We start from the raw sequence: 57,193 nt of genomic DNA on the forward strand, positions 1-57,193 counted from the left end.
AGCTTGCATAGCGCGTTGGATTAGAACAAAATGAGAACAAAGACTCCAGGCATTAAGATGTCTAACCAACGCATTCGCGACCCATTGCATGACTTGATCGAATTTTCGACCTCGGAGCTAGAACGCACCCTGTGGAAGGTTGTGCAGACTCGCCCTTTCCAGCGACTGCGCCGGGTGAAACAACTCGGCTTTTCTGATCTGATCTACCCAGGGGCTAGCCATTCGCGCTTCGCCCACAGCGTTGGCGTCTTCCACACCGCCCGCCAGCTGATGGCGGTGGTTCAACGCCACGTAGTAGACCAGGACAGCAAGGAAAGGCGAGCTCTTGCGGCCGCGCTCGTTCATGACCTCGGACATGGCCCATTCAGTCACGCATTCGAGAAAGTCGGAAGCCGGCTCGGTCTGAAACTCGCAGACCATGAGAACATGAGCGATGCCCTCATCAGGCAGAGCGAGGTTTCGGAGGTTCTCAACGAGTTGGGGAGCGGCTTCGCCAACGACGTTGCCGACATCATACAAAAGGACGGAATTAGGACTGTACAGCACGCTGTTGTGTCGAGCCAATTCGATGCCGACCGCCTCGACTACATGCGCCGCGACCGCATGATGACAGGCACCCAACATGCGGCAATCGACTTCCGATGGTTGATCGCGAATCTTGAAATCGGATCTGTACCTGTGGGTGTAGACGATATGCCGATCGGTAAGGTCGAGACCTTCGTTCTAGGACCCAAGGCGATCTATGCGGCGGAAGCCTTTGTCCTTGGTCTCTTCCAACTCTATCCAACCGTCTATTTCCATAAGGCTACTCGCGGAGCAGAGAAGATATTCACAGAGCTTCTGGTTCGGGTGGTGACACTCGTCCTCGACGGTATGGTGACCACAACGGGACTGCCAGCAAACCACCCAATTGTGCGCTTCGCACAGCGCCCCGACGATATCGATGTCGCGCTGATGCTGGACGACGCCGTGATCTGGGGGGCGCTCACTCAGATGGCCGAAGCGACCGATCCCCTCGTTGCGGGATTCGCAGCCCGGCTCCGAGACCGCAAGCTATACAAATGCCACGATATCCGTACGCAAGTGGCACATGTACTGGATCCAAAGAGCATCAATGATGACAATGTTATCGAGAAGATCGACAAGTGCTGTGCGGGAATTAGTTCAAAATTAACCGAATGGGTCACCAGTAACGGGGAGGGGCGTCCCCGCATATTGATCGACCACGACGAGCGCTCGCCGTATAAGCCCGTTGGCCAGTCCAAGGGGCCCCTCGATCGCATTAACATTCGCACGGACGGCGGGACGCTGGTCGATCTGAAGGAGCGCTCAAGCGTCGTGGCCGCCTTGAAGACATACAAGCTGTTCCGCGCCTATGCGGACGAGACTGATACGACGGCGCGGGATACCGTGAGGCGCATCGTGGAAGGGGAGATCGCAACATGTCGTACGTAAACGCCGCAAAGGCAGCTGGCATAGTCCGTGATGCGGGCGGTCGCATTGTCGGTCGCACTCGCCTCCAAAAGGTCGCCTACCTACTGAGTGTCACCGGTCTCGAAGACGGCTTGCCCTTTGCCTACAAGCATTATGGCCCGTACAGCGAGGATCTGGCCACGGCCGCCCGCGACGCCGGCCTACTTGGCTTGTTGAGTGAAACCGAGCAGCAGGCATCTTGGGGCGGCACGTACTCGACTTACGTTGTCGGTGAACACCCTAGCTCGTCTGTTCCCCTTGCTCGTCGCCGTCTGGCAGCGGAGGCGGCGGCGGCAGATGCGATCGAGTTGGAGCTGGTGGCCACCGTCGTGTTTCTTGCCAAGGAGGGGCACAGCGATCCGTGGATGGAAACGGCGCGCCGTAAGCCGGAAAAGACTGAGAACGGCAGGATTGAAAAAGCCCGGGACCTTTACCGAAGGCTATCCGCAATCGAGACGCCCGTCCCTTGGCCCGCCATCTTGTGACAATGCGTATGAGTCAGAGCGTGGGGACATCATACGGCACGCCGGGCCAGCCGTTTTAACACCAAATGTCTACTCCTGGCGCACATACTGAATTTCAACCAACCAACCGGCGTCCTGGCAATCGCCCATTGCCCGTTGCCCCCGCCGACTACTTATCAACCCCCGATGCGTCGTGGTCGGCGGCCTCGCGAGAGGCCCGCTCAATTTTCTTCATTTGCCAATTCATGAACAGGCGCCCGAAAACAATCATCGCGCCGACGATGAAGAAGGCGCCGAGCCAGCCACTTCCGGTGAAGTGCATGCTTTGAAAGGCTGAATCGTCGATATTGCCGAAAAAATTGCCCATAGCGCTCTCCGGAGGCACGGCCCCTGAAAAGCTAAGCTTTCCAGGCTCATGCGGTTTAGGCCCGAGCGTTCCGATTTGAAACGCTGGCGGTCCATGGTCCCCTCTCGATATCTAATCGCCTGCCTTCCGAACGCAAGGCGAGCCGGTCAAAGCGCCAAGGCCCCGCCGGGAGCGAGCACCGCGATCTTGGTTTTGTGGCCCTGCATGGCCGCGACGAATTCGTTCGCGTCCTGGTCGATCATATCGAAGGTTCCGTAGTGGCACGGCACCACCGTGTCGAAGTCGAAAAACCGTTTGACCGCGAGCGCCGCGGTTGTCCCGCTCATGGTGAAACGGTCGCCGACCGGCACGATCCCGATTTTTGGCGCGTGGACTTCGGCGATCAACGCCATGTCGGAAAATATTTCGGTGTCGCCCATGTGATAAATGCTCGGGCCTTGCTTTGGCTTGAGGACGATGCCCATGGGATTGCCGAGATAGACGGATTGCCCGTTCAGCACGGTTCCCGACGAATGCAAGGCCTGGGTGAAGCTCACGCTGAAGGCGCCGCAATCGATTGTCCCGCCCAAATTGCCGGGGTTGATGTTCGCCGCGCCTTGGGAATTCAGATACATACAGACCTCGAAGTTCGAGACGATCTGCGCGCCTGTCGCCTTGGCTATATCTAGAGTATCGCCGATATGATCGTCATGGCCATGCGTGAGCAGGATGTGGGTTACGCCTTCGCTCGCCGCCGCCACCGTGCCGGGGAATTTTCGATTTCCGGTCAGAAACGGGTCAATCAAAATGGTGGCCGGACCGAGTTCGATGCGGAAAGCGGAATGGCCGAGCCAAATCAAGTTCATGGTAACCTCCACGAAAGCGGGCAAAGGAACTGGGACGAAAGGGGTGCCGGTGAGCGGGCCGGCCCTCTTAACATATAAACGAGAGCGGGATGGCGGCGGAAGTTTTGGACCTCGACGATTTAGCGCTTCGTATCGGGCCGCGCGAGCGGCTCATCGGGGTCGACCTCGGCACCAAGACCATTGGCCTTGCGCTATCCGACGTCGAGCGGCGGATCGCCACGCCACTGGAGACGATCAAGCGTACCCAATTCACCAAGGACTCGGCCCGCCTCATCGCGCTTGCGGAGAAATTCGAGGTGGCGGCGCTTGTCATCGGCCTGCCGCTCAATATGGACGGGAGCGAGGGCCCCCGCGCGCAGGCGACCCGCGCCTTTGTCCGCAATTTCGGCGCGCTCTCGACCCGGCCTTGCATTTTCTGGGACGAACGTCTTTCGACCATGGCGGTCACGCGGACACTGATCGAGCAGGATGCATCCCGCGCCAAGCGCGCCGAAGTCGTCGACAAAATGGCGGCTGCCTTTATCCTGCAAGGCGCGCTCGACCGTTTGCGCTGGCTGGGGAACGTCCAAAATTGACGGAGTCAGGGTTCACCGAGCGCCGCGGGACATCAGCAAGAGAATGATCGTCGTCACCGGCAAAATAATGTCGAGGTAAAAGACCGCTCCGGCATTGCCGGGCGCGAAATTTCCCGCAGCCATCATCTGGTGCACATGCCCGATCGCATCGCCCAGCAAAAAGATCGCATTCACCAGGACGGTCGCGGCCTTGAATCCATAGCTCGCGCGAAAGGCGACACAGCCGGCAACGCCGAAGGCCAAATCCGCCATGCCGACCTCGAATTGAAAGGGGCTGTCCTTCCAGCCGATGAATTTGGCCGCGACATCTGGATAGGCAATGTGAAAGAAACCAGCCCACAAACCGCCGAGGCCGATGGGCAGAAGCAACAGCCACGACAGAATTCGGGCGGCTGCGGGGCGCCGACGGTCGATGGCGGCGCAGATCAGCGCCAGCGCAAAAAGAATCGCCGAGAAATTTTCGAAAACAAAAGCAATGATACTGCCGACGATGGAATCCTGCATGTTCGTCCTTCAACCACGCCCGCCCGGTTGCATCATTTTTCAATCCGCGGTTTGGCTCGAAGCGCGGCTCTCCAACAGGGCATTGCGGATTTTCCGCAGTTCCTTGCGCACCCCCTTCAGATCGTCCGCCGGACGTCCCATCGCCCGCGCGATCTGGGCTGGCACGGCCTGCGCGTCGCGCCGAAGCGTCTTGCCTTTTTCAGTGAGCTTCAGGCGCACCTGACGTTCGTCCTTGGGATCCCGTGCGCGATTGACAAGACCCATGGTTTCGAGCCGCTTCAACAGCGGCGTCAATGTCCCGGAGTCGAGGAAGAGCCGTTCGCCCAACTGCTTGACGGTCAAATCATCGGCTTCCCAGAGCACCATCATTGCAAGATATTGCGGATAGGTCAGCGCGAGTTTTTCAAGCAGCGGAACATAGGCTTTGTTGATGGCGTGCATGGTCGAATAGACCGCAAAGCACAGCTGCTGGTCGAGCTTCGGCATCGCGTCCGTTTCAGACATTAGGCGATCCTTGTGATGATCTGTCGCTGCGCAACAGAGGCTGCCGCAGTGTCAGCGCTGTCCTGCGCGAAGGTTTTTAAGCCGATAAAGCGCCTCCATTGCGGCGCGCGGGGAAAGTTCGTCCGGATCGATCGCGTCAATGGCCTGGCCAAGTGCATCGCTTTGGGCTGGCGCGCCCGGCCCCGCGCTAGGCGCAAACAAAGGCAGATCGGCCACTGACCTCTCCGCCTGATTGAGCCGTTCGGCCGCCTCGAATTCCGCCAACAGCGCCCGCGCGCGGGAGACGACCGGTGCCGGAAGCCCGGCAAGTTTGGCGACCTGAATTCCATAGGAACGGTCGGCGGCTCCGGCAACGATCTCATGCAAAAAGACAATATCGCCATGCCAATCGGTTACCCGCACCGTCAAATTGTCGAGCCGGTCAAGATTTTCGACAAGCCGCGTCAATTCATGAAAATGCGTCGCGAACAGCGCCCTCGCCCGGTTCTTTTCGTGCAGATGCTCCACCACAGCCCAGGCGATGGAAAGACCGTCGAATGTGGCAGTACCACGTCCTATCTCATCGAGAATGACAAGCGAACGTTCGCTGGCCTGGTTAAGGATCGCAGCCGTCTCGATCATTTCGACCATGAAGGTCGATCGGCCGCGCGCGAGATCATCCGCGGCGCCGACCCGCGAAAACAGCTTGTCGACTACTCCGATATGCGCGCTCCTTGCCGGCACATAGGAACCGATTTGAGCCAGCACCGCAATCAGTGCATTTTGCCGCAGGTATGTGGATTTGCCAGCCATGTTGGGGCCGGTCACGACCGCGATCCGTCCGCCTTTGCCGGGGATGCCGGAAAGCCTGCAATCATTTGCCGCAAAGGCATGGCCGCTCAACCGTAGCGAGGCTTCAACGACGGGATGTCGCCCGGCCTCGATCTCGAAGCAAAGCGAGCCATCGACCTCCGGCCGCGTCCAATTCAGAGTTTCGGCCAATTCGGCCAGCGCCGCCGCGATGTCGATTTCGGCGAGCGCGTGAGCCAGACGTTTGAGCGAATCCTGGCGGCTGATCAATAGTTCGCGGAGGGCCTCGAAGATGGCCTGCTCTCGAACGAGCGCCTGATCGGCCGCGGATGAAATCTTCGCTTCGAGTTCGGCCAGCTCTTTCGTTGAAAAACGCATCGCATCGGCCATGGTCTGACGATGCATGAAGGTGGCGTCGTGCGGCGGCTTCAACAGAAGCTCGCCCTGCGCCTGCGGAACCTCGATGAAATAGCCGAGAAAATGATTATGTTTGAGCTTGAGCTGCTTGATCCCGACGAGGTTGCAATAGTGAAGTTGCAGCGCTGCGATCACGCGCCTGCTTTCATCGCGAAGCGCCCGCAGTTCATCAAGGTCCGGGTCATGGCCGATCCGAACAAAGCCGCCGTCGCGCCGATTGAGCGGCAAGCTTTCGGCAAGCGTCTGCTCAAGGCGCGTGAAAAGGTGCGGATCGATCCCCGCAATGGCTTCGCCCGCTTCGGCCAATTCTCGCGGAAGCCCGCCTGTTTCGGAAAGCATACTGGCGAGCGACTCGGCGGCGGCAAGCCCATCGCGGAGTGCTGCGAGATCGCGCGGTCCTCCCCGATTGACCGCGATGCGCGACAAGGCGCGGTTGATGTCGGGCGCGGCCCTCAGGCAGGCCCGCAGGGCCTTTCGCACGCGCGCTTCATTTACAAAAAATGACACCGCGTCCAGGCGGCGCGCAATCTTTTTGGGCTCAGTCAGCGGAGCGCCCAAACGTTCGGCGAGAAGCCGGCCGCCGGCCGGAGTCACCGTCACATCGATCGCCGCGAGAAGCGATCCTTCCCGGCCCCCCGATGAGGTTCGCGTGAGCTCCAGATTGGCTCTTGTCGGAGCATCGATGTCCATCCGGGTCGCACGCGTGAGCCGGGCGGGTAGGCTCAAGGGTGGCCTGGCACCGAACTGGGTGCGCTCGATATAAAAGATCGCAACGGCGGCGGCGGCGATTTCCGCGTTTGACAAGGCGCCCAATCCATCCAAGGTCGCGAGGCCGAAATAATCCCTGAGGCGACGCTCTGCGTTTGGCCCCTCCCCGGTTTCTCGGCCGAGCGGGGTCAGCGGCAGCTTTGTTTCGCGCCCGAGCCTGACAAGGAAAGGAAGCGTGAACAAGCCTTCAGGGGCGACGATTTCCGCCGGATCGATCCGCGAAATTTCGGCTTCCAGACTGGCTTCGGACGCCTCGAGGACGCTGAAGGCTCCGGTCGAGATTTCGACGACCGCCAAGCCGAAGGCCCCCTCGCCGCCGCCGGCCCGTGCAATCGCCAAAAAATTGTTGGCGCGGGCGGGATCGAGGAGAAGTTCTTCGGTGATCGTACCAGGGGTCACGAGGCGCACGACCTCGCGCCGGACCACGGATTTGCCGCCGCGTTTCCTGGCCTCCGCCGGATCCTCGATCTGTTCGCAGACCGCCACCCGATGGCCCAAGCCGATCAGCCGGTTGAGGTAATCTTCGGCGCGATCGACCGGAACGCCGCACATGGGGATATCTTTGCCCTCGTGCTTGCCGCGGCGTGTCAAAACGATGCCGAGCGCCCGCGCGGCAATTTCGGCGTCCTCGAAAAACAGCTCGTAGAAATCCCCCATTCGGTAAAATAGGAGGGAGCCGGGATTTTGCGTTTTGATGGCGTGATATTGCGCCATCATCGGCGAAATCTTGGAAGCGCTTTCCTCAACAGGAAGGCTTGGCCGGATGGGATCGGCAGCCGGTTTCGGAGAGACCGGCGATACGGGAGGAGGGACCGCGCTTTTTGGCATGGGCGCAGCCTAGCAAAAGCGGCGGCCCGATGCACCGGGCGGGCCGGGTCCATTCGCAGCTTTCGGCGAAAAGCAACGCGCCGCCAGCCATTTTTGGACGGGCGGCGAAACCAGAAACGCGCTTACACCGTGACCTGCGCACCGAGCTCGACCACCCGATCGGATGGGATGGAGAAGAAGTCGGTCGCGTTCGCGGCTTGCCGCGCCAAAGCGATGAACAGCTTGTCCTGCCAAACGGGCATGCCGGAATTCGGCGCCGGTTTAATGGTCCAGCGGCCGAGGAAGAACGAAGTTGTCATAATATCGAACTTCAAGCCGCTTTTGCGGAGCGCGGCGAGCGCCGCGGGAACGCGCGGACTTTCCATATAGCCGTAGCGCAAGGTGACGCGGGTGAAATCATCGGAAAGCTTTTCGATTTCATGCCGCTTGCTCACGGGAACGCGAGGGGTGTCGCCGGTGACCACAGAGAGGATCACCACACGTTCATGCAGCACCTTGTTGTGCTTCAAATTATGCATCAAGGCGGAGGGTGCGATCTCCGGCGTGGCGGTGAGGAAAATCGCGGTGCCGGCAACACGCATCGGTTTTGATTTTTCCAGCATCCGAATGAGATCGGTGGTGGGAATCGAGTCGCGGCGGAACTTGGCGGTGAGAAGCTTGGTCCCGCGAACCCAAGTCCACATCACGATCATCGAGCAGCCGGCAAGCAGCAGCGGAACCCAGCCGCCGTCGACGATCTTCATCAGATTGGCGGCAAGAAATGCGATATCGATGGCAAGGAATCCGGAGACAAACAGCGCCGCGAGCCACGCCGGCCAATGCCAGCATTTCCACACCACGACAAAGGCCAACGCCGTGGTCACCACCATCGTGCCGGTAACAGCGATCCCATAGGCGGAAGCGAGCGAGCTCGAACTCTTGAACAAGATGACAAGGAGGAGAACCCCGAACAAAAGCAGCCGATTGATTCGGGGAATGAAGATCTGGCCTTCCTGGGTCTCGGATGTGTGCAAAATGAGCATGCGGGGCAGCAGCCCGAGCTGAATGGCCTGGCGGGCCAGCGAGAACGCGCCGGTGATGACGGCTTGACTGGCGATGACGGTCGCGACCGTCGAAAGAATAACCAGCGGCAAAAGCGCCCAATTCGGAGCGAGCAGAAAGAATGGATTCTCCCCGGCGGCGGGATCCGAGAGAACGAGCGCGCCTTGACCGAGATAGTTCAGGGTCAAGGCTGGAAGCACGAAAACGAGCCAGGCTGTCTGAATGGGCAGACGTCCGAAATGGCCCATGTCCGCATAGAGCGCTTCCGCTCCCGTGACCGCCAAGAACACCGAGCCGAGCACGACGAAGCCGAGCATGCCGTGATCGAACAGAAAGCGCAGACCATAAAGCGGGTTGAAGGCCCGCAGAACCTCGGGCGCATCGCCAATATGGCTGGCTCCCAACAGGCCGATAACCAGAAAAAACACGGCCATGATCGGGCCGAAAAAGGCGGCAACACGCGCGGTGCCGTGAAACTGCGCCCAGAAGATCGAGATCAGGGTGAAAATCGTAATAGGTAGAATATAGGGGGAGAAGATGGGGGTCACGAGTTCGAGCCCTTCAAGGGCCGAGAGAACCGAGATCGCCGGGGTGATCATGGCATCGCCCGAAAACAAACTCGCTCCGGCGACACCCAGAAAGAACACCGGCACCACGCGACGGCCGAGCGCCGATTGGGCCAGCGCCATCAAGGACAGCGTGCCGCCTTCGCCCTTGTTGTCGGCGCGCATGAGAAACAAGACATATTTGGCGGTGACCGTAAAAAACAGCGCCCAAAGCAGCAAGGAAACCGTGCCGATGACCCCCGACTCGGGCACACCCGCAGCTTTAACGTGATGCAGCGATTCGCGCAGCGCATAGAGCGGGCTCGTGCCGATGTCGCCGTAGACAACCCCAAGCGAACCAAGCGCCATGGCCGCAAAGGCGGATTTTGGTGGGACAGCGGGGTCGCCTTCCCCCGGCCGCGCGGTGCCATGAGGACTTTGCCCCTGCACGATCTCATGCCCCATTAAATGTCCCTCGAGGCCGCTCGATGCTCCGGCACTCCAGCAAAGGCGGCTTTTTGCGACGCAATATAGCCATTCATCCTGGCCGAGAGAAGGGGGCTCGGTGCGAATGGTTCAAGTCCCATATCGCCACACATATGTCTACGCCCCGTTTTTTTGCTGCTCCGCGCGGTGTGGAACCGCACCCCGCACTTGTCTTGGCAAATCAGCCGCTCGAGCCATTCACCGGCGCTCGTCCCTGACCTACACCTTAACAACCATCTGGCCGCTTTCGACCGATTTTGGGCACCAGACTTTGGGTGCCGCTTGGCGTGCGGTCACAAATATGGCGGCGGCCTCAATCCGCCGCAAAATTTACCTAAAATTGTCAAATAGTTAGTACGAAATCAAAACTGGTTACGAAAAATGGCTGACGAATGCAATTTACGCGTGTATGATAGTTAAATTACAATTATCGTTTCAATTCAGTATTCGCACAGCCTAGAGAGGTAACACGGAGGGGCCCTCAGCTTAAGCAGGGTCGTTGCGGTATCAAAGGGCCAAGAAATCCGCCACATGCTCGAAGGAATGGGGCAACCCGGCGCCTGTTCCGTGTATAGATGAGATTAATGTTCACCTATTCGGGTCATTGACAATCGAAGCGCTGATGGAAAACATCAATGTGTGTTTTCATCCTTGTCCGAGAACCGCGCGTTACCTATTTCAACTTGAAGTGGGATGCAATATATCTGTGTTAACTCTGAAGGAACCCGGCGATAATTGAGGCAGCACCCGTTCTTCTCAATCAAGCCAAGAAAGATCAGGGAGAAGGTTTAGCCATGAAAAGAATAGCATTCGTCGCCGCTGCTATGGCGATGTCTTTTTCAGCGTCGGCGGAAGCCCCACCGAGAGACTTGCCGGACTTTTCCGTCGAGAAGTCTTGCGCGATGTTCTTGGCGCATCCCCGGCCCCTGGCGCACTGCCAGGATCAAGAAGTTCGTTATCGGTCGGAAGTCACAGGTATCTGGGCAACCGCGCCGGCGGATGGGCGCGAAAAATGCACCGGTCTTGCGGCGCAATCGGAGCGCGGCAAATATGAAGTGCTGGCTCGCTGTCTGCGCACATCCATCTCGGAAGCAGCGTGGAAGGAAGCCGTCGGCACCATCAGCCAACGGTAGAAATATCCCTCGCCTTCAACAATCGCACGCGATGGCGGAAGGCCGCCATCTTCTTTGTGCTGCGCGATCCTCCCCCGATTAGATCGAATAGTCCTCGTCGAAGGATCGAGGGTTGTGCAGTCTTATGAACACCTTGTCTTCCGGCTTCAGGCCCAAATCCTTGTAGGCATGCGCGGGAAGCGCCGCATCGACCACCGCTTGGTTGTCGATGCGGGCGAGTTCGACATTGACCAACGAGCCCGCGAAGCCGATGTGATTGATCCGCGCTTCAATGCCGGAGCCATCCAAATTTTCCCGCCTGATTTCAATGTCGTGGGGACGCACGAAGGTCGCGCCGCCTTCCTCCACCAAATCCGCCGCCGCGACCTGGTCAGTATTGGCCTTGCGGCCATGAAACAGATTGTAATTGCCTAAAAACTTGAACACGAACGGATTGGCCGGGTTGTTATAGATTTCTTCCGGCGAGGCGAATTGCTCAATCCTCCCCTCGTTCATCACGGCCACCCTGTCCGAGACCTCCAACGCTTCCTCCTGGTCGTGCGTGACCAGGAGGGTCGTCACATGAATCCGATTGTGTAATTTGCGAAGCCACCGGCGCAATTCACGCCGAACCGTGGCGTCAAGGGCGCCGAACGGCTCGTCGAGCAATAAAACGCGCGGCTCGACGGCGAGCGCCCTGGCCAGAGCAATACGCTGCCGCTGCCCCCCCGAAAGCTGCGAAGGGTAGCGCGATGCGAAATTCTGCAACTGCACGAGGTGCAGCAATTCGTCGACCTTGGCGCGAATTTCCGCCTCCTTGGGCCGGGCCCGCCACGGCTTTGCGCGCAGCCCGAAGGCGACATTTTCGAACACGCTCATATGCTTGAAAAGGGCGTAATGCTGGAAGACGAAGCCTATGCGGCGTTTGCCCACATCTTCATCGGAGACGTCGCGGCCGTCGAAAAGGACCGCTCCGCTGCCCGGATCGGCGTTTTCCATGCCAGCGATCACACGCAACAACGTTGTCTTACCGGAGCCGCTCGGCCCCAGCAGCGCGACCAATTCCCCGGTCTCCACTTTCAGGCTGACGTCGCGGAGCACCTTGGACTGATTGAACGATTTGTTGACCTGACGAACTTCGATACTCATAGCGGCCCTTCTCCCTCGGATGGGCGAATTTCCCTCTTGCCGCCTTGATGCTCGACAATCGTTTGGACAATCAAGGTGACGACCGCCAGAAGCGCCAGCAACGAGGCAACGCTAAAGGCTGCCTGATTGTTGTATTCGTTCCAGAGTTTTTCGATGCGCAGCGGCATCGTGTCGTTGGAGTCGATGTGGCCAGAAACCACCGAAACCGCGCCAAATTCCCCGAAGACGCGCGCCGTGCAGAGCACGATCCCGTAAAATAACGCCCATTTTACATTAGGCAAGGTGACCTTGAAAAAGGTCCGCCAGCCCGACGCGCCAAGCGAAAGGGCTGCCACTTCTTCGTCGGACCCCTGGGTTTCCATGAGAGGGATCAGAGAGCGGGCGACAAAGGGAAAAGTTACGAAGATCGACGCCAAGGCAATCGCGAAGGGCGTGAAGATAATACCGGTGAAGCTGCGGTTGAATTCGAGCGGCCACCAATCTTGCGCAAATCCCCGCCAGTGGAGCGAGAAGGGATCTGGCCAAGTCAAATCGGGGGCCCAGCTCCCGAACACTCCATTTCGGCCGAGCAGCAAAACGAAAATGAGACCCGCAATGACTGGCGATACGGAGAACGGCAGGTCGATCAACGCGATCAAAAGGGTACGGCCCCTGAACCGAAATTTCGTGACCGACCAAGCGGCAGCGAGCCCGAAAACAATGTTGAGCGGAACGACGATCGCGCCAATGCCGATGGTCAGTCTGATTGAACTCCAGGTCTTGTCGGCCTGACCGCGGTCCGAGGCGAGCTTTCGGCGCTCGGGGAGACTTAACGGAGCGCCTTCGGGCGGGCTTTCCACACGAAATACACTTACGTACGCGCCGATCCCCTTGGAAAAAGCCTGCGCGAAAACATTCACCACGGGGAGAATGATGAAGAGGGTAAGAAAGCCCACGGTCGTCGCAATGAGAATCCGGCGGATCAGCGGCTGGGTCGGCGGGGCCAGCTTTCCGGACGCCGCGACGACCTGACTTCTTGGCGGTGCACCTGCCATAACCAGTCCTTAATTCGAAAATGCGCCAAGAAGGGCAGCCGTGTGGTTATCCTGAGAGACTGGTTTCGTGACGTCGCATCCACCATTCGAGGCCGTTGATCGCGAACAATGTGACAAGCGAGAAGAAAAGCAACACCGCGCCGATCGCGGTGGCTTGCGAATAGCGAAAGTCATCAAGCTTGGTGACGATTTGCAAGGGTGCGATCTGCGATTTGCCGGGAATATTCCCGGCGATGAAGATGACCGAACCATATTCGCCGAGCGCGCGCGCAAAGGCCAAAGCCAACCCGCTGAGCCAAGCCGGAAAGATTTCAGGGAAGACAACACGCCACAAAATCGTCCATCGATTGGCGCCAAGGCTCAAAGCTGCATATTCATATTCCGTATCCCAGTCGCGGAGCACCGGCTGTACCGTGCGCACGACAAACGGTAGCCCGACAAATATCAGAACAATGACGATCCCGGTATTCGTGGTGGAATAAGGAAAATTCAGCCACGACAGCGCGTCTGGGGCCAAAACCGCACCCGATCCCGCAAGATCTGCGACCCAGTTGATCGCGCCCGCGACGTGGCGGCCGAATCCGCCAATCCAGCCATCCACCAAATAAAGCTGACTGAACGTCAAACCGGCGACCGCGGTCGGGAGGGCAAACGGAAAGTCGATCAGCGCGTCGAAGAGTCGCCGGCCTGGGAAGGGCTCGCGCACGAGGACCCAGGCAACGATCAATCCGAAGATGCCGTTGATGCCCGCGGCAATCGCCGATGCCGTGAAGGTCAGTTGAAAGGACGCGACGACAATCGGATCGGTGATGGTTTGCCAGAATTCGGCCCAGGTCAGCTCGGCGGTCTTGAAAATCAGGCCGGCGAGGGGAATGAGGACCATCAGCGAAAGATAAAACAGCGTGTACCCGAGGGTAAGCTGCAGTCCCGGAATGAGCCGCACTCGACGCCGCGACGGGCGAAACAATTGGCCCGTCGGTGATCCTTGAGGAAAGCGTTCCGGCGTCGCGTGCTCGCTCATTTGGTATTGGGTCTGTAAATCTGGTCGAACAGCGCGCCGTCGGCGAAGAAGGCTTCATGCGCCTTCACCCATCCCCCAAAGCTCTGGTCGATGGTGAACAGCGGAATCGGCGGCAATTCCTCGCTATGCTTTTTCAACGCTTCAATGTCGCGTGGCCGGTAATGGTGCTGCGCCACTGTTTCCTGTGCCTCGGACGTATAAAGAAACTTCACATAAGCTTCGGCAACGTCCCGCGTGCCTTTCTTGTCGACGACTTCGTCGACGACAGCCACCGGGGGTTCCCCAAGAACGCTGCTCGAAGGATAGACAATTTCGAACTTGTCCTTGCCGAATTCGTCGAGCGCAAGCCAGAGCTCATTTTCCCAGTTCAAAAGGACGTCGCCAAGCTGTTTCTGGGCAAAAGTCACAGTCGATCCGCGCGCGCCAGTGTCCAGGACCGGCACGTGATTATTGTAGAAGTTTTCAATCGCCGCGCGCGATTTGGCATTCTTGTAGATGGGAAACTCCGCCGCGCTTCGCGCCGCCGCCAGGGAGTCCTTCAGCCCTGCGGGCGTGGAGAAATCATAGGTCTTCGCTTGGGCCGTCGCGCCCCATAGCGCAAGGAAGGCCCAGCGTCCCGCGCCACTGGTCTTGGGGTTCGGCACGATCACTTGCACGCCGGCTCGGGTTAAATCCTTCCAATCCTTGATGTTTTTTGGATTTCCCTTGCGGACGAGAAATCCGACCGTCGAGGTATAGGGGGAGGAATTGTAAGGCAATTTTTCCTGCCAGCCCGGCTTGATCAGCCCAGCACGTTCGATTGCGATAATGTCCCAAGCGAGCGCGAGTGTGACAACGTCGGCCTTGAGCCCATCGATGACCGACCGCGCCTGTTTGCTTGACCCGCCATGGGATTGTTCGATCACGACCGCCGCGCCCGTGCGGGACTTGTAGCCGTCGGCGAACAAAATGTTGATGTCTGAATAGAGCTCGCGGGTCGGATCATAGGAAACATTGAGAAGCGCTTTTTCCTCACAGATCGCCGGAGCGGACGCGGCGGCAACTGAGAGGCCGACGCAGCCCAGGAGCACGGCGTGAAGCCATCGGATTCGAACCCGTGGGGCGGCAACGAAATCATGGTTTCGGTGTCCGCGCGCGTGAGCCATCTTCAATATGAACTTAGGGAGCATGGGTGCGCAGGTCCTTGTAAGAATTGACAACGAGACCAGGCACCGACCAGAACTCACCGCATCGGAAACTTGACCACGTATTATTCACTAAATCTATAGAAAATAACTTGTCAATAGCCCGGGCGCCATAAGGGCATGTTTGCCTTTCTTTCGAGTACCCCCTTGAGCCCGTTGTTCGCCCGCTATACCGATGGCGAACGTCTGGTTGGGAGCCTGCCCTCATGAGCGATCGCCCGCCGCTGCCGCCTTTCACCCTCGAAACGGCGACGAAGAAAGTGCGTCTTGCCGAAGACGCCTGGAACAGCCGCGATCCCACCCGGGTGGCGCTTGCCTATACAGAAGACAGTCGATGGCGAAACCGTTCCGAGTTTCTGTTCGGACGCACCGAAATCATCGATTTCCTGGTTCGGAAATGGGCTCGCGAACTCGACTACCGATTGATCAAGGAACTCTGGGCATTTCATGAAAACCGGATCGCCGTCCGCTTCCAATATGAGTGGCACGACGAGTCGGGGCACTGGTTCCGTTCATACGGCAACGAGCAATGGGAATTCGATGGCGCCGGACTGATGCGCCGCCGGGAGGCAAGCATCAATGATGTGCCGATCGCATTCGAAGACCGCAGATTTCTGTGGTCTCTCGGACAGCGTCCCACCGATCATCCGGGCCTGAACGAATTGGGCCTATGAAGCCGGGCCTTTGCCTTTGAGATCGACGGTGCCTCGACCCACGCCGGAATAAACGAAGCCACGCTTGGCCATATCCGCCGGGTCGTAAATATTGCGGAGATCGACCATGACAGGCGCGGCCAGCAGCGTTTTGATGCGGTCGAGGTCAAGCGCCCGAAAGGCATCCCATTCGGTCACGATAACCAGTGCCTCGGCCTTGTCGCAACAGGAATAGGGATCATAAAAGAAAGTCAGATCCTCAAGGACCATGCGAGCCTGATCCATGCCTTCGGGATCGAAGGCATGGATACGCGCACCCCCGTCCTGCAGCGCGGTGATGATGGAAATTGCCGGAGAATCGCGCATGTCGTCGGTGTTGGGTTTGAAAGTCAGGCCCAAAACCGCGATCGTCTTCCCGCGAACGGAGCCGCCGCAAGCCGCTAAGACCTTGCGCGCCATGGCGCGTTTGCGCTGATCATTGACCGCGGCCACCTCCTCGACGATTCGGATCGGCGCACCATGATCCTGGGCGGTCTTGATCAGAGCCTGGGTATCCTTTGGAAAGCAGGAACCGCCGTACCCCGGTCCTGCATGCAGAAATTTGGAGCCGATCCGTTTGTCGAGGCCGATTCCGCGCGCTACGTCCTGGACATTGGCGCCAACCTGTTCGCAAAGGTCGGCAATCTCGTTGATAAAGGTGATTTTAGTGGCCAGAAAAGCGTTGGCCGCGTATTTGGTCAGTTCCGAAGTCCTGCGGCTGGTGAAAAGGAACGGCGCCTGATTGAGATAGAGGGGACGATAGATTTCAGTCATGACGGCTTCGGCGCGTGGGTCCTCTACTCCGATGACGATGCGGTCCGGCCGCTTGAAATCGTCGATCGCTGCCCCTTCGCGGAGGAACTCCGGATTGGATACAACGGCGAAATCAGCGTCCGGACGGGTTTCGCGAATGATTCGCTCGACTTCATCGCCGGTGCCGACAGGAACCGTGGATTTCGTGACCACCACCGTGAACCCATCGAGGCCGCCGGCGATCGTTCGCGCCGCGTGATAGACAAAAGAAAGATCGGCATGGCCGTCGCCGCGGCGAGAGGGGGTTCCAACCGCTATGAAAACAGCTTGGGAACTTGCGACCGCGGATTCAAGCTCAGTCGAGAAGGACAGGCGGTGATGGCGAACGTTGTTGGCGACGAGATCCTGCAGCCCAGGCTCGAAAATTGGCATTTTGCCGGCCTTGAGGGCCTCGATTTTCTTCGCGTCGGTATCAATACAGACGACCGTATGCCCGAAATCCGCAAGACACGCTCCCGAAACAAGTCCTACGTAGCCGGACCCGATCATTGCAATATGCATCTTTTACCCCCAAAAACCGCCGCTCATACTGTTGCGCGCAGCCATAACACGATTGCGACAAAACTGGCCACCCATGCCGCAAATGGTCGCATCCAGGGCGATCCTTCAACAGTCTTTTGCCGGTCGCACCACGATTTGGCGGGGCGAGGGCCGATAAACGCGCTTCGAAGGCAACCACATCGACTTCCCATTTAAAAAGGGAATTATATACGAAACTAGACGAATCGCTTGCACCCCACTCCGATTTTTGATACATAATTAGACAGGCGGGGGACGATTCCTATGGCCAAGAAAGCACCTGGCAGGAACGACCGTCATGGCATTTCCGTGATGGAACTGTTCCAGATGTTCCCCGATGAGGCGGCGGCCCGTAAATGGCTGGAGGATATCCGTTGGCCGAAAGGCAAGCGCCACTGCCCCCACTGCGGCTCGCTGAAGACTTCTGCCGTGAAGAACGAAAATCCGATGCCGTATCACTGCGGCGATTGCCGGGAGTATTTCAGCGTCAAGACCGGCACCGTTATGCAGTCGAGCAAGGTGCCGCTGCAAAAGTGGGTCGTCGCCATGTACCTGCTTTCAACCAGCCTCAAGGGCGTCTCCAGCATGAAGCTGCACCGCGATCTGGGAATGACCCAGAAAACGGCATGGCTTCTGGCCCAGAAAATCCGTCAGGGTTGGATTGATGGCGACGGTAAACTTTCCGGCGAAGTCAAGATCGATGAAACCTTCATGGGCGGCAAGGAGCGCAATAAGCACAAGAGCAAGCGGTTGAAAGCTGGGCGCGGTTCGGTGGGCAAGGCTGTTGTCATAGGGGCAAAGACCCGAGATGGAAAGATCAAGGTAGAGGTCATTGAGAAAACCGACACGCCCACGCTGGAAGGATTCGTAGCGTCGAATGTCGAAGGTGGGTCTACAGTCTTTACCGACGAACACAGTGGCTACGCACACCTTTCCGAGGCATACGATCACCAGACGGTAAGGCACAGCGTTGGCGAATACGTCAACGGGCAGGTACACACGAACGGGATTGAGAGTTTTTGGGCGATGCTGAAACGGGGCTACAAAGGCACCTACCACAAGATGAGCACCAAGCATCTTGCCCGATACGTCACCGAGTTTGCAGGCCGCCACAACGTGCGCGACCTCGACACCCTTGCGCAGATGGTATCGTTGGCGCGCGGTCTAGAGGGTCGCAGGCTGCGGTACGACGATCTGGTCGCCAACAATGGCTAACGAGCGCATCACCGAAGACTACGTGCGCCACCACTTCAAGAATGATCCGCTGTTCAGCGCGATCAAACTTGACGAACAAAAGGCTTCAGTTGCAAAGGCAAAGGCCTGTCTCGTAAACGCTTCCAAGGCCTTGACGGGGAAAATCGGTTCTCCGGAGTTCATCATCAGCATTCCCGCATTTCCGGACGACATCATCGTTGTGGAGTGCAAAGCGGACTCGAAGTTTCACGAGAGTACTGACGGCGATAATCCAGCCACCTACGCTGTTGATGGAGTGCTGCACTATTCTGCGTTCCTGTCCAAACAGTACAACGTGATTGCTATTGCAGTCAGTGGTAGCAATCTCGCCAAGCTGAAGATTTCTTCGTTCTACCAAAAGATGGGTCAGGCGGATGTCTCGAACGAAACACCCGAACTCCTCGACATATTTTCTTACATTGCGCGGTTCCAAGGCGAAGCGCAGGCCAAGAGCGTTGAGTCCGGTGAAATTACAAAAACTGCGATCGATTTAAATTTTGAATTGAACGACTACTCTATTGTTGAATATGAACGATGCACATTAGTCAGCGCCGTCTTGCTGGCGTTGCAAGACCCGGCCTTCAAGGCTTCGTATAAAGAAAAGGCTAGGTCGAAGAAGCTACAGCCGATGCCGACGCGCTTGGCGCAGTTCATCGTGTCGAGCATCACCAGCGTGTTGCGGGACAACGACATAGATGACGAACGTGTCGCTTCAATGATTGGCGAATACGAGAAGATCAAGAGCCATGCAATCGCCAAATCACCCCAGATCAAAAAGAAGAAAGCGTCGGAGCAGCAGGACAACTATGTGCTGCGCGACATAACGGAAAAGCTGGAAAAATCAGTCCTTCCTCTCATCACAATGGGCGACAAGGGATATGACGTGCTTGGTCGTTTCTATCGTGAATTTATCCGCTATGCCGGAACGGACAAGAAGACCGGGCTAGTTCTGACACCTCAGCACATTACGGAATTTTTCTGCGATGTAGTTAGCCTCAATGTAAACGATGTGGTCGTCGATACGTGCTGCGGCAGCGGCGGCTTCTTGATCTCGGCCATGAAACACATGCTGGAGCTTGCGGGGGCGAACCAGAAAAAGCGTCGGGCGATCAGGGAAAACCAACTCATTGGAATTGAACGCCGCACGGACATGTTTACCTTCGCCTGCTCCAACATGATGATGAGTGGCGACGGCAAATCGCATATCTACCAAGGCGACTCTTTCGCGAACGATGAGAAGGCTAGGATACGCTCACTTAAGCCCACGGTAGGATTCCTCAATCCACCCTACGATGTAGGAGAAGACGGACAACTGGAGTTCATTGAAAACGCACTCAGCACTCTCCAGCAGGGAGGTAGGTGCTGTGCCGTGGTACAGATGAGCTGCGTTACGTCGGCAAACGCGAGAACCATTGCCGTTCGCGAAAGATTGCTAAAGCAACACACGTTGCTCGGCGTCTTCACAATGCCTGATGATCTCTTCCATCCGGTAGGAGTTATTACGTGCGTTGTGGTATTTGAAGCTAAGAAACCTCATCCAAAGGGATTCAAATCGTTTTTCGGCTACTTCAAAAATGATGGTTTTCAGAAAACAAAACACATGGGGCGCGTGAACAAGGGGCAATGGGAAGCGATCAAAGCGCATTGGATCAGCCTGTACCTGAATCGAGAGAAAGAGGTTGGGCTGAGCGTTCTGCAGGCTGTTACGGCGCAGGACGAATGGTGTGCAGAAGCGTATATGGAGACGGACTATTCAAAGCTGACGATTGAAGATTTTGCGAAGACCGTGAGGGATTACGCTATTCACAAACTAACCTTGGCGAACGTGTGATGCCGTGTCCGTTATCCGACATCTTTGACATGCGATATGGGCACTCGCTCGAACTGAACGCCCTGGAGATTTCAAATTCGAAAGACGGCGTGGCATTTGTTGGCCGCCAAACGGGCGGTAATGGCATTTCGGCTTATGTGTCACCCATTCCTGACCTTGATCCATCTCCTGCCGGCGACATTTCGTGCGCACTCGGAGGCAACGGAGTGTTGACGACGTTTGTCCAAGAGGCGCCATTCTATTGTGGTAGAGATGTCGCGATCTTGCGGCCAAAGGCGAAGCTAACCAAGCAACAAACGCTCTTTTACTGTTTGTGCATCAAAAGCAACCGCTTCCGTTTCAACTATGGGCGGCAAGCGAACAAGACACTTAACCATCTTCTCATTCCCACGCTCAATGAAATCCCAGCGTGGGTAAGTTCCTTTGATCTGGATCAGGCAAAAGGTACGGAAGCCCCGTTGAGCGAGGCTCCACTGCCGCCTCTCGCGCCTGCGAAATGGAAAGAATTTCGATACGACGAAATCTTTGACATCCGGAAGGGCTACTACAACAAGAAATTGCCCGAATGTGTGCCAAGTCCTGAAGCTATACCGTTCATCGGCGCATCTGAGAGCAACAACGGCGTCACATCTTATCACCGTATAGAGGACATCGCCGCATATGCTCGAAACGGCGAGCTAGAGCCCGCGCCAACCACGGAGAAAAAGCTTTTCCCGGCGAACGGAATCACTGTTGCAAATAACGGTGCCTCAGTCGGCTATGCGTTCTTTCAACCTCGACCCTTCACAGGTTCACACGACGTCAACCCGCTCTATCTCTTGATCAGGGAGATGACACCAGAAATCGGAATGTTCTTGTGCTCAGTCATCGCAATGGATCGTTATCGCTGGAGCTATGGCCGGAAGTGGCGGCCTAGCCGAATGCCCCAGTCCATCATCAGGTTGCCAGCGCACCCGGATGGCGAACCGGATTGGGAGTTCATGGAAACTTACGTTAGGTCTCTCCCCTTCAGCAAAACCATATTGGCACAGCAATGAACGAGAAACCCACTCCGAGGGGCCGCCCCATCAAGAACAAAGTGGATCAGATTCCTGCGTCCGCCGAGCAGATCGCCCGAGCGATATTCCGGGCTGCGGAGAAGAAGAAGGCAAAACCGGCTAAACCCAAGAGAAAGAAGCCGAATTAAGCGGCCTGTCTAGTTTCGTATATAATTCCCTTTAAAAAGGGCGTATTCGCATGAGCGCTGCAGGACAGCCGGACCTATGTGTTGTCGGGGGAAATGCGGGCGGTCTTTTGCTCGCGTTCCAGGTCGCGGCGCGCGGACTCTCCGTCGTGCTTGTCGAAAGCGGCGCGATCGGCGGCGACCGGCTGACGGAGGTTGTTCCGAGCAATGCCTTGCTGGCGGCCTGCCGGGTCGCCGCCTCCGTGCAAGGCGCCGGCCGGTTCGGCATCGAGACGCAAAACCCGCACGTCAATTTTGCGAAAGTCCGCGAGCATATCGCTGCGGTCCATGCCGCTGTCGCGCCGAATTATACGCAAGCGCGTCTTGAAGCGATGAATGTAAGGGTTATTCGCGTGCCCGGACGTTTTACGCGTCCCGATACGTTCGAAGTCGGCGGCGAAACGATCAAGGCGCGACACTTCGTCGTCGCGACGGGAACCTTCGCCAAGAGCTTTCCGATCCGCGGCCTGGACGTCGTGCGGCCGCTCACGCTTCGCTCCCTCTGCATGTTGGACAAGCTGCCTCAGCGTCTTATTATCGTCGGCGAAGATCAAGATGGGCTCGCCCTCGGACAAGGGATGCGGCGGCTGGGCTGCGAAGTGGTCGTTCTGGCCGCCAACAAGATCCTTGCGGCGGAGGACGAAGAATTCGCCGCGCCAGTGCGTGACAGCTTCGCCCGAGACGGTGTGGTTGTTCATGAAGGCGTGCGGATCTCCAGGGTCGAACCGCATGGCAACGGCGTCCGCGTCTTTGCCGTTGCAGCCGGACATGAAAGGCCGATCGTCGGCTCTCATATCCTGACCGCCTTTGCCCGCGCACCGCTCGTGGAGGGCTTCGGGCTTGCCGAAGCGCAGGTGCGCTACGACGAAAACGGCATTCAAACCGGGGCCAATCTTCGGACCAGCAACCGGCGCATTTATGCGATCGGCGATGTGCGGCAAGGCACGGCATCGACGGGAGGCTATGAATATTGTGCCAACCTTATCCTGCGCAGCATTCTCGGGTTGCCGGGCGGGGAAATACGGAGACATGCGACGGCCCGCGTCACTTTGACCGCCCCCCCTATCGCCGTCGCCGGCCTTTCCGAAGCCCAAGCGCGAGCAATCTATCGCCATATTCGGGTGTTGCGTTGGCCGTTTGCCGAGACGGATCGGGCTCGGATCGAACATGAACACGCCGGTCATGTTAAGCTTGTCACCGATGCGCGGGGCACTCTTCTCGGCGCCGGAATCGTCGGCACTGGAGCGGAGGAGTTGATCAACCTTTGCACGCTCGCCATATCGAAGGGCATGACCGTACGCGACATCGCCGCTTCGATGGTTGTTTATCCGGCCCTAACTGATGCCTTGCGAAACGCTAGCATGACGTTTGAGGCGAGTGGTTTCGACCGTCCACAAAGCTTTCTGCTTCGTTTGTTACGTTGGTTCCAATAGGGGTTGCTATGAGCGATCTCGTCATGCCGCCGGGTGGGGGCATCGCATCGCCGCATGCAAGCATTGCGCAAAGAAATCGCCGCCCTGTCCGTTTCGGCTTGGCGACCCGGGTGCTCATCCTGGTCAGTGCTTTTGTCATCACGGCGGCGGCCATGATCTATATACCGGCCATTGCCACTTATCGTGACAATTGGCTGCGGAATCGCCTGAGTGCGGCATACACCGCAGCGCTTGTGCTCGACGCGGCCCCGCAAGGCGCCCTGCCCCCGGCCCTGTCGCAACAATTGCTGAATAGTGTAGGCGCTCGAATTATCGTTCTCAGCAAACATCGCACGAAACGCATTCTCGCCGCGTCCCAGCTGCCGCATGCCGTGGACGAGGTCTATGATCTCCGCGAGCCATCGATCCTGTCGGTCCCGGACGCGGTGGCGACCCTGACCGCACCGGCCGGACGCGTCATCACCGTTATCGGCGATGCGCCGCAGGGCGGCGAGGCGATCGCAATCACCATGGACGAGGCAGCGCTGACAAAGGCCATGCGCGCCTATTCGCTGCGCCTTCTTGTGATTGCTCTCATCATGTCGGCGATCGTTGCAAATCTCGCCACGGTCGCGATCCATTTCATGGTGCTTCGCCCGGTCCGGCGGCTCACCACCAACATCATCAATTTCGGCGCCGATCCCCAAAATCCCGAGCGCATCATCGTGCCATCCGGCTGCAATCACGAAATCGCCCGCGCCGAGGAAGAACTTGCCATCATGCAAGAAGCGCTGGGCCGTGAACTGAACCAGAAAAAGCATTTGGCCGCTCTCGGCCTCGCCGTGGCCAAGATCAATCACGACATGCGCAACATGCTTTCGTCGGCTCAGCTTCTATCCGACCGTCTGGCGAACGTCACCGATCCGCTGGCCCAACGGATTGCCCCGAAGCTCGTGGGGACGCTCGACCGAGCCATCCGTTTTTGTCAGGCAACCCTGACCTATGGCCGTGCGGTGGATGACCCGCCCGAGCGCAGCCGTTTTCCGCTGCGCTCGCTGGTGACCGAAGTCGTCGAGACGGTCGTGCTCGAAGCACACGCGGAAATCGAGATCGTCAACGGGGTCGCCGAGGATTTCGAACTCCATGCGGATCGCGAGCAAATGTTTCGCGTCCTCATGAATCTCATCCGCAACGGTGTCGAGGCGCTCGAAAATGCGCGGCTCGAAAAGGGACGACGGCTTGCACGGATCGGCATTGAAGCCTGGCACGACGGAAATAGCGCCGTCATCTCCGTGACCGACACGGGCCCAGGCGTGCCCGCGAGCGCGCAGGCGCAGCTTTTCACCGCATTTTTCACCTCCAATCGAGCCGGAGGCTCCGGCCTCGGCCTCGTGATCGCCGCCGACCTCGTGGGTGGCCACGGTGGCAATATCATGCTGGTTCCTGGGGCCAGCGACGATGGCGCCAAGTTCCACATCACCTTGCCGCAGAATGGCGCGGGCAAGGAAGACTGAGGGGACGGCCACAAATTCGGTCATGGCGGCGGCCCCCTATTGCCATGAGCAGAGCGAGCGGCTAAGTCTCCTGCGACTTGCTGGATGATCTCCTACGCCGTCCGTTGGACGCACTGGGATTCCGCAAAGCCGTCAAGGCAGGCGCCCGTAGCTCAGCTGGATAGAGCACTAGACTACGAATCTAGGGGTCAGGAGTTCGAATCTCTTCGGGCGCGCCATTTCGGTATAAAACTGCGAACGCCAACAGCCGCCGATTCTACGCTTGCAGCGGCGGCAAGTGTCCGTAGCAGTTCAGTTTTCAAGCCCATGATGCGAATCTCGCTCGGGTCGACGACCTCGACGCGTTGCGCGAGCGCACGCAAATGGTCACGCCGATAGGTTCCATCTTCGTTCCGCAGCTTGCGTCGCGCGGCGAGCGCGAACCGCCGCAAGCTGTCCGACGTGATCGCGGGGCCGAGTCGCTCCACCGCAGAAGTTGCGCGCTCCGCGTCGGCCTGCGCCTGGTCGCGCACCGCGGTGAGCGAACGATGTCGACATTGATTGCGTTCATCGCCGAGATGCCGGCCGCTGCCGGTAGTGATCCGGCAGCAGATCAATTAAGCACGCAATGCCTCGACATGGCGCGCGAGCTTTTCGAGCGTCTGGTAACCATACTCGACTGCACCGAAGCCGATGCCCGCGTCGCGCTTTGCTTTGGTTGGATGCAACTGACGCAATGTAATCACGGTCTTGCTATCGTCCTGTTCGTCGAACGTGATGGTTGTCCGGAACTGCCCCGGATCGTCATCGCTATCCGCGCCGTGATCGAACTCAATCAGAGTCGGTCGTTCGATACGACGGAATATCATCCGGTTGGTGTAGCGATGGCCATCGGGTGCGATCATGTCGAAGCGCCACAGACCGCCGACGCATATGTCGATCTGCTTGGTCTCGATTTTAAAACCGGCTGGCCCGAACCAGCTCGGCAGATGTTTCGGGTCGGTCCAGGCGGAAAACACGATGTCGCGCCGCGCATCGATGACCCGCGAGAGAACGATTTCGCGATCGAGCGCCCATTGCGAAAGCGCGGCGTTGGGGGACGAGGTCATGATCAGATCCTTTGATGGGGATGGGCATGTGACAGTGGCGTCAATAACGCGCGCGAACTCCCGGAGATCGTAGCGGCGGCAAGGAGCGTCCGCCGTTTGCGGAACTCAATCATTTCAACCTTCTTTTCCGGGACTTCTTCTCGATTGTCTTCACATAGGCCTCGAGCCGATCCAGGCGCGCCTCCCAAACCGCACGCTGCTCGGCCAGCCAACGTTCAGCATCGGTCATGGCGGCCGGCTTCAACCGGCAGGTGCGAACGCGGCCACTCTTCTGAGATTCAACGAGGCCGACGGCCTCCAGCACCCGGACGTGCTTCATCAGACTAGGCAGCGCCATGTCGAATGGTTGGGCGAGTTCCCCGATCGAGGCTTCGCCCTCGCCCAGACGCTCAAGGACCGCTCTCCTGGTTGGGTCCGCAAGAGCGCCGAACACAAGGTCGAGACTCGATGATAAGTTATCCATACGGCTAACTATATATGCGCGCCGAGGGGCTGTCAATAATAGTTATCCGTCTGGCTTACTAATCGTGCGGAGGGAGGTGCCGCCTATGACGGCGTAAGCTAGCGAATTGCCGAACGCTCGGTTTTTTGGAAGCCTCAGCCCAATCATATGCTCGAATGACGGTAGCATCGCTGCTACACGGGACCGTTGGACGACGAGCATTCGCCGGTCACGGACCGAACGAACTGGGGCCGCCGATCCCACGCGCGCAACGGCGGACTCCCTCCGAGAATGATTGCATCGGATCGCATCAGGCGTAGCTCACCCAGCCGCGGAATGTGAAGCCAGCGTAGAATAGGCTGACATTCGAAAAGCCGGCTTCACGCAGGATCGCTTCGTCCTGCTCTGGCGAGAGGATGGTTAGGCGCGAATCGATCGCGGCCGCCTGGCCTGGATCGATGCCAGCGTATGTTGCGTATCGCGACAGCCAAACTGCGCGCTCGTCGCTCTGCGGAATGCAGAAGTGCGCGACTACGAAGGGCGCGCCAGGCTTGAGGCGGCGGTGAACCTGGGCTGTCGTGCGTTGCCGCTCCTCGAGAGACAAGAAGTGCAACGTCATGAGACAGGTCGCCCCATCGAATGGGCCAATCGGCGCGCCCTCCGTATAGCCCTGATGTAAAGTTGCTCGCGCGGCGAGCGATCCTAGGGTTCGTTTGGCTAGTTTTAGCATCTCGGCACTCGGATCGATGCCGTCGAAGGTCCAACCTGGATGGGCCTCCGCAAATGTCTTCAATTCCAGCCCGCCACCGGCTCCGATAACCAACACTCGGCCATCGTCCGGAACACGTTCGGCAAGCAGAAACGTCGTCATGCGCTGCATGGCGTCGAAGCTGGGCACGATTCGTGGCGGGCCTTCGGCGTACCGAGCCACGAGCTGAGGATCGGAAAATGGGTTCGGCCGATTGCTCATCATGCCACCCTCCCGGATTCCAGATCGAACAGGTGATGCTCGACAGGGCGTTCTTTAATACCGCGCGGCTCGGACCGGGCGACTTGGATGGCGGCGGAGACACCACCCGCCACCCAGCCAACACAGTGCTTGGCAAATTCTGCTTCAAGAGGCATGGCAGATCTCCAAACGATCAGATCCGGCGCGAGCAATGAAACGCTCATGAACATCGGCGCTCAGCATTGCGAGGGTCACTTCGCCGAAGCGCGCAAGCAGTAGGGCTTCTGCATCGTGCAATGCTGGGCCCAGGGCGGCATTTACCGCCTGTTCGATGAGGCAGCCGGCCGTCTCGGTCCTGTTGCCTATAGCGAGGACCGAAGGGCTCCCGAGCGCTGTATAAATGTCGCGCAACGTTACTTTCGATAGGTCGCACGCCAGCGTCCACCCACCGCCATGGCCCTTTTCTGACTGGACGTATCCTTGGTCCCTCAGGCCAGCCATGATCCGCCGGATCACCACGGGATTGGTGCCCAGTGGCTTTGCCAGCATCTCGGAAGTCAGCGGGCCCTCGTGCTCTGCCATGTGCAGAAGGACGTGGAGCACCCCCGATAATCTGCTATTTCGTCTCACGCAACATCATATGTTGCATGATGGCGCGAAAGTCAAGATTCTAGAGATCGTCAGGGAATGCCTGGGGGTAGCGGCGCCGACGCGGACACTGTCTTTCTCCGCACAGCCGAGGAGTGCGCGCACTATGCTGTATGATCAATCGCAGTGGCCACGACAAGCTGCGGATACTTTCGGCGGTTCTCTCGGGCGGCAGGCCGGAATATCAGAGGGTGACAGCGGAAACGTAGTTATCAGTTTCATCAACGCTGGGGCGCCAAACTCCGCCGAATCTACGATTTCCTCCAATCCGCCGCGCCAGTTTGCGCCAAGAGAAATGCGTTGTCCCGGGCCGAAGCTAAAATGAAACCCCGCGTGCAGCATGGCTGCAAAGCCACTTCCTGAACCGACCGAGGCCTCCATGCATCCCGAGACCGCACACGCCGCCGTGCAGATGCTGCTCCTACCCGCCTTCGTGATAATGGGGCTGTCGCATATCATCCGTCCGACGATGTGGGTGAAATTCTTCGGCGATCTGCATGGTCAAGGCACCAGCGGTGTGGTGCTGCGGACCTTCGCCCTCGAACTTTGGCCGGCATTGGTCATCGTTGCCTTGCATCCGGTATGGAGCGGGCCGGGACTGGTGCTGACCCTCTACGGTTGGGCTCTGGCGCTCAAATGCACTGTTTCCTTGCTGGCCCCGGAGATCGGGCTGCGCTCGCTGGCCATGGCGGCGCGCGGGCCACGCGCCTTCGTGATCGGCGGCGGCATGTTGCTGGCGATGGGCGGAATTTGCTTCTGGCGCTGATCGCTGGTTCATGAGCCCTCTGAGCCAGGCTGCACTTAGCGTGCTGGTGCTGGATATCGGGGATGTCGGCTTCGGGTCTTGATTGTGTAGAACGCGTTGGCGGAAGGCCAACTGGCCGGTACATTGTAGGTGGCATATCGTAGTGGTTTCGGCGACCCTCGACCGGTGGCGGTGACATCCAGCGGCGAACGGCTGAGATATCATAGCGCTCCAGCGGAAACGTAGTTATCAGTTTCATCAACGCTGGCGCGCCAAATTTCCATCATATTGATTTCTCTGCAATAATTTTCCTGGCACCGGGACAAAACTGAGAACCGGGGTTCAGGCGCCGATGACATTGCGGCCGCAAGCACCCACCTGGCACAGCGGAGGCAACGGTGAAGGGCGAAAAGCCGGCGTGCGACGATAGCAGCGGCTGTCCGACAAGCACGCTTTCTCTCGTCGATGAGCGGTGGCCGGCGTGAGGCTGTCCCGATCACGCGGTGTCAGGATCGATACCCTTCTTCGGCAAGCACCTGGCGCACGACAGGCCGCGCACGCACGCGCTGGTAATGCGCAGTGACACGAGGCGGCAACGAGATGCCAATCTTGTCGGCCCAGAATTCGTTGTAGAACAGGGCCGCGTCGGCAATCGAGAACTGCGGTCCCACAGCGTAGCCTTCGGCCGGCATCCGCTTCTCGAGAATTCCGAAAGCCTGCCTGACGATCTCCCGGCCGTGCGAGCCCACGTCATCCTTCAGGTGCTGTCCTTGCTCCGCCTCGCTCGACGAGATGTAGCGTTCGGAGGTGAAGATTCGCGTGTAGCCTTCACCGTGCAGTTGGATCAATGCAAAGTCGAGCAGCTCGATGGCGCGCGCAGCCTGGGCGGGGTCATCCGGCAGCAGCTTGCCGCGCGGGTAGGTTTCTGCGAGCCACAGTGCGATCGATTTGAAGTCGGTCAGGGCGCGGCCGTCGTTAAGCACGAGTGTGGGGATCGTGCCCCTGGGATTGATCTCGAGGTACTCAGGCCGAAGATGCTCGCCGGCTGGGATGTTGATGATCCAGGCCTCAAACGGCAGTTCCAGTGTTTCGAGTAGGATGTGGATGCCGGTCGAACAAGAGCCCGGCGTCATGTAGAATTTCAGTGCCATGCGGCGCGTCAAGCAAGAATCATGACAGCGTACTGAATCACGCTGGCTCCTGGTTACGCCTCGGGACGGGCCAATGCCGCGCCTTCCAGCGTGGGCCGTCAGGCAAAATTACAAAGCAGAAACTATGATATAGAAGTTCCCAGTTTCATCCTCTAGGGGGCGCCGCTTCGGTATAAAATCATAGGGGATGGCTCTCCACTTTTGCCGGGCAAGTTCTGCCTCGAGGCTGGGTGAGCCGCCGGAACGGAAGCCCGGCGGCTCGCCGGTCAAGCGCCGGCAGAACTCCATAAATCACGAGAAGAAAACCAAGCGCCAAAACCGCGGGAATCCATTTGATGCCAACCGCGACAGGGGTGCGGCGAAGCTTGGCTGCCCCTTCGAGCGACGACATGAGATTCTGAAAGGTCTCGAAATGGACATAGCCGAGCCCCGTTTCATTTGCGAGTTCCTTCAAATGCCCTTCGTTGACCGCAGAAAGATATTCATGGCCTTCGACGGACTTCCCTCCGAAAGGCGCATTGCGAGGGTTGAACCCTTCCCTCTCCTCGGCGCCGAGAGGCGGCGGCGCGACAGTATTCTCATTGGGGACCTCGCTCGGCCGCCAGAAGCCTGCCTGGCGCCCAAAATCATCGAATTTTGGAATGGGTGACGGCTCATATCCGCCGACCCCGACAATCAATCCTTTGACGAGGCTTGGTTTGCCTTCGAACCGCGGGCGGCCGATCCAGGGCAGCGGCGGAGCCTCCTGACCATCGGTCATAAAAATCAAATCCGAGCCGAGTTCATCGGCTAGGGCCACCGACCGGTAAAGCCCGCTCGCTATGTAACTATCGCCTTCCCAGGCCATGCGCCAATCGAGGGCGGAAATTTCGCGATCCAGCGTTTCGAAATTGTCGCAAACCTCCACCGGATCGAACAGGAGAAAGGGACGGCGCTCGGTAAAGATGGCGACCCCCAAGCGCGACTGGCAAGGCAGCGCCGTCAACATCTGCCGCAAGGCCTCCTTCATCATGTCGAGGCGGCTGACCGCATTTCCTGCAATAGTATAGTCCCGCGTGTTCATGCTGCCGGTGATATCGACGACGGCAAGCAGATGGAAAGTCGGCCGCTCGAGTTGGAGCGGCGGAAGCAGGGCCGCCAGGGCCGCCCCAAGGGTAGCACCCAACGTCAGCCAGAAACGGAGCTCGCGAAATAACGGGGCGGCGAGGACCGGCAGTCTCATGGCAGGCCCTCCGGGATACCTGGCATGTCCGGCCATAGTTTTTTGGATGCCGGTAGCGTATCGCCCTCGTCTTTTTGGCCCAGTGGATAGTCGCGCACGAGCCGCATCGCCACGTCCAGATTATATTTTGTGTTCCAATTTCCAGGATCCAATTCGAGAACGTGTCGATAATTTCTTTTTGCGAGATTTACGAACGGCGGGGCGCGGTCGAGATCGCCATTCGCGATCAACTCCAAAGCTTGGCGCAAACGCGCATTGCCCAAATTGAACAAAAGACTAATGTGCGCTGCCTCATCGCCTCGCCGCGCAAGGCTCTCCGCAAGGCCCTCGGCTTCGTCGATACGCTGATGAAACAAAAGGAAGGCCGCGCGTGCAAACAAGACTCCAGCTGACGCGCTTTCACTCACAATAACATCGTGATCGGCGCGCAATGCGGCGATGGTCCGGTTGCCAGAATAGCCGGCCACCAAGGCGAATGTTGCGCCCATCAGCGCAACGAGCGAGATGACGAGTGCCAACCCCGCCCCCAGATAAAGAGCGCGGCGATCATTTTTGAAGCGCACCGCAAAAGGACGACTGCCTATACTCAACTTTTCCTGCGGGGAGGCCACCCAGTTTATCATCGATGCGTCACCCGCTTTGACACTGGCCTCGGACCGGGGGTGGACCCTTTCAAGGGGCGCTCGGCGAAGCGCGCCGCGAGAAGAAGGAGGAGCGCAACTGAGGCCACTGCATAGGCGTAATTCGAATAATCCCGTCGCGGGATTTGTTCCCAATATTGAACAGGGTTCGTCTCAAGCTTATTGATCGTATCGACCGCCGTCTTGATCGCATCGGGATTTTCCGCTTCGAACGCGCGATACGGTACGCCGAGTCCCTCGAAGAACCGATTGAGTGCGGCGGGTGCGTCCCGGTCAGGCTGCATTCCCGCTTCGAAAAGCCCGGGGTCTCCCTGCGAGCGCAGGTAGAGATAGTAGAGATGCACATTGAATTTCAGGACGTCGGCGCGGATTTTGTCCTGAACAAGCCGGTCGACCACACCTGCGCCATCCGACACGAACAGGATGACGCGCGTCGCGATCGAAGGGCTGTTTTCGAATTGTGCCAGGGCCAAGCCGAGCCCGCGTCCAATATCGGTATGGGCAAGAGCGGGACGGTTCATGGCATCGAGCGCCGCCATCACCGGCGCACGCTTCTGGGTCATGGGCATCGCCAAGATGGGCGAGGTCGAAAACGCGACGACCCCGAATCGATCATGCGGCCGTTCTGAAAACAACGCCTTGACCAGCCTCACCGCCGCGGTTGTCTTTGATTCCTCATGCCCGACGGGAACACGATTGTCAAAGCTTTGATCCATACTGATGCTGCGATCGAGCAGCAGCACGATTTGCGCGCCTTGGCCAATGCGCTCGACCTCCAAGCGCTTCCGATTCAGGCCGGCAATGCCAAGGATCAAAGCCGCCATGCCGACGGTTGCGAGACAGCGCAGCAAGAGATCGACCGCGATCGAGAGGCGATCCTTCGGTATGATTGCCAGCCGAGGATAAGCGATCGGCCGCTGGCCATGCGTAAGCAGCGGGAGACTCGCAAGGACGAGAAGCAGAAGAAGGATCGGACGATCGACATAGAGATTCATCGAAGACCGCGCTCCGCCGCGCTTAATCTCCGAGCGAGACTGACTACCGCGTTCATCGAAAAATCCCGCATGGCGCCGATGCAGTCGTGCCCGAAAAATGTCTGCCGCGATGCCGCGAGAAATTTTGAGATCTCCGCCTCGGCCACGCGAAAGCGCGGATGGAGGGAAAGAAAAGCCGGGAGATCGTCGGCAAGAACTGCGCGATGATCAGTCTTGTTGAAAGCAAGGTGCAGCAGCATCAAGGCCTGGCGATAGGCATCCTCGCCCGTGTTCCTCTGCGTCAAGCGCTTAAGAAGCCGCGCGGTCTTGGTGAAGGGGCGTTCCGGCCGCCAGCGGAACGGCACCCAGGCAAGGCCATAGGCAAGCAGGAGATAAGAAATCAAGGCGGCCCCGCCCGCTCCCCGGAACCAGCGCCATCTGGGTCCGAGATCGTCTTGACCAGGGATCACGTCGGGCTGAATAAAAGTGTTGTTCTTGCTTTCCTTCGGCGACACTTCTCGAATAGGCGAGGAAAGAAAGGACCACTCCGGCACGTCCACCGTGATGGAGGTTTCCGCATGATCGAAGATCAGCCGAAAGGCCGGAATTTTCAGCCAGTGGGGCTCCAGCGGATCATAGAAGCTTTGGTAGGTCAGCTTGAGCCGATAGCGTCTTTTGCCGCTTTGTGCGACCTCTTCATGAGTGGTCAGTGACTTCAGATTGAGCCAGTAATCGAGAGGACCGGGCACCGGCACGGACGCGGCTTTCAAGGCAAATCCAGGCTCAACCGTTACGATGACCTCGTCCGAGATGACGTCGCCAATAAAATAGCCAAATAATCTTGGCTTTTGAATTTCGACGGAGGCGACCTCGCCCATCGCCGGGGACGCAATCAGCGCAAAACAAAATCCGGCATGAAAAATTCTCATCCGGAACCCCTCACCCAAGCAGAAGATGTTCACTCAAACGATCTGCATCGAGCCGATCGGTTATCCAGAACGGCTTTCTCCCATATCGTTGGCACAATTGCTCAAGCCTCTGCTCTCGCTCTCGCGCCCTCCTCAGCAAGGCCTCACGGAGGCGCGGGCGCATGAGCGTAAGTCTCATATGCCCGCTTTCGAGATCACGCAGTTCGACCAGCCCCCAAGCGGGGAGATCCAGAGTTTCGTTCGAACAACGCAGGATGATGGGAACTATATCGTGACTGCCAAGTTCGGCGAGCCGCGCTTCGATTTCATGCATCGGCAGATGGAAGTCGGAGACCAGAAAGATAAGCTTCCGATTGGCGCCCAGGCGCTCGGCGACTTTGCCAAGTCCCTGCGCATTCAATCCCTGCGGAACGAAATGGCGAAGACGATCGACAATCGAAGCCTCGCTCCCCCACTTGAGGCTTGCCGGCAAGAAAAACTCTTCCCTGATGTCATCATCGCAGCCGATGAAGCCAAAGGAGTCCCCACTCCGATGGGCGGCGCCCGCGAGCGCTCGGGTGAGGTTCTGCAAAATTCGCATTTTCGGCAAGCCATCGCCGAACCGCATGGAGGCGGATAAATCGGCAACAAGGTAGAGAGCGATACGGCTGCGTTGTTTGGATTGCCGTACATAAATTTCGCCAAACGGATTGCGGAGAGAATGCCGAAGGTCGATCCGGCGCGCATCGGGATGGCGCCAAAAGGGAACAAAGTCGTGAAAGTCTCCGTTCGCGCCGAATCGCCGGGCGCGATGGGCGCCAGGAGCATATTGGCTTGGACTCCAGCGGATCCGGTAGGAGATCTCAGGGACGAATTCCGCACCGACCCCCGGCTGGCGAGCGACGACGCTCATGGCGCGGCGACCTTGTCGAAAGCTGCCTTACAAAGATCAAGCACGATTTGGTCGCGACGCAATTCGTAAATCGCGGTGAAGAAGATGCGATGCGCGATGGTTTCCACAAACACGTCACGCAAATCTTCCGGAACCACCATGTTGCGGTCCTCGAGCCAGGCCCGCACCCTGGCGGCCCGCACCAGATAGCTCATGCCGCGCGGGCTGGCGCCGCCCTGCACCAGGCGCTCCATATCGATTCCATCGAGTTCGATTCCAGAAACTTCCGGATAGCGGACCGCTTGCCACAGCGACAGCACATAATCCTGCAAAGTGGGGCTGCTATGCACCTTGGTCTGAATCGCCTCCCCCACGGTTCCAATCGCGCGGTAGTCGAGGAGATCGGTAGGCACGCTTGCGACCAAGGCATCGACATCGTGGAATCTTTGATTGAAGACAAGCTCCCGCCGGACTTCGCGATCCTGCGGGGCTTCAACCATGATTTCCATGAAAAACCGATCCCGCGCGGCGGCCGGTAATTCGAACGTTTCCTCCCGCTCTATGCGGTTGCGATCGGCGAACAGCTGCAGATAGGGGAACGCGTATTCCTTATTGAAAGCGGTCACGCCGCGCTCCGCCATCAGCCGGAGCAACAAGGAATGGACCTGCGGTCGGGCGCGATTGATCTCGTTGAAAAAGAAGATTGCGAGCTCAGGCCCTTGTTGGAGAATCGGTCCTGGGTCAATGCGTGGACGGCCATCTTCCCCAATAGACGCATGATAAAGGAGATCGCTCGGCATCAGATCGATCGTGCCTTCGACGCGCTGGTAAGGCCCACCGAGTGCGCGGGCGACCGCACGTAGAAGCGTAGTCTTGCCAACGCCAACGTCGCCTTCCAGGAGAACATGTCCCCGCGCGAAGATGGCAATGGTCAAAAGCCTAATGACACGTGGCTGTCCAATGATGACCCGAGAAATCTCTTTTTCGAAAGCGAGCGCGCGTTGCCGCCATTCTTCCAAGGACGTGCCGTCACGAAGTCGGGTCATAGGATCCCGGATTTTTTCGTTCAATCGTCTGCCACGATAAGTTCCCGCACACCCGACACGGATCCTGCTTCTTTCCGTGCCGGGTGACACCGCGTCGGGTAAGCTCCGCCTGACAGGAGCACGCGATGTTCGCGGAACCAAAAGCCAATCGACCCAAGAGAAGCCGCACTTGGGCCCTTAATTTGGCTCGGCCGGAATCTTGTTCACATCGTAGATGAACTTTCCCCACGCCTTGAAATAGCGAACGCGCTTCTCATTGCGGGCGTCCATTTGATCCTCGGCCTCCTGTTGCTTGGCGAGCTCTTTGGGGTCGTGATGCGGATCGTATTTTGAGCCGATGCCTTGTTCTGGATAACCGGGCTGCGGTTCCCAGCAGTTCCCTGCCGCCTTGCAATGGGTCCCATCATAGGCGGCATAGAGGCTTGGACCACCGAAGATCGACAATGCTGCGCCGAGGCAAAGGCTTGCGGCGCAACGACTGAGCGACATCCATTTCATTTATTGTTCCTCCTCAGATTGATCTGGCTCGATGTTAGTTGACGGGCCTATTTTGAGGCGCACCGGACTCCTGCTTGGCGGCGCCGATCGGCACGGCGCAAAGCCCATCGGCCTTTGCGACAACCGAGTCCTTATCGAGTTGATAAGGGACATAGGCCTTCTTCTGTTCGTCCGTGAACCAGGGCGCGTTGGCGACCGGGCCGCTATAGAGATGACGTACCCAGGCCATCACCTGGAGTATCTGATCGAGGGTGAGGTCGCCGTTATGAGGACCCATCATGCCGTTTGCCCCCCCGAATATTGTGGCGAACAAGCCGATATCGGAGGTGTTCACCGGATAGGTCCAGTAATTGTCGGCGAGATTGGGCCCTATCTTGCCTTCCGCATATTCGCCATGGCAGCCGGAGCAAGCCGTCAAATAAAAGTCCTTGGCCGAGGGAAAACAGGTTTTCACCTCATTGTAGGGATTTTGGCCGGTCGCCAGAAATTGCTTCACCCCTTCCGTGTCACGCCCTTCCGGCAATGCTTCATCGAGGTTGAGCGGATCTCCGGTAATCGTATTGCGGAGATCTAGAGATGTTGTCGTTTGCCCGGCTTGGCCATCGAAGGCCACCAAGGGCGCGATGATCACTGCAACTGCGGTTGCTCTTGCGAGCTTGCCAATTCTAGTTTTTCTCATCTTGAACATGACTCTCGATTCGTTACGGCGGACTCCTTCTCTTACGACTTGGAATTCAGCGTGATCACACCTTCTTCCTCCAGGATCTTCTGTATTTCCGGCTGAGCTTTGACGATCGCATTGTTCAGCTCGTCCAAAAGATGGTCGTCGCCTTTCCGCACGCCCATCGCCGTGTCGAACTGCTGGGGCACCTTGGTGCCGTCCGAGCGGACGGCATTATCCGGAATGACTTTCACCGTGAGGGGAACTTGCGAGGCCTTGACGTAGCGCGCCACCTCCGGCTGGAAGGCGACCGCGAGATCGGCGTTTCCTTCGACAACTTCCTCAATGAATTTATTCGGAGGCACTTGGACATATTGGTTGCGCCGAGACTTGAAGCCGACCAGCGAATATAGATAGTTCAGTTCAGCTTCGAACTTGCCGACCGATTTCAACATGGTCTCGCCGGGAGAACCGAGAGCCACGGCAATATTGTGGAGGCTTGCAATCCGCGGATCTTGCCAATCCTTTATGTCCAATCGCTTGTCGGTTCGCGAGATGAAGACATAGCCGGATCGATAGTAGGGCCTGGTCGTCAGCACGCGCTCGTCGCCAGCATCGAGCCCTATCACGACGTCGCACAGATTCTTGTCCAGAAGATCGCGCACAAGATAGATCGCGGGCCGGTTGGTGAAAACGAACGCCACTTTGCGGTTCATCGCGCGTCCAACCACCTTGGCGATCTTGTCCTCGAACCCCTGTTCATCGGCTGTTGAATAGGGTGCGTTGGCAGATGAGGCGCAAACGCGCAGCAAATCAGGCTTCGCAGGAATATTCACAATCGGCATTTGCGACGCCGGCGGCAGCATCTTGGTTTGCGCTTGGGCGGCCGAGCCCGCGATCACACCGGAGGCCACACCCAGCACAGCAAGCGCAATGCGAGGTACGTTTCGCCTGAATGTCATTTGATGGTTCATAACAAAACTCTTGTTTGGCGCGCACAAGGAAGGACAAGGATCGCTGTCCCGCACGACATTGGCATTGCCCTGCTCCGCCATCGCAGGCGCAATGGCGGAGCTATGGGTTCAAGGCCTCAATTCACGTCGTATTCGCCGACCTTCGGATCGTCGTAGGGACCGTGGCCATCGAGCGAAAACACCATCACACCGCCGCCCTGCTTGGTGTACCGCTGAAGATTCTTGAAGGCCCCGACTGCGCCAAGTCCGGCGCTCGGGTCTTCGAGATCAAAGACCATCCCAACGCCCGGCCAGCCACCGACACCATAATAAATGGCGACATATTGGACGCCCTTGTGCTCATAGGTGATCGGATAGCCGACCACGCCGGACGGCAATTTGAACTTCCAAAGCAATTCGCCGGTCCGCGTATCGCGCGCCTTGAGGAAACCATCGAGCGTGCCATAGAAAACAAGATCTCCGGCCGTGGTCATGGTTCCGCCCCAAACCGCGAAGCGCTCCATCTTCTCCCACTTCATCTGGCCTGTGATCGCATTGTACGCCTTGATCTGCCCTAGACCCTCAAGCCCCTGACGGTTGCCCTTGGGGCCTGGATACATGGCCAGCGTTGCGCCGACGAAGAACTGGCCGGCGCGGTACGGCAGCATGAACGGCTCCCAGTCCATGCAAATGTGGTTTGCGCCAAGGAAAAAGAGCTGCTTTTCAGGGTCGTAGGAATCGAAGCCCTGATTGTGATAGCCCATCGCCGACGGGCAGATATCGCGTCCCTTGTGGTCCATATAGGTCGCGTATTCTGGGTCGCGAACGGGAACGCCGGTTTTCATATCGACGTGTTTCACCCAATTGACTGTATCGTCGATTTTGTTGGCCGAGACGAGATCGCCGGTTTCTCGGTCCAGCGTGTAAACGATGCCATTGCGGTCCGGGTGGGTCAAAAGCTTACGCGCCTTGCCGGTGCTGTCTTTTTGGTCGCTCAGCATCATGACGTTGACGCCGGCATAGTCCCATTCGTCATGCGGGGTTTTTTGATAGCCGAACTTTGCCTCGCCGGTGTCGACGTCGCGCCCGAAGATGGTCATGGTCCATTTATTGTCGCCCGGCCGCATCGTTGCATTCCACGGCGCCGGATTACCTGTACCGAAATAGACGAGATTGGTTCCGGGATCGAAGGCATACCAACCCCAATTGGTCCCACCCCCGATCTTCCATTCGTCACCTTCCCATGTGCCGAGCCCGAGCCCCGCCTGGCCATATTGGGGGTTATGAATGTTGAAATCCTTGCCGATCAGCATGTCCTTGTCGGACCCCGTCGCATAGGCCCGCCATTTCCGTTCGCCGGTCCGCGCGTCATAAGCGGTGACATAGCCGCGCACGCCGAGCTCCGCGCCGGAGCTGCCGGTCAGCACTTCATCCTTGACGACGTAAGGAGCCTGCGTCTCCGTGGCGCCGACCTTGATGTCGGCATTCTCAATCATCCACACGGTCTCTCCGGTGTCCGCGTTCATCGCGACGAGATGACCGTCGAGTTGGTTCTTGAACACAAGCGCCGGTGTCGTGCCGTCGCCCGGCCAATAGGCAAGACCGCGATTGACGACATCGCAACAAGCAACCGCGCGCGCTGAGGCGCTTTGCTTCGGATTATTTTCCCAAAGAATCTTCCCCGGATCGTCGAGATTAAGAGCGAACGTCCGGTTGGGAAACGGACCATTGACGAACATCTTGCCATTGACAACGAGGGGCGCACCTTCGTGGCCATTGAGAACACCATCCGAGAAGGACCAAGCGACGCGGAGCTGCTTGACGTTCTTGCTGTTGATCTGAGTCATCGGGCTATAATTGCCGGCATCATAAGTCCGACCCGGCATCACCCAGTTTTCATTGCTCTTGGAGAGTTCAATCAGCCTGTCGTTGGCACGCGCCACGGTTGCTGTCAGTTGGGTCGCGGCCATCGCTGCCACCAACGAGACAGAGACCAGTAGCCGGTGTCGTAAAGAAGTCTTCATCATGAACCGATCCTTGTGTTCCCACCCCAATCACCGCTCACCTTCCGCCAGGAAATGGTAGCGGGAGCGTTCATATTTGCGGGCTTGTTTTGTCCGGTTCACCAAGTAAAAATCAAGAACAATAAGTCTTGTGTGAAGGTGAATTAAAGTAATGATTCCTGGATAGAGTCCAAGAACTTTAGAAAAACTCCCTTGCGCGGGACTGCGCATCGAGGCGACAGAGCAATCAGGCTTTCGATTGAAGTTCGACGGCAAATTTGATGAGCGCCGGGCTGGTGGAAATTCCCAGCTTTTGCTTGATGATCACCACAGCATTAGCGACCGTCTTGTAGCCAAGCGCGAGTTCGACGGAAATCTCAGTCAAACTTTTGCCCTCGCCGAGGAGCCTCACGACTTGGCGTTCCCGCTCGCTCAAATCATGCAAGAGATCATGGGATGGCGCGAGATTGGCAATCGCTAACTGCTGGGCAGCCGCCTGACCGAGATAGATGGCTCCAGCCCGGACCCTGTCAATTGCGTTGAGGATCATGTTTGGGTCGTCATTCTTGGTGACGTAGCCTCTAGCCCCCTTCTCCAACGCGCAGGACACGAAGTGCGGCGCTTCATACATGCTGAATATGATGACCTTGGCATGCGCATTATCCGCGAGAAGCTTCGCGATGATGTCCAAGCCGCTGGTGTCCGGCAAGCCGATGTCGAGCAGGATCACATCGGGATGGATGTCTCGATTGAGAGCCATGCCCCGCGTCGCCGAAACAGCTTCCACCATTTCAATATCGGCGCGCCGGTTGAAAATGCGCTGGCACCCGTCTCGAACGATCGGATGATCTTCAATCATTAGCACTTTGACAGACTCGCTCATGTTCAACCTTCCTGAGGGGCAAAAGCTCCACCAGTGCAGGCCGGAGGGGCTGATAGAAAACTTCCCATGAAATAGGGTATGTTTCCTTGATTTATGGATTTATTCATGTAGCGCCATAACTTATTCTAAACATCCGACCTCTCAATACTATCAGTTTCATGTTGTTTGTTAATCCCTAGGTTGCTATCTGGTCCGCTTACCCTTCAAGGTGAGAGCGAGACCAGGATGAACACCTTCAGCGGCCTATCGGAGTCAACACCCAAGCTATTCACAACTCTCGGGATGATGTTCCGTCTTTGCATGGCCGCCGCTATGGGCGTCGCTTGCAGCGCGCCGGCGCGAGCTCATGGCCCGACACCTCATAAGATTGAAGAGACCATGATAATCGCCGCCAAACCCGAAGCGGTCTGGGCTCTGATCGCGGATTTTCCTGCGCTGTCGACTTGGCATCCTGAGGTCGTCGAGAGCGCGCTACAAGAAGATCCGGTCCAGGGCAAATTGCGCGTTCTGACCTTGAAGCGCGGCGGCAAGATCATCGATGGTCTGACCGAATATGACCCAGCCCGAATGACCTACTCCTATCGCCGCGTGGACGACGACGTGAAGGCGTTGCCGGTCAGTTCTTACACCGCGACGATCACGGTCGAGCCCGCTGCCGGCGGGGATTCGAAGGTGGAATGGATCGGGCGCTATTACCGTGGCGATACGGGCAACGATCCGCCTGAAGAACTGAATGACGAGGCCGCTGAAAAAGCGATGACCGATTTCTTTCAAACCGGTCTGCACAATCTGAAAACGCTTGCCGAACATAAAGGATGAAGGGCAAACCCTCTCGGCACATGGCCGCGCTGTGCGCGGTTTGCGCACTGACATTCGGCAACGGAGTTCGAGCAGCCGATGTCTTATGTGTCGTGAGCCAAAATGCTGCGCGTATCACGCTGATCGACTCGAACGCGATGCAGGAGCCACGCATCGTCTCTCTTGCACCGGGACCCGTCGGCTTGGTCTTGTCGCCAGATGGGACGCGGCTCTATTCGACGCACCCAGACAAGGGGCAAATCAGTGTTGTCGATACCGACACGGGAAGAGTCGAAAAGACAATTTCCTATCCGGGTACGCCTTTCGGTCTGAGCCTCGATAAGGATGGCCGCACCCTATACGTCGGCGATTGGAACCGCAATGTGGTCTCGCGGGTCGATATTGCCAATGGCGTCATTGTCAACGAAGCGCCGGTCGGGCGTTCGCCGGCCGGAATTGCGATCGACGCCGAAGGGCGGCATCTCTTCATTGCCGATCGGGAGGGCGACACGGTGAGTGTCCGCAACACCGATACGCTTGCCTCGGTGGCGACCCTGCCGACAGGTCACGCACCCTTTGCGATCGCCTATTCGCCGGCAGCCCACAGGCTCTATGTCGCCAATGTGCACAGCCACGATCTCACAATTATCGATTCAAGCTCTCTGAAGGTTCTGAAGACACTAGCCGTCGGCGGCATGCCCTATGGAGTCGCCGTCTCGGCGGATGGCTTGCGGATTCTCGTTTCCGACCAGACCGCCGGCACGGTGTCGTTGATCGACGCGAAAACGTTTGAAATCATCGGCAGGATAAAGGTCGGCCAATATCCCGAGGGGGTCGCCTTTAACGCGACGGCCGATCGAGCCTATGTGGCCAATTGGTTTTCCGATATGATTTCGGTTGTGGATGTCGTGCGCATGACAGAGATTGCCCAAATCAAAGTCGGCAGCGGTCCACGCTACGTCGTGGTCTTGCCGGCGAAAGACCGATGATCGATAGTACTTCGCGAACGTCACGTCGACACCAGCAAGGGCTTATTGTGGGAACCGATTGAGCGCTCACCTTTCCCGTATTGCTTTGTCTTCAGAAGTTGATCCGCTCCCGTTCGAAAACCACCGGCTTTCACTCGACGACGTTGCAGTCAACCAACTCACTCTGCCCTCCTCGCGAGCGACGCGGCAACAAAACAAGCGTCCAGGATTCAGCTCTCGGTCAATTGCTTTTTCGAAGACGAGGATGCTGCCTTCGTGTTCGTGTCGTTCTGCGCGACGGTGCGATTTGCGCTCGCTCTGGCTTCACATATTTCCCGAATCCTTTTGATCTGGTCTTCTGTCAGCTGCTCGATGCCAATCAGAAAATTCTTGGCCTCGCTGACGCGAATCAATTCATCCAGTTTGACTTGAAGAGCTGCGCTATCCCGATTTTGTGAGTTCTGGATAAGGAAGACCATCAAGAAGGTCACAATCGTGGTTCCCGTATTGATCACCAATTGCCAGGTGTCGGAGTAATGGAAGATCGGACCACTGGCCGCCCAAATCACGACGATGAGCACAGCAACGGCAAAGACAGCCGGCCTGCCGGATGCGGCGGCGACGTAATTAGCCGCTGCGGTAAAGCCACGAACCTTTTTGGCTGCCTTGCGAGGGGAATGAATGTTCACTTTCGCCTCTCAATTCAACTGCTCTATCTGGACCAAAGACATGCCGATGAGGTGTCCATAACGAGCTAGATCGATACCGGTTCCCGATGACATGAACGCGCGCTTCAACGACGAAGGCGAAGGCGCTGATGGAACCTTGTCCTGTGCTTCCCGGTTCCAGACGCAGCCTATCTATTCAGGCAAAATGGAGATTCAGAATGAGCAGCACTACAGATAAAATCTCAGGCGTCGCCAACGAAGCCACGGGAAAAGTGAAACAGACGATCGGCAGAGCCGTAGGCTCCGATAAACTTGAGGCCGAAGGACTTGCTCAAGAAGCCAAAGGCGAGGCGCAAAAGCTCGCAGGGGATGCCAAAGGGGCCATCAAAAACGCCGCCAACAAGGTCGCGGATGTCGCCAACAAGAAGCTTTAGTTTGGTTTAGTCGCGCGGCTGGGTCGAGTTCCTTATAGGAGTATCTTCCCAGCAACAGCGCTAGGCATCGCGTCGGCCATTATAATTGGTGGCCGACGCGATCTTTGCACTGACCGGCGCTCGAGAGATTAAGCTTCGCTTTGATTGGGGGGCGCTCCACCTTCGCCGTGGGGAACTCAAAGATGCGGCCAGCGTTTTTTCCGCGGTGGATACTTTGTAAGGAACCGATCACATGGGTAATCTTCTGTATTACGCAATCGTCTTTCTCGTCGTTGCCGTCGTTGCAGCTCTCTTAGGATTTGGGGGCGTGGCGGGCACGGCGATGGAAGGTGCCAAAATCCTGTTTTGGGTAGCGATCATCCTGTTCGTTATTTCCTTGGTTGCCAGCTTGATACGGCGTGCGTGACGACAATGTTTCGTAGCAAATCGAGCCTGATGGAGAGTTGCGGTCAGACATAGCCTCTCGATTTACGAGGCGAATCTGGCCGCAGTTTTTTTGGCTTTCCTCGCCGTTGTTCGTCGGTCCCCTCGCCGGGATAGACGCCACGAAGCACCTCCTCGAAATGCCGCTTGACGTTCTCGTCGCAGAGGCAGGCGCGCGCCCGCAGGGCTTCGAAATCGCGAATCAGAAGCGAGCCGCGCCGAATTTCCAGGATGTTCTCCGCCTTGAAGGTCTGCATGACCCGGCTCGTGTAGCTGCGACCGACACCCAGCATTCTGGCAAGCTGCTCCTGCGTCAGCGGCACAACCTGGCCGCCAGTGCGCTCCATCGCTGCTATGATCCATTTAGCGGCGCGTTGTTCGATCGAATGGATCGCATTGCAGGCCGTTGCCTGAAACATCTGCGCCAGCAGACAATCGGCGTAGCGGGCAAACAAATGATGCAGCGTGATGGATTTCGATTTTGCCGCTTCGAGATGGTCAACCGGCAAGCGGACGAATTTGCCGCCGTTCTTGACTATGATGCGACAGTAGGCCGGCAGGTGGCCCAAGCTGACGATGCCGCCAACAGCTCCCTCGCGACCGATGAGGATGGTCTCAACATCGCGCCCATCCTCATTGCTCACGAGTAAAGAGACCAAGCTTGGTCCGCACGGGAAATAGACTGTCCCGACATTGTCGCCGGGATTGTAGAGCAATTCATTCGCCTCGCTCTGCCCTAGCTCCAGGCGCGGCGCTATAAGCGCATAGTCCGCCTCACGTAGCGTGCGCAAAAGATTATTGGCGGGTCGATCGTCAGACACAAATACCTCCTGGGTGCCATTAAATAGCTTACCAAATATTCCGGGTTGGCAACCCCTATGTGCACAAGTAGACAGACAGGCAGGGCGCCGATGTGTTTAGCTTTATGTCAACCTACCGCTTCGAGGGAGTCGGCCGACCACGGCCTTTGCAACTGCCGGCGGGAGATGAAGCGGTAAACAAAGGGCGCCAGAACGACGGCTTGGCGCACGACAAGGTCCCCAATGATAATTGATCCCACGGATTGGACGCGGGCTGCTCAAATTGAGCGGCGGCTGGCGGCGATCGTTGAAAATTCCGACGATGCGATCATCAGCAAGGATTTCGACGGCATTATCACCACGTGGAACCCCGGCGCGGAACGCCTCTTCGGTTATACCGCGGAAGAAGTCATAGGTAAGCCGATCACGATCCTCATCCCGCCCGAGAGGCAAGACGAGGAACCTGGCATACTCGAACGGATTCGCCAGGGCGAACGCATCCACCATTATGAAACGGTTCGGCTGCGCAAAGATGGTGGATTGGTTGACATATCCTTGACTGTATCGCCGGTCAGGGACGCCGACGGCAAAATCATCGGCGCGTCAAAGATCGCCCGTGACATTACCGAGCCCAAACGAGCTCGGGAGCAACAGAGGCTTCTGTTCCGGGAGATGAACCATCGCATCAACAATTTGCTCGCCCTAGTGGGCGGCATCGTCGCGTTAAGCGCGCGCTCGGCCAAAACACCGAAAGACCTTGCCGCCCAGGTTCGCACGCGGCTGGAGGCGCTCGCTCGTGCGCACCAGCTCATGCTACCCAACCTTAACGATGGCTTGGTCAAAGGCGAGCGTACGACAACTTTGCTGAGCCTAATTCGGACCATTGTCTCTCCCTATTGCGATGTGGACCAGGGGCCGGAAACGCGCGTCATAGCGGCGGGACCTGAGCTGGCGATCGGCGAAAACTCCGTCACGAGCCTGGCTCTTCTTTTGCACGAATTTGCGACCAATGCTGTCAAGCATGGGGCCCTGTCATCTCCGCGCGGACGCGTTAATGTCGACTGGTTTGTCGAAGACGATCTGCTGAATTTGACGTGGCGGGAGCTTGACGGCCCCCTGCTTTCAGGTCAGCCCCAAACTGAAGGATTCGGGACGCTTTTGACTCAAGCCACAGTGACCGGGCAGCTGGCCGGTCGAATTTCACGGGACTGGTATGCGGATGGTTTGATTATAGAGGTATCCGTTCCCTTGCAGCGTCTCACGACGTAAAGATAGCTAAACGGCAAGGACACCGCTCACGCAATCACCCCGAACATGATATTCGGGCGTCATACGAGCCTCGTAAACCCCCAGGACTGCGCCGATCGGCTCATGACCGACGGCTTGACCAATCCGGGTTCTTGTTCATGAATTCCGCAGCGGTGGGCAGCGTTCGGCATGCGTTCTCACCGCCGGGGGTGGTGTTATGGATAAAAAGACGCGCGAGTCCGGGACAGTGTCGGCCGCAAGCAATGGGGAGTCGAGGGATCGAATTCACGCACTTATCTTATCGGCGGCGACCCTTGGCGGCATCTACATTTGCTATCTCCTGGCCCTGCCATTTTTATCGGCCTTCACCTGGGCGCTTGCCCTCGCGGTCTTGTTCGTCTCGGTTCAGCGGGCCATCGAAACAAGGCTGAAGATGCCCAATGTCTCGGCCATGATCACGGTCCTGCTGGTTACGCTGATTGTTGTCGTGCCGGCGATCTTTGTCATCGAACGGCTCATCAGTGAAGCGGCAAAGGGCGCGATCCTCATTCAGACCCAGGTCGAGGGCGGCGCTTGGCGACGTGCGATTGACGCGCATGCCTGGATTGCGCCGATCGACCAGTGGATCGAGCAACAGATCAATCTTCCCGCCATTTTCGGGAACGTCGCATCCTGGCTGACCAACACAGGCGCATCATTTGTACGCGGCTCGGTGGTGCAACTCCTCGGCGTGGTGCTCACATTCTTCCTGCTGTTCTATTTTCTTCGGGACCGCCGCCCGGCACTCGAATGGCTCATGAAGCTGTCGCCGCTATCGCAAGCGGAGACCGAAATTCTCTTCTGCCAGATCGTGGATACCATTCGCGCAACGATCTACGGCACCGTGGTGGTTGCCGCGGTGCAAGGGACTCTGGGCGGGCTCATGTTCTGGTGGCTCGGACTCCCGGCGCCGCTGCTGTGGGGTTTTGTCATGGCTCTGCTGGCCGTGGTGCCGGTCCTGGGCGCGTTCGTCGTTTGGATTCCCGCGTCCATTTTTCTCGCCCTCGACGGCAACTGGGACAAGGCCGTCATCCTTCTCTTATGGGGTGGGCTGGTTGTCGGCACCGTCGATAATCTTTTGTATCCGATGCTGGTCGCAAACGGACTCAAGCTTCACACCGTCCCCGCTTTCATTTCCTTGGTTGGCGGACTCTATCTGTTCGGCGCGGCCGGCGTCATTCTTGGACCCATGGCGGTCACAATCACGATCATGCTATTGGATATTTGGAGATCGCGGCTCGCGGAACCGAAAGTTTGACAAGCACAACACCTCACCGATCGAAGGGCGAGCCCTGGTATTGGGGAACCGGCAGTGAGGTCCTTGACCGATTAGGTGCTCGCGCAACCGGGTTGACAAGCTCAGCTGCACGGAAACTCCTTGCCGAGCACGGACCGAACACGCTGAAAGAGGCCAAGCCCATCAGCCCCTGGGCGATCTTCTTCGCCCAATTCAACAGCGTCGTCATCTGGATCTTGATTGGAGCCGGCATCGTTTCCGGCCTTCTTGGCGAGGCAATCGACGCCTTCGCCATTCTTGCCATTGTTGTCCTGAACGCCGTGGTTGGCTTCCATCAGGAGTTCAGCGCCGAAAAATCGGTGGCAGCCTTGAAGCAAATGACGGCGCCGCAGGCGAAGGTCTGGCGAGACGGCGCCGTATCGCTCGTCGCTGCCAGGGAAATAGTCGTCGGAGACATCCTCGAACTTGAATCCGGGGATGTCGTTGCGGCCGATGCCCGCCTGTTGAGCGCCTCCTCGCTCAGCTGCGTGGAAGCCGCATTGACCGGAGAGTCGGAGCCCGTCGACAAGATCGCCGAAGCATTAAACCAGGACAATCTCCCGCTCGCCGAGCGCGAGAACATGATCTTCATGGGCACCAGTGTCGCGACGGGATCCGGCCGCGCGGTTGTGATCGCGACAGGGATGCAGACTGAAATCGGCGGCATCGCGGCTCTCATCGCCGAGGCCGACGAGGACAAGGGAACCCCGCTCCAGCAAAAGTTCGAAAGTTTCGGTCGTGTCCTGCTTTGGGCCACGCTAGCCGTCGTCATCTTGTTGTTCGGGCTCGGTTTGGTGCGCGGAACGAAGCCGTTCGATCTGTTCTTGACGTCGGTCAGTCTTGCCGTTGCGGCGCTCCCGGAAGGACTGCCTGCGGTCGTCACCGCGGCGCTCTCCATTGGCGTCCTTCGGATGTCCAGACGGCGCGCCTTGGTGAGACGGCTGGCTTCCGTCGAAACGCTGGGTTCAACCAGCGTCATTTGCACCGACAAGACGGGAACCCTCACGGTCGGCCAAATGACCGTCCGTGCCTTGTTCATCGCCGGCTACAGCTACGAAGTGACCGGCGAAGGATATGGTCCTGAAGGCGAGACCCGTTTCGAAGGGAAGATGACCGACGAGCGCCATGCAAGCCCCTTGCGGCAGATGGCCGAAGTCCTCATCGGCTGCAACAACGCGCATCTCGAATGGGACAATGGCGCCTGGAGGGTCATCGGCGATCCAACGGAAGGCGCTCTCCTTGCCGCCGGACATAAGGCCGGCGTCCGCAGGGACGAGCTCGAACGCGATATGCCGAAGCACCACGAGATCCCGTTCGACTCCGAACGCAAGCGCCACTCTGTCGTGCGGGTCTTGCCTGACGGACGCCAGCGCGCCTTTATCAATGGCGCTCCCGAACTCCTGCTGGCCCGCTGCGCCTATATTCTTGGCGATGACGGCGTCCGCCCGATGACCGAGGCAGATCGGGACGAAGTCGCCGAGAAAAACACTGAATTGGCCGGCAAGGCTTTGCGGGTGCTCGGTTCGGCGTTCCGCGACTTCGATCCGCAACCTACTCATATTCTTACGGCCGAGACGGTCGAGCGCGACCTCGTTTTCGTCGGGCTTGCCGGACTCTATGACCCTCCCCGGCCGGAGGCGAAGGACGCGGTGGCTCGATGTCGCGCGGCCGGCATTCGGGTGGTGATGATTACCGGTGACCACCCGCGCACCGCGCTGGCGATCGCCCGCGAACTTGGTATCGACAGTGGCGGAGAGGCATTGACCGGCACCGACCTCGATGGGCTGACCGACGCAAATCTCCGCGACCTTGCCTCCAGAATTTCTGTCTATGCGCGGGTGAGCGCCGTGCACAAGCTGCGCATCGTTCGCGCCTGGCAGGCCAACAACGCCGTGGTTGCGATGACTGGCGACGGTGTGAACGATGCCCCGGCCATCAAGGGCGCCGACGTCGGGATCGCAATGGGTCTCAGCGGTACGGAAGTGTCCAAGCAGGCCTCCGACATCATCATTACCGACGATAATTTTGCGACCATCGTTGCCGCCGTGGAAGAAGGCCGCGGGGTCTACGAGAACATCCGAAAGACGATCCACTATTTGTTGTCCGGGAACAGCGGGGAGCTGTTGCTCATGACAATCTGCGTCGTCATCGGTCTGCCCGCGCCATTGCTTCCTATCCATTTGCTGTGGATCAATCTCGTCACCGATGGGCTTCCGGCACTCTGCCTCGCGGCCGATCGAATCGATCCCGCAGTGATGAAACAGCGCCCCCGTCCTCGAGAGGAGAATATCGTCGATCGCCGCTTTCTCGGGATGATGGTGCTGACCGGGGTGCTGACTGCCGGCGTGTCATTCGGATCCTACGCTTACGGCCTAAGGTTTGAGACGGTCGACACGGCGCGCACCTACGCCTTCGCCGCGCTCGTCTTTGCCGAACTCCTCCGCGCGTTCGGCGCGCGGAGCGACACTCGTTCCATTTGGCGCATGAACATTGGTACAAATCTCACCTTGCTTGCCGTCGTCGGTCTGTCGATTTCCATCCAGGTTTGGAGCCAACATAATGATCTGCTCGCGGCATTTTTCAAAACAACGCGCGTGCCTTTCCGGGACTGCCTCATCATCCTTGCTGTTTCCGCCACACCTTTGATTATTCTCGAAATCCTCAAATTGGTTTCGGGTCGCGCCGCTGGCGGCCAACAAGAAATGCCCTCCATTGAGGGAGGCACCAAGACAAGCCAGTTCCCAACTGCGCTAGCTCTCCAAAGCACCCGCACGCGCGGCTCAGGGTGGCGCACGGCGGTTGTGACATTTATCGTCGTTATGCTCGCGTTCGGGGGCGGCTGGATCCTGTCCTCGCTGTATCGGGACACACCAATCCAGTACCGCACCCAGTCACTCGAACGCGGCGCACTCGTCCGCAGCGTGGACGCGAACGGCGTTCTGGTGGCCGCCGCGACGGTCCCGGTCAGCGCCCGCAGGACAGGCACGATCCAGTCGCTTTCCTGCGACGTCACTATGCAAGTGAAGGCTGGCCAGCTCTGCGGGAAACTCGATCCGCGTGCCCTTCAGGACGCCCTCGATCGGGCCAAGGCGGAACTCTCGGCGGCAAAAGCCACGCTCGCGACGGACACGGTCGCTCTCGACGCCGCGAAGGCCGCCGTCGCGCGCGACGAGAAGCTGCCAAAGCGGCGGGCCCACAAGGCACTCGCTCAATCGCGCGAGGCTTTGACGCGAGCCCAGTCGCAGGTGAAGCGTGACGCGGCGGCGCTCGCCGCGCGTCAGGCCGCGCTCCGTGCCGCCGAGATCGCTCTGGGTTCGACCGATCTTGTTTCACCGATCGAGGGAACCATCGTCTCGCGCAGCGTCGAAGTCGGCCAGAAAGCGACCCCCTCGGATCGGCTGTTTCTGGTTGCGGATCTGTCAACTCTGCAGCTCATGGCCAAGGTCAACGAGAAGGACATCGGCGCGCTCAAGCCCGGCCAGACAGCGCGTTTTACCGTCGAGGGGTTTGCGGACCGCGGCTTTGCCGGAGAAGTGACCCAGATTGATCCTGCGCCGCCGACATCCGAACCCGCCGCCGATTATAATGTCGCGATCCATGCGCCCAACCCCGAACTTTTGCTGAAACCCGGCATGACGGCAAGGATCGAGATCGAGCTTGCGCGGCGCGAAGATGTTTTCCATGTGCCCCATCAGGCGCTGCGCTATGCGCTGCTATCGGCGGCCGAAAGCGGCGCCGGCGCGCCCAAGGAAGGCTGGTCGCCGCTGTTGATCCTGCGCGCCGGAAAGCCGATGGCGATCCTGGTCAAGCCGGGTCTCGACGATGGAACCGCGACGGAAATCATCGCGGGCGATCTCCGCCCGGGCGATGAGCTGATCCTCGGCGAAAGCAAGGACGTTCCAGGCGAGCAACAGCCTTGAAGGGGTGTGGTGGGTGTAACCTGCCTCGGTGGGGCAGCGTCGAACGCAGACTTGGATTTTATCTTCAGGCATCGACATGCTTGAAGACGATGCTGGCGTTGGTTCCGCCGAAGCCGAACGAGTTCGACAGGACGGTCCGCAGGTTCATGTCGTCGCGGCGCTTGCGGACGATGTCCATGTCGGCGAAGGCGGGATCGAGCTCCTCGATATTGGCGCTCTCGCAGATGAAGCCGCTTTGCATCATCAACAGGCAATAGATCGCTTCCTGCACGCCGGTCGCGCCAAGCGAATGGCCGGTCAGCGATTTGGTCGCCGAAATCGGCGGCGAGTTTTCGCCCGCCCCAAACACCGTCCGGATCGCCTCGATCTCCTTCAGATCGCCGATCCCCGTCGAGGTCGCATGCGGATTGATGTAATCGATCGGCGTCGTGACGTTGGCCAGCGCCATCCGCATGCAGCGCACCGCGCCCTCCCCCGACGGCGCCACCATGTCGTAGCCATCCGAGCTCAGGCCATAGCCGACGATCTCGGCATAAATCTTCGCGCCGCGCGCGCGGGCGTGCTCATAATCCTCCAGCACCAGAACCCCGGCGCCGCCGGCGATCACGAAGCCGTCGCGGTCCTTGTCGTAGGCGCGCGAGGCGACGGCCGGACGATCGTTGAAGGACGACGACATCGCCCCCATCGCGTCGAACAGGACCGACATGGTCCAATCGAGTTCCTCGCAGCCGCCCGCGAACATGATGTCCTGCTTGCCATATTGGATCATTTCATAGGCGTTGCCGATGCAATGATTGGAGGTCGCGCAGGCCGACGAGATCGAATAATTGACGCCCTTGATCTTGAACCAGGTGGCGAGCGTCGCCGAGGCCGTCGAGGACATCGCCTTGGGCACCGCGAAGGGACCGATCTTCTTGGCCCCCTTGCTGCGCGCGGTGTCGGCCGCCTCGACAAGGGTCCGCGTCGAAGGCCCGCCCGAGCCCATGATGATGCCGGTGCGCTCATCGGAGATTTCGGCCGGCGTCAGCCCGGCGTCCAGGATCGCCTGATCCATCGCGACATGGTTCCAGGCGGTGCCGCCGGCATGAAACCGCATGGCGCGCCGATCGATCATGCTTTCCGGATTGAGCGTCGGCGCCCCATGGACCTGGCTGCGAAACCCAAGCTCGACATATTTCTCGGCCTTCACAATCCCCGACTTCGCCTCCCGCAACGAGGCCAGCACCTCTTGGCTATTGTTCCCAATCGCCGACACAATCCCCATCCCGGTGACGACAACCCGTCTCATACCTCAAACTCCCAAACTCTTCGCGGAACCGATGACGATTTCAGTGGGCGCCCGTTGGCGGGGCCCGGCTCGGCGCCACCTTTCGCATCAGGGGAACCATCGCCGCCGCAACCAAGAAACAAAAGGCGATGATGAGAAATGCATCGGCGTAGGTCTGGACCTGGGCTTCGCGCCAGGTCAAGAGCCAAAGCCGCTTCACCGCCGCCGCCTGCGCATGGAAGGCATCTCCATTGAAGGCGAGAGCATTTCTCTGACTCGTCCCTTGCAGCATTTTCGCCATCGCCATGTTGGTACCGCGGAGATGTTCTGCAAGGCGCAGGAAATGCAGATTGGTCCGATCGTTCAGAATTGTGCTGCAACCCGCGATCCCAATTGCGCCGCCGAGATTACGCATCAGGTTGAATAGGCCTGACCCTAGCTTCAACCTCGACGGCGGCAATCCACCAAGCGTCAATGTTACCGTAGGCGCGATTGCAAATTGTTGTGCGAATCCACGGAGCGCCTGAGGCAACAGCAGTTCACGCCAGCCCCAATCATGGGTGATCGGCGTGAACAGCCACATTCCAAGCCCGAAGCAGGCGAGGCCGAACATCATTAACCACCGCAGATCGAAAAATTTGGTGGCGATAGCGTAAACCGGAATAGCGCAGAGCTGAGCCAGACCGGTTGAGAATATTGCAAAGCCAATTTGGAGCGCATCGAATCCCCTGATCCGGGCAAGGAAAAGAGGCGTAAGGTAGACAGTCGAAAACAGGCCGATGCCGGTGACAAAGGAAAAGAAGCAGCCGAGCGAAAAATTGCGGCTGCCGAGCGCGTGCAGATCGACGACAGGATTGGGCGCAGTCAAGCCGCGCCAGAGAAAGCCTAATCCGCTCAAAGCCGAAATGACTGTGCAAATGCGGATCGATTCATCGCCGAACCAATCCCAGCGGGGGCCTTCTTCCAGCACATATTCAAGGCAGCCCAGAAATGCGGCCATCATGACTATGCCTGGATAATCGACGCGCTTCAGCAAAGACAGATCAGGTTTGTCTATCCGCACAAGGAGCGGCACGACGATCGCGATAAAGGTGCCGGGAATGAGGTTGATAAAGAACAGCCAGCGCCAGGAATATTGGTCGGTGATCAAACCGCCGATCGTCGGGCCCAAGGTCGGCGCAAGCGAGGCTAGGGCGCCGATTGTCGCCGCCGCGATAACGACGCGCTGCCCTTCAAAAAAAGCGAAGGCGGTCGTAAACACGGTCGGGATCATCGAACCGCCGAGAAATCCTTGCAGCGCGCGGAAAATGATCATGCTCTCCAGATCCCACGCCCATCCGCAGAGCAGACTGGTCAGCGTGAAACCTGCGGCCGAAGCCGCAAACAGCCAACGCGTGGACATGACTCGGGCCAGAAAACCAGAAAGCGGAATGACAATGATCTCAGCGATGAGATAGCTCGTTTGAACCCACGAGACCTCGTCTGGACCAGCTGACAGGCCGCCGGCTATTTCCTTTAACGACGAACTCACGATTTGAACATCGAGCAAGGCGATAAAGAAGCCAACGCACATCACCGCGAAGGCGAAGACTTTCGAGGCCTCGGAAAGCGCGGGCAGCCCTGGAGCCGGCCCGGCGTCCATCGTCGCGTTGACGTTCATTTCCGCGACTCCTCCGGGGCACGAAGGTCGACCTTCGCGGTCACGGAAAGGCCAGGTCGCAAGCGCCCCAGCACGGATCCTTCTCCGTCGAGCCTGATCCGCACGGGCACGCGCTGGACAATCTTGGTGAAGTTGCCGGTCGCGTTTTCCGGCGGCAGAATGCTGAATTGGGCGCCGGTGGCCGGAGCCAGGCTTTCGACATGGCCCACGAATGTCTCATCCGGCAATATGTCGGCAAACACCCTGACTTTTTGTCCGGGGTTCATCTGGGCGATCTGGCTTTCCTTGAAATTTGCGTCGACCCAAAGGCCCTGCGCCGGGACAATCGCCAGGAGCTGCGTGCCCGTAGCCGCGTAGCCGCCGACCCGGCCGCTTCGATTGCCGACGAAGCCATCGATCGGCGCCCGTAGCTCGGTAAAACCAAGATTCAAACGGGCAAGGTCACGCTCGGCAATCGCTTGCTGGCGGGCCGCCATGACTTGGTTCTTTTGCGCGTCGAGGACCGCGATTTGGCGCAATGAGGCTTGCAGCGCGGCATGCGCCTTCGCCTCACCCGCCAGCGCTTTCTTGGCTTCCGCATCGGCTTTTTCAAAGTTCTGGAGAGAGCCGGCGGCGGCGGCGGCCAGCGCTCGGTACCGCGTTTGATCGCTTCGCGCGCGAACCGCTTCTGCCGCCATCGCGTCGATGTCGGCGCGCGCCTGGCTAATCAAGGATTCCTGAAGCGAGCGCATGGCTTCGATGTTGACCAAGGCGGCTTCCTGCGCACCGACCGCCGCCTCGGCCTTCGCGACGGCGGCCCGATAATCGCGATCATCCAGCCTGACCAGGAGATCGCCCGCGCGCACGAATTGATTGTCGGTTACGGGGATTTGCGCGATCAGCCCGGACACTTTGGCCGCGATCGTCGTGACCTCGGCGCCAACGTAAGCATCATCGGTGCTCTCGATAAAACGGCCGACCTTCCACCAGTCATAGCCGTACCAGCCGACGATCATCGCAACCAATACCAAACCAGCCAGGAACGCGGCTCGGTGGCGCAGCTTCGGCTTTGTCACCGGCTCGGCCTTGACCCTCGCGACGTCCGGGCCGGCTTCCACGAGGCGGTCGAGAAGATCGCTGCTCACGGCATACTCCCAGGCGGCAACACATCTTGGCGCCTCGCCGAGGCTATGGGGGACTTTTTGCCGCCGCGTCCCAGCGATCAGTCTTAGCTGACGCACCTCTATCACAGGCCGGTACTGTAGACTTGTAACTATCAATATGCAAGTTACTGCGCACGTGCGCCCGCATTCAGGCATCGCCTGCCGGGCGATCAAACCCCATGAATTGGTCGCGATTGGGACGGCTCGCCAAGCGCACCGTTAGCAGGGATCCGGCTTTGGGCTTGGCGCGCCTTAGACGCTGGTGCGCTTTTGAGACCGTTCGGGACGCAAAGCCTTCACCGTCTCCAGCCTTCGGTGCATTTCGGCGGAAGCCGCCACCCCCGGCAGCAGAACAATATTGGAAAGCGAGACCGGATTGCCCTGATCATTGACCACGATCGGCTCGAAAGTCGCGAGGGAGTCGCGGTCTGCCAGTTGCAATGAGACGCCGCGAGACGCAAGGTGCTTATTGGCCCACCCCAAAAGGGCCACAAGCACCGGGAAAAAATCCCGGCTCTTCTGGGTCAGCAGATACTCGTGGCGGGGCGGGCGTTTCGAATAGAGCCGCGTTTTTAGCATGCCATTGGCGGTCAAATGTTTGAGCCGCCGCGTCAGCATATTGGGCGCTATGCCTAGGCTTTTCTCGAACTCGTCGAATTTCGTAAGGCCCTGAAAGGCGTCGCGCAAAATAAGAATGCTCCACCATTCGCCCACGCATTCGAGCGAGCGGGCGACAGGGCATTCCATTGCGCCAAAATTGGTTCGACGGGTCATGGACAAGCATTGTAACACATTGCTTTTACTGTGCAAGCTACTTATCGCGCGGGGGGGCCAAGAGGCCCGAGCTTGCAGGCCGCAATTTTTCGCCGAGAGGGGACCCGGCCTCGTCTTCACTTTTTGGCCATGAGACCCATTTCTACGATAAGGCCGGGGACATCGTCGAGCCAGATGGTAATTTCGACGATGCCGTAGAGCGTGTTCAAATTATGGATCATGTCCTTGCCGCGAACGCTGTAGCCGAAGCGCGGGAGAAGGCCGGTCAGCGGAGCATGGAGCAGCGTAGGCGAAATCATGACCGTGTGGGTGGCGTGGACGACCAAGAAATTCGCGTTGCTTGCGTCTTCGGGATCCGCAATGCGCGATAAATAGTCTTTGATCTCGGCGGCAAACACATTTTGAGAATTGCGCTTCACATACAGATAAAAAATCAGGGCGTCCAAAAACACCCAGAGCCGCGATATGTACGGATAATGGTCCTGGAATTCCAAAACCTTTTCGGCAATTTCATCGGCGGGAACGCGGACCAGCGTGCCCCTTTCATCGGGGAGGCAACGATCAAAATTCTCACGCGAATATAAACCCTTTATGAATTTCAGATCCCCACGCTCGTTCGACAGAGTGAATGTCGACTTGCCTTGCGTTTTGCCGACGTCGAGGGTCGTTCGGGACGGCGCACTCAGAGGAACCGGATTCAGCAAGGATGCGGTCCAGCGGGCGCCATCTGGATAATCCTTTGCGGCGACCTCTTCCATCGTCGCCTTGAGCGGCAGCATCGCCAGCATGCCGTGAACGACGACTTCCTTTAGACCGAGTCTTGCCGCCGCCGCCGCCTCGAAATGGATCGGATTGTAATCGCCGGAAAAAGCCGCCCATTTTTCCAGATCCGCAGCACCAAACTGAATGTTCATTCAATGGGCCTTTCTGAAAATCAGGGCCGTATTGGTGCCGCCGAATCCATAATTGACGTTAAGCGTCGTATCGATGGTTTGGTTGTAACGATGTTCATTAGGCACATAGTCCAGATCGCATTGAGGATCTGGATTGTTCAGATGAATGGTCGCAGGAACCGTGCCGGTTTCCATCGTCTTTAGACAAAAAATCGATTCGATCGCGCCAGCGCCCGCGATGAGATGGCCGGTGTACGACTTTGTACTCGAGACCGGGATGTCCCGCATGCGCTTGTCGAACGCAAGCTTCAAAGACTCGGTTTCATTGGCATCGTTCAATTGGGTCGAGGTTCCATGCGCGTTGATATAATCAATATCGCTTCCGGAAACCCGTGCCTGGTCGCAGGCGGCTTGGATGGATTTGAGACGGCCAAGGCAATCCGGCGCCGGCGAGGTCCAGTCGCGGGCATCCGAATAGCTGCCATAGCCGACGATTTCTCCCAGAATCCGCGCTCCGCGCTGTTTGGCGGTCTCGTACTCTTCCAAACAGAGGACCGCGGCACCTTCCGACATGACGAAGCCACTGCGATCGAGACTGAACGGGCAGCAGGCTTTCTCAATGACGTCCTGTTCCTTGCTGAGGGCTCCAAGAATATCGACGGTCCAAACGTTGAAGGCTCCCTTGATGCTTTCGCCGCCGCCGGCGAGCATCATCTTTGCCCGACCTTGCCGAATGATCTCGTAGGCATCGCCGATCGACATGCTTCCTGTCGCGCAGGCGGCGACAGGCGTGTTCTGATAGCCCCGGAGGTTCCAGCGAATCGACATCGCAGCCGA

Annotated in this window: 53 protein-coding genes, 1 tRNA gene and 1 pseudogene (1 of these 55 cut by a window edge); 19 read left to right on the plus strand and 36 right to left on the minus strand. The window is 58.3% G+C overall.

Annotation, left to right across the window (positions count from 1 at the left end; all coding sequences use genetic code 11):
- The first annotated feature begins 30 nt into the window (after window positions 1-30).
- The gene (locus tag CU048_07285; protein QBR71118.1) at window positions 31-1,455 is read left to right on the plus strand and encodes a hypothetical protein; all 1,425 of its coding nucleotides are present in this window, start codon (window positions 31-33) and stop codon (window positions 1,453-1,455) included.
- Window positions 1,443-1,958, plus strand: coding sequence for a hypothetical protein (locus CU048_07290; protein ID QBR71119.1), 516 nt, complete (start codon window positions 1,443-1,445; stop codon window positions 1,956-1,958). Before CU048_07285 ends, CU048_07290 begins: the two co-directional genes overlap by 13 nt.
- Before the next feature lie 148 nt (window positions 1,959-2,106).
- Here the strand turns inward: CU048_07290 and CU048_07295 are convergent, their stop codons facing one another.
- Both CU048_07295 and CU048_07300 read right to left on the minus strand, forming a co-directional pair.
- Window positions 2,107-2,304, minus strand: coding sequence for a hypothetical protein (locus CU048_07295; protein ID QBR71120.1), 198 nt, complete (start codon window positions 2,302-2,304; stop codon window positions 2,107-2,109).
- Between the two features lie 146 nt (window positions 2,305-2,450).
- On the minus strand, window positions 2,451-3,149 hold the full coding sequence (locus CU048_07300; protein QBR71121.1) for a metal-dependent hydrolase: 699 nt from the start codon (window positions 3,147-3,149) through the stop codon (window positions 2,451-2,453).
- Between the two features lie 89 nt (window positions 3,150-3,238).
- Here CU048_07300 and CU048_07305 point away from each other — a divergent pair, with 89 nt between their 5' ends.
- Window positions 3,239-3,724: a Holliday junction resolvase RuvX gene (locus tag CU048_07305; GenBank protein QBR71122.1), complete on the plus strand. Its 486-nt coding sequence runs from the start codon at window positions 3,239-3,241 to the stop codon at window positions 3,722-3,724.
- Between the two features lie 12 nt (window positions 3,725-3,736).
- Here CU048_07305 and CU048_07310 read toward each other — a convergent pair whose 3' ends face one another.
- The 4 genes from CU048_07310 to trkD all read right to left on the minus strand — a co-directional run bounded on the left by CU048_07310 (window position 3,737) and on the right by trkD (window position 9,585).
- Window positions 3,737-4,228: a hypothetical protein gene (locus CU048_07310; GenBank protein QBR71123.1), complete on the minus strand. Its 492-nt coding sequence runs from the start codon at window positions 4,226-4,228 to the stop codon at window positions 3,737-3,739.
- A gap of 39 nt (window positions 4,229-4,267) precedes the next feature.
- On the minus strand, window positions 4,268-4,714 hold the full coding sequence (locus CU048_07315; GenBank protein ID QBR72739.1) for a MarR family transcriptional regulator: 447 nt from the start codon (window positions 4,712-4,714) through the stop codon (window positions 4,268-4,270).
- Window positions 4,715-4,783: 69 nt separating this feature from the next.
- Window positions 4,784-7,423 carry a DNA mismatch repair protein MutS gene (locus CU048_07320; protein ID QBR71124.1) on the minus strand — a complete coding sequence of 880 codons (2,640 nt, stop codon included), beginning with the start codon at window positions 7,421-7,423 and terminating at the stop codon, window positions 4,784-4,786.
- A 233-nt stretch (window positions 7,424-7,656) separates the two neighbouring features.
- Window positions 7,657-9,585 (minus strand): potassium transporter Kup, encoded by a 1,929-nt coding sequence (gene trkD / locus CU048_07325; GenBank protein QBR71125.1) that lies wholly within the window; start codon window positions 9,583-9,585, stop codon window positions 7,657-7,659.
- A 923-nt stretch (window positions 9,586-10,508) separates the two neighbouring features.
- On the opposite strand from trkD, the gene CU048_07330 reads away from it, so the two are divergent.
- A complete protein-coding gene (locus tag CU048_07330; protein QBR71126.1) occupies window positions 10,509-10,739 on the plus strand; it encodes a hypothetical protein in 231 nt (76 codons plus the stop codon).
- A gap of 78 nt (window positions 10,740-10,817) precedes the next feature.
- Here the strand turns inward: CU048_07330 and CU048_07335 are convergent, their stop codons facing one another.
- Genes CU048_07335 through CU048_07350 form a run of 4 tightly spaced genes read right to left on the minus strand, consistent with a single transcriptional unit; the run spans window position 10,818 to window position 15,067 of the window.
- Window positions 10,818-11,867, minus strand: coding sequence for a sulfate ABC transporter ATP-binding protein (locus CU048_07335; protein QBR71127.1), 1,050 nt, complete (start codon window positions 11,865-11,867; stop codon window positions 10,818-10,820).
- Window positions 11,864-12,901, minus strand: coding sequence for a sulfate/thiosulfate transporter permease subunit (gene cysW / locus CU048_07340; GenBank protein QBR71128.1), 1,038 nt, complete (start codon window positions 12,899-12,901; stop codon window positions 11,864-11,866). Before cysW ends, CU048_07335 begins: the two co-directional genes overlap by 4 nt.
- A 46-nt stretch (window positions 12,902-12,947) precedes the next feature.
- The gene (locus tag CU048_07345; GenBank protein ID QBR71129.1) at window positions 12,948-13,922 is read right to left on the minus strand and encodes a sulfate ABC transporter permease subunit CysT; all 975 of its coding nucleotides are present in this window, start codon (window positions 13,920-13,922) and stop codon (window positions 12,948-12,950) included.
- On the minus strand, window positions 13,919-15,067 hold the full coding sequence (locus CU048_07350; protein ID QBR71130.1) for a hypothetical protein: 1,149 nt from the start codon (window positions 15,065-15,067) through the stop codon (window positions 13,919-13,921). Before CU048_07350 ends, CU048_07345 begins: the two co-directional genes overlap by 4 nt.
- 245 nt (window positions 15,068-15,312) lie before the next feature.
- Here CU048_07350 and CU048_07355 point away from each other — a divergent pair, with 245 nt between their 5' ends.
- Window positions 15,313-15,780 (plus strand): DUF1348 domain-containing protein, encoded by a 468-nt coding sequence (locus CU048_07355; GenBank protein QBR71131.1) that lies wholly within the window; start codon window positions 15,313-15,315, stop codon window positions 15,778-15,780.
- On the opposite strand, the gene CU048_07360 is transcribed toward CU048_07355, so the two are convergent.
- Window positions 15,775-17,112: a UDP-glucose 6-dehydrogenase gene (locus CU048_07360; GenBank protein QBR71132.1), complete on the minus strand. Its 1,338-nt coding sequence runs from the start codon at window positions 17,110-17,112 to the stop codon at window positions 15,775-15,777. The two genes, CU048_07355 and CU048_07360, sit on opposite strands and share 6 nt — an antisense overlap.
- A gap of 282 nt (window positions 17,113-17,394) precedes the next feature.
- Here CU048_07360 and CU048_07365 point away from each other — a divergent pair, with 282 nt between their 5' ends.
- From CU048_07365 to CU048_07390, 6 genes are all read left to right on the plus strand, one after another.
- Window positions 17,395-18,345: a transposase gene (locus CU048_07365; GenBank protein QBR71133.1), complete on the plus strand. Its 951-nt coding sequence runs from the start codon at window positions 17,395-17,397 to the stop codon at window positions 18,343-18,345.
- Window positions 18,338-20,194 (plus strand): methyltransferase, encoded by a 1,857-nt coding sequence (locus CU048_07370; GenBank protein QBR71134.1) that lies wholly within the window; start codon window positions 18,338-18,340, stop codon window positions 20,192-20,194. Before CU048_07365 ends, CU048_07370 begins: the two co-directional genes overlap by 8 nt.
- Window positions 20,194-21,231, plus strand: a complete 1,038-nt coding sequence (locus CU048_07375) for an S-CspCI protein (GenBank protein ID QBR71135.1) — start codon at window positions 20,194-20,196, stop codon at window positions 21,229-21,231. The genes CU048_07370 and CU048_07375 overlap by 1 nt, the downstream gene beginning before the upstream one ends.
- Window positions 21,232-21,430: 199 nt before the next feature.
- Complete coding sequence (locus tag CU048_07380; GenBank protein QBR71136.1) at window positions 21,431-22,849, plus strand: dihydrolipoamide dehydrogenase; 1,419 nt, start codon at window positions 21,431-21,433, stop codon at window positions 22,847-22,849.
- 8 nt (window positions 22,850-22,857) lie between these two features.
- Window positions 22,858-24,342, plus strand: a complete 1,485-nt coding sequence (locus tag CU048_07385) for a sensor histidine kinase (GenBank protein QBR71137.1) — start codon at window positions 22,858-22,860, stop codon at window positions 24,340-24,342.
- Between the two features lie 141 nt (window positions 24,343-24,483).
- Window positions 24,484-24,560, plus strand: a tRNA-Arg gene (locus CU048_07390).
- On the opposite strand, the pseudogene CU048_07395 reads toward CU048_07390, so the two are convergent.
- From CU048_07395 to CU048_07415, 5 genes and pseudogenes are all read right to left on the minus strand, one after another.
- Window positions 24,531-24,863 (minus strand): annotated as a pseudogene (locus CU048_07395) (recombinase family protein). The gene CU048_07390 and the pseudogene CU048_07395 overlap by 30 nt on opposite strands.
- 75 nt (window positions 24,864-24,938) lie before the next feature.
- Complete coding sequence (locus tag CU048_07400) at window positions 24,939-25,430, minus strand: ATPase (GenBank protein ID QBR71138.1); 492 nt, start codon at window positions 25,428-25,430, stop codon at window positions 24,939-24,941.
- A 109-nt stretch (window positions 25,431-25,539) separates the two neighbouring features.
- Complete coding sequence (locus CU048_07405) at window positions 25,540-25,893, minus strand: transcriptional regulator (protein ID QBR71139.1); 354 nt, start codon at window positions 25,891-25,893, stop codon at window positions 25,540-25,542.
- Window positions 25,894-26,182: 289 nt separating this feature from the next.
- Entirely contained in the window at window positions 26,183-26,842 is a 660-nt protein-coding gene (locus tag CU048_07410) for a methyltransferase (GenBank protein QBR72740.1), read from the minus strand.
- Between the two features lie 144 nt (window positions 26,843-26,986).
- Entirely contained in the window at window positions 26,987-27,451 is a 465-nt protein-coding gene (locus CU048_07415) for a transcriptional regulator (GenBank protein QBR71140.1), read from the minus strand.
- 397 nt (window positions 27,452-27,848) lie between these two features.
- Between CU048_07415 and CU048_07420 the strand changes: the two genes are divergently transcribed.
- Entirely contained in the window at window positions 27,849-28,235 is a 387-nt protein-coding gene (locus CU048_07420; GenBank protein QBR71141.1) for a hypothetical protein, read from the plus strand.
- 485 nt (window positions 28,236-28,720) lie between these two features.
- On the opposite strand, the gene CU048_07425 is transcribed toward CU048_07420, so the two are convergent.
- From CU048_07425 to CU048_07480, 12 genes are all read right to left on the minus strand, one after another.
- Window positions 28,721-29,365 (minus strand): glutathione S-transferase, encoded by a 645-nt coding sequence (locus CU048_07425; GenBank protein ID QBR71142.1) that lies wholly within the window; start codon window positions 29,363-29,365, stop codon window positions 28,721-28,723.
- Between the two features lie 178 nt (window positions 29,366-29,543).
- Window positions 29,544-30,587 carry a VWA domain-containing protein gene (locus CU048_07430; protein ID QBR71143.1) on the minus strand — a complete coding sequence of 348 codons (1,044 nt, stop codon included), beginning with the start codon at window positions 30,585-30,587 and terminating at the stop codon, window positions 29,544-29,546.
- Window positions 30,584-31,150 (minus strand): hypothetical protein, encoded by a 567-nt coding sequence (locus CU048_07435; protein ID QBR71144.1) that lies wholly within the window; start codon window positions 31,148-31,150, stop codon window positions 30,584-30,586. Before CU048_07435 ends, CU048_07430 begins: the two co-directional genes overlap by 4 nt.
- Window positions 31,151-31,206: 56 nt before the next feature.
- Window positions 31,207-32,223: a VWA domain-containing protein gene (locus CU048_07440; protein ID QBR71145.1), complete on the minus strand. Its 1,017-nt coding sequence runs from the start codon at window positions 32,221-32,223 to the stop codon at window positions 31,207-31,209.
- Window positions 32,220-33,131, minus strand: a complete 912-nt coding sequence (locus CU048_07445) for a hypothetical protein (GenBank protein QBR71146.1) — start codon at window positions 33,129-33,131, stop codon at window positions 32,220-32,222. The genes CU048_07440 and CU048_07445 overlap by 4 nt, the downstream gene beginning before the upstream one ends.
- 10 nt (window positions 33,132-33,141) lie before the next feature.
- Complete coding sequence (locus CU048_07450; protein QBR72741.1) at window positions 33,142-33,972, minus strand: MxaS protein; 831 nt, start codon at window positions 33,970-33,972, stop codon at window positions 33,142-33,144.
- Window positions 33,973-34,019: 47 nt separating this feature from the next.
- The gene (locus tag CU048_07455; protein QBR71147.1) at window positions 34,020-35,048 is read right to left on the minus strand and encodes an AAA family ATPase; all 1,029 of its coding nucleotides are present in this window, start codon (window positions 35,046-35,048) and stop codon (window positions 34,020-34,022) included.
- 177 nt (window positions 35,049-35,225) lie between these two features.
- Complete coding sequence (locus CU048_07460; GenBank protein QBR71148.1) at window positions 35,226-35,546, minus strand: methanol dehydrogenase; 321 nt, start codon at window positions 35,544-35,546, stop codon at window positions 35,226-35,228.
- Between the two features lie 34 nt (window positions 35,547-35,580).
- Window positions 35,581-36,225, minus strand: coding sequence for a cytochrome c(L), periplasmic (moxG, locus tag CU048_07465; GenBank protein ID QBR72742.1), 645 nt, complete (start codon window positions 36,223-36,225; stop codon window positions 35,581-35,583).
- Between the two features lie 41 nt (window positions 36,226-36,266).
- Window positions 36,267-37,169, minus strand: a complete 903-nt coding sequence (moxJ, locus tag CU048_07470; GenBank protein ID QBR72743.1) for a methanol oxidation system protein MoxJ — start codon at window positions 37,167-37,169, stop codon at window positions 36,267-36,269.
- 128 nt (window positions 37,170-37,297) lie between these two features.
- Window positions 37,298-39,184 carry a PQQ-dependent dehydrogenase, methanol/ethanol family gene (locus CU048_07475; protein QBR72744.1) on the minus strand — a complete coding sequence of 629 codons (1,887 nt, stop codon included), beginning with the start codon at window positions 39,182-39,184 and terminating at the stop codon, window positions 37,298-37,300.
- 226 nt (window positions 39,185-39,410) lie between these two features.
- On the minus strand, window positions 39,411-40,046 hold the full coding sequence (locus CU048_07480) for a DNA-binding response regulator (protein ID QBR71149.1): 636 nt from the start codon (window positions 40,044-40,046) through the stop codon (window positions 39,411-39,413).
- Between the two features lie 300 nt (window positions 40,047-40,346).
- On the opposite strand from CU048_07480, the gene CU048_07485 reads away from it, so the two are divergent.
- Window positions 40,347-40,865: an MxaD protein gene (locus CU048_07485; GenBank protein QBR72745.1), complete on the plus strand. Its 519-nt coding sequence runs from the start codon at window positions 40,347-40,349 to the stop codon at window positions 40,863-40,865.
- Entirely contained in the window at window positions 40,862-41,833 is a 972-nt protein-coding gene (locus tag CU048_07490) for a hypothetical protein (GenBank protein QBR71150.1), read from the plus strand. Before CU048_07485 ends, CU048_07490 begins: the two co-directional genes overlap by 4 nt.
- 209 nt (window positions 41,834-42,042) lie before the next feature.
- On the opposite strand, the gene CU048_07495 is transcribed toward CU048_07490, so the two are convergent.
- Window positions 42,043-42,501: a hypothetical protein gene (locus tag CU048_07495; GenBank protein ID QBR71151.1), complete on the minus strand. Its 459-nt coding sequence runs from the start codon at window positions 42,499-42,501 to the stop codon at window positions 42,043-42,045.
- A gap of 197 nt (window positions 42,502-42,698) precedes the next feature.
- On the opposite strand from CU048_07495, the gene CU048_07500 reads away from it, so the two are divergent.
- Entirely contained in the window at window positions 42,699-42,914 is a 216-nt protein-coding gene (locus CU048_07500) for a CsbD family protein (protein ID QBR71152.1), read from the plus strand.
- A gap of 232 nt (window positions 42,915-43,146) precedes the next feature.
- Entirely contained in the window at window positions 43,147-43,320 is a 174-nt protein-coding gene (locus CU048_07505) for a DUF1328 domain-containing protein (GenBank protein ID QBR71153.1), read from the plus strand.
- Between the two features lie 43 nt (window positions 43,321-43,363).
- Here the strand turns inward: CU048_07505 and CU048_07510 are convergent, their stop codons facing one another.
- On the minus strand, window positions 43,364-44,197 hold the full coding sequence (locus tag CU048_07510) for a Crp/Fnr family transcriptional regulator (GenBank protein ID QBR71154.1): 834 nt from the start codon (window positions 44,195-44,197) through the stop codon (window positions 43,364-43,366).
- A gap of 183 nt (window positions 44,198-44,380) precedes the next feature.
- Here CU048_07510 and CU048_07515 point away from each other — a divergent pair, with 183 nt between their 5' ends.
- The 3 genes from CU048_07515 (at window position 44,381) to CU048_07525 (ending at window position 50,620) form a co-directional block, all read left to right on the plus strand.
- Window positions 44,381-45,406, plus strand: a complete 1,026-nt coding sequence (locus tag CU048_07515) for a histidine kinase (protein ID QBR71155.1) — start codon at window positions 44,381-44,383, stop codon at window positions 45,404-45,406.
- Between the two features lie 196 nt (window positions 45,407-45,602).
- Window positions 45,603-46,682 carry an AI-2E family transporter gene (locus CU048_07520; GenBank protein QBR71156.1) on the plus strand — a complete coding sequence of 360 codons (1,080 nt, stop codon included), beginning with the start codon at window positions 45,603-45,605 and terminating at the stop codon, window positions 46,680-46,682.
- Complete coding sequence (locus CU048_07525; GenBank protein QBR71157.1) at window positions 46,649-50,620, plus strand: hypothetical protein; 3,972 nt, start codon at window positions 46,649-46,651, stop codon at window positions 50,618-50,620. Before CU048_07520 ends, CU048_07525 begins: the two co-directional genes overlap by 34 nt.
- 64 nt (window positions 50,621-50,684) lie before the next feature.
- Here the strand turns inward: CU048_07525 and CU048_07530 are convergent, their stop codons facing one another.
- The 6 genes from CU048_07530 to CU048_07555 all read right to left on the minus strand — a co-directional run.
- Window positions 50,685-51,908: a beta-ketoacyl-[acyl-carrier-protein] synthase I gene (locus tag CU048_07530; protein QBR71158.1), complete on the minus strand. Its 1,224-nt coding sequence runs from the start codon at window positions 51,906-51,908 to the stop codon at window positions 50,685-50,687.
- 40 nt (window positions 51,909-51,948) lie between these two features.
- Window positions 51,949-53,547 carry an EmrB/QacA family drug resistance transporter gene (locus tag CU048_07535; GenBank protein QBR71159.1) on the minus strand — a complete coding sequence of 533 codons (1,599 nt, stop codon included), beginning with the start codon at window positions 53,545-53,547 and terminating at the stop codon, window positions 51,949-51,951.
- A complete protein-coding gene (locus CU048_07540; protein ID QBR72746.1) occupies window positions 53,544-54,542 on the minus strand; it encodes a hemolysin D in 999 nt (332 codons plus the stop codon). The genes CU048_07535 and CU048_07540 overlap by 4 nt, the downstream gene beginning before the upstream one ends.
- A gap of 399 nt (window positions 54,543-54,941) precedes the next feature.
- Entirely contained in the window at window positions 54,942-55,463 is a 522-nt protein-coding gene (locus CU048_07545; GenBank protein ID QBR71160.1) for a transcriptional regulator, read from the minus strand.
- A 116-nt stretch (window positions 55,464-55,579) separates the two neighbouring features.
- Entirely contained in the window at window positions 55,580-56,377 is a 798-nt protein-coding gene (locus CU048_07550; protein QBR71161.1) for a hypothetical protein, read from the minus strand.
- A protein-coding gene (locus CU048_07555) for a beta-ketoacyl-[acyl-carrier-protein] synthase family protein (GenBank protein ID QBR72747.1) crosses the window boundary here: on the minus strand, window positions 56,378-57,193 show its 3' portion. 441 nt of this gene lie beyond the right edge of the window; 816 of the gene's 1,257 nt are visible here — the last part of the coding sequence; its start codon lies beyond the right edge, outside the window — the gene reads right to left on this strand; the stop codon is at window positions 56,378-56,380.

It is taken from the genome of Beijerinckiaceae bacterium, from assembly GCA_004564215.1.
Classification (GTDB): domain Bacteria; phylum Pseudomonadota; class Alphaproteobacteria; order Rhizobiales; family Beijerinckiaceae; genus Methylocapsa.

What these genes read in the sequence shown, in the direction of transcription:
- CU048_07285 (QBR71118.1), top strand. Translation starts at nt 31, where the DNA reads ATGAGAACAAAGACTCCAGGCATTAAGATGTCTAACCAACGCATTCGC.
- CU048_07290 (QBR71119.1), top strand. Translation starts at nt 1,443, where the DNA reads ATGTCGTACGTAAACGCCGCAAAGGCAGCTGGCATAGTCCGTGATGCG.
- CU048_07295 (QBR71120.1), bottom strand. Translation starts at nt 2,304, where the DNA reads ATGGGCAATTTTTTCGGCAATATCGACGATTCAGCCTTTCAAAGCATG.
- CU048_07300 (QBR71121.1), bottom strand. Translation starts at nt 3,149, where the DNA reads ATGAACTTGATTTGGCTCGGCCATTCCGCTTTCCGCATCGAACTCGGT.
- CU048_07305 (QBR71122.1), top strand. Translation starts at nt 3,239, where the DNA reads ATGGCGGCGGAAGTTTTGGACCTCGACGATTTAGCGCTTCGTATCGGG.
- CU048_07310 (QBR71123.1), bottom strand. Translation starts at nt 4,228, where the DNA reads ATGCAGGATTCCATCGTCGGCAGTATCATTGCTTTTGTTTTCGAAAAT.
- CU048_07315 (QBR72739.1), bottom strand. Translation starts at nt 4,714, where the DNA reads ATGCCGAAGCTCGACCAGCAGCTGTGCTTTGCGGTCTATTCGACCATG.
- CU048_07320 (QBR71124.1), bottom strand. Translation starts at nt 7,423, where the DNA reads ATGATGGCGCAATATCACGCCATCAAAACGCAAAATCCCGGCTCCCTC.
- trkD (QBR71125.1), bottom strand. Translation starts at nt 9,585, where the DNA reads ATGGGGCATGAGATCGTGCAGGGGCAAAGTCCTCATGGCACCGCGCGG.
- CU048_07330 (QBR71126.1), top strand. Translation starts at nt 10,509, where the DNA reads ATGTTCTTGGCGCATCCCCGGCCCCTGGCGCACTGCCAGGATCAAGAA.
- CU048_07335 (QBR71127.1), bottom strand. Translation starts at nt 11,867, where the DNA reads ATGAGTATCGAAGTTCGTCAGGTCAACAAATCGTTCAATCAGTCCAAG.
- cysW (QBR71128.1), bottom strand. Translation starts at nt 12,901, where the DNA reads ATGGCAGGTGCACCGCCAAGAAGTCAGGTCGTCGCGGCGTCCGGAAAG.
- CU048_07345 (QBR71129.1), bottom strand. Translation starts at nt 13,922, where the DNA reads ATGAGCGAGCACGCGACGCCGGAACGCTTTCCTCAAGGATCACCGACG.
- CU048_07350 (QBR71130.1), bottom strand. Translation starts at nt 15,067, where the DNA reads ATGGCTCACGCGCGCGGACACCGAAACCATGATTTCGTTGCCGCCCCA.
- CU048_07355 (QBR71131.1), top strand. Translation starts at nt 15,313, where the DNA reads ATGAGCGATCGCCCGCCGCTGCCGCCTTTCACCCTCGAAACGGCGACG.
- CU048_07360 (QBR71132.1), bottom strand. Translation starts at nt 17,112, where the DNA reads ATGCATATTGCAATGATCGGGTCCGGCTACGTAGGACTTGTTTCGGGA.
- CU048_07365 (QBR71133.1), top strand. Translation starts at nt 17,395, where the DNA reads ATGGCCAAGAAAGCACCTGGCAGGAACGACCGTCATGGCATTTCCGTG.
- CU048_07370 (QBR71134.1), top strand. Translation starts at nt 18,338, where the DNA reads ATGGCTAACGAGCGCATCACCGAAGACTACGTGCGCCACCACTTCAAG.
- CU048_07375 (QBR71135.1), top strand. Translation starts at nt 20,194, where the DNA reads ATGCCGTGTCCGTTATCCGACATCTTTGACATGCGATATGGGCACTCG.
- CU048_07380 (QBR71136.1), top strand. Translation starts at nt 21,431, where the DNA reads ATGAGCGCTGCAGGACAGCCGGACCTATGTGTTGTCGGGGGAAATGCG.
- CU048_07385 (QBR71137.1), top strand. Translation starts at nt 22,858, where the DNA reads ATGAGCGATCTCGTCATGCCGCCGGGTGGGGGCATCGCATCGCCGCAT.
- CU048_07400 (QBR71138.1), bottom strand. Translation starts at nt 25,430, where the DNA reads ATGACCTCGTCCCCCAACGCCGCGCTTTCGCAATGGGCGCTCGATCGC.
- CU048_07405 (QBR71139.1), bottom strand. Translation starts at nt 25,893, where the DNA reads ATGGATAACTTATCATCGAGTCTCGACCTTGTGTTCGGCGCTCTTGCG.
- CU048_07410 (QBR72740.1), bottom strand. Translation starts at nt 26,842, where the DNA reads ATGAGCAATCGGCCGAACCCATTTTCCGATCCTCAGCTCGTGGCTCGG.
- CU048_07420 (QBR71141.1), top strand. Translation starts at nt 27,849, where the DNA reads ATGCATCCCGAGACCGCACACGCCGCCGTGCAGATGCTGCTCCTACCC.
- CU048_07425 (QBR71142.1), bottom strand. Translation starts at nt 29,365, where the DNA reads ATGGCACTGAAATTCTACATGACGCCGGGCTCTTGTTCGACCGGCATC.
- CU048_07430 (QBR71143.1), bottom strand. Translation starts at nt 30,587, where the DNA reads ATGAGACTGCCGGTCCTCGCCGCCCCGTTATTTCGCGAGCTCCGTTTC.
- CU048_07440 (QBR71145.1), bottom strand. Translation starts at nt 32,223, where the DNA reads ATGAATCTCTATGTCGATCGTCCGATCCTTCTTCTGCTTCTCGTCCTT.
- CU048_07445 (QBR71146.1), bottom strand. Translation starts at nt 33,131, where the DNA reads ATGAGAATTTTTCATGCCGGATTTTGTTTTGCGCTGATTGCGTCCCCG.
- CU048_07455 (QBR71147.1), bottom strand. Translation starts at nt 35,048, where the DNA reads ATGACCCGACTTCGTGACGGCACGTCCTTGGAAGAATGGCGGCAACGC.
- CU048_07460 (QBR71148.1), bottom strand. Translation starts at nt 35,546, where the DNA reads ATGAAATGGATGTCGCTCAGTCGTTGCGCCGCAAGCCTTTGCCTCGGC.
- moxG (QBR72742.1), bottom strand. Translation starts at nt 36,225, where the DNA reads ATGAGAAAAACTAGAATTGGCAAGCTCGCAAGAGCAACCGCAGTTGCA.
- moxJ (QBR72743.1), bottom strand. Translation starts at nt 37,169, where the DNA reads ATGACATTCAGGCGAAACGTACCTCGCATTGCGCTTGCTGTGCTGGGT.
- CU048_07475 (QBR72744.1), bottom strand. Translation starts at nt 39,184, where the DNA reads ATGAAGACTTCTTTACGACACCGGCTACTGGTCTCTGTCTCGTTGGTG.
- CU048_07480 (QBR71149.1), bottom strand. Translation starts at nt 40,046, where the DNA reads ATGAGCGAGTCTGTCAAAGTGCTAATGATTGAAGATCATCCGATCGTT.
- CU048_07485 (QBR72745.1), top strand. Translation starts at nt 40,347, where the DNA reads ATGGCCGCCGCTATGGGCGTCGCTTGCAGCGCGCCGGCGCGAGCTCAT.
- CU048_07490 (QBR71150.1), top strand. Translation starts at nt 40,862, where the DNA reads ATGAAGGGCAAACCCTCTCGGCACATGGCCGCGCTGTGCGCGGTTTGC.
- CU048_07500 (QBR71152.1), top strand. Translation starts at nt 42,699, where the DNA reads ATGAGCAGCACTACAGATAAAATCTCAGGCGTCGCCAACGAAGCCACG.
- CU048_07505 (QBR71153.1), top strand. Translation starts at nt 43,147, where the DNA reads ATGGGTAATCTTCTGTATTACGCAATCGTCTTTCTCGTCGTTGCCGTC.
- CU048_07515 (QBR71155.1), top strand. Translation starts at nt 44,381, where the DNA reads ATGATAATTGATCCCACGGATTGGACGCGGGCTGCTCAAATTGAGCGG.
- CU048_07520 (QBR71156.1), top strand. Translation starts at nt 45,603, where the DNA reads ATGGATAAAAAGACGCGCGAGTCCGGGACAGTGTCGGCCGCAAGCAAT.
- CU048_07530 (QBR71158.1), bottom strand. Translation starts at nt 51,908, where the DNA reads ATGAGACGGGTTGTCGTCACCGGGATGGGGATTGTGTCGGCGATTGGG.
- CU048_07535 (QBR71159.1), bottom strand. Translation starts at nt 53,547, where the DNA reads ATGAACGTCAACGCGACGATGGACGCCGGGCCGGCTCCAGGGCTGCCC.
- CU048_07540 (QBR72746.1), bottom strand. Translation starts at nt 54,542, where the DNA reads ATGATCGTCGGCTGGTACGGCTATGACTGGTGGAAGGTCGGCCGTTTT.
- CU048_07545 (QBR71160.1), bottom strand. Translation starts at nt 55,463, where the DNA reads ATGACCCGTCGAACCAATTTTGGCGCAATGGAATGCCCTGTCGCCCGC.
- CU048_07550 (QBR71161.1), bottom strand. Translation starts at nt 56,377, where the DNA reads ATGAACATTCAGTTTGGTGCTGCGGATCTGGAAAAATGGGCGGCTTTT.